Source organism: Modestobacter lacusdianchii, assembly GCF_054177765.1.
The window spans coordinates 168,393-223,341 of record NZ_JBJJTJ010000003.1 but is presented as its reverse complement, the minus strand read 5'-3'; the positions used below and the strand labels follow the sequence as shown (position 1 = coordinate 223,341).

The 54,949-nt window shown below is 74.0% G+C and carries 50 protein-coding genes and 1 rRNA gene (1 of these 51 running past the window's edge); 32 read left to right on the top strand and 19 right to left on the bottom strand.

Features of this window, described 5'->3' with window-relative positions:
- Positions 1–3 precede the first annotated feature (3 nt).
- A 5S ribosomal RNA gene (gene rrf, locus ACJTNH_RS03655) occupies positions 4–120 on the top strand.
- Positions 121–278: 158 nt separating this feature from the next.
- Here the strand turns inward: rrf and ACJTNH_RS03650 are convergent.
- Both ACJTNH_RS03650 and ACJTNH_RS03645 read right to left on the bottom strand, forming a co-directional pair.
- Positions 279–944 carry a DUF2461 domain-containing protein gene (locus ACJTNH_RS03650; RefSeq protein WP_458172916.1) on the bottom strand — a complete coding sequence of 222 codons (666 nt, stop codon included), beginning with the start codon at positions 942–944 and terminating at the stop codon, positions 279–281.
- Complete coding sequence (locus tag ACJTNH_RS03645; RefSeq protein WP_458172915.1) at positions 941–1,567, bottom strand: N-acetyltransferase family protein; 627 nt, start codon at positions 1,565–1,567, stop codon at positions 941–943. The genes ACJTNH_RS03650 and ACJTNH_RS03645 overlap by 4 nt, the downstream gene beginning before the upstream one ends.
- A 68-nt stretch (positions 1,568–1,635) precedes the next feature.
- Between ACJTNH_RS03645 and ACJTNH_RS03640 the strand changes: the two genes are divergently transcribed.
- From ACJTNH_RS03640 to ACJTNH_RS03610, 7 genes are all read left to right on the top strand, one after another.
- Positions 1,636–2,844: a winged helix-turn-helix domain-containing protein gene (locus tag ACJTNH_RS03640; protein WP_458172914.1), complete on the top strand. Its 1,209-nt coding sequence runs from the start codon at positions 1,636–1,638 to the stop codon at positions 2,842–2,844.
- Positions 2,845–2,935: 91 nt separating this feature from the next.
- Entirely contained in the window at positions 2,936–3,688 is a 753-nt protein-coding gene (thyX, locus tag ACJTNH_RS03635; RefSeq protein ID WP_458172913.1) for an FAD-dependent thymidylate synthase, read from the top strand.
- An 82-nt stretch (positions 3,689–3,770) separates the two neighbouring features.
- On the top strand, positions 3,771–4,592 hold the full coding sequence (locus ACJTNH_RS03630; protein ID WP_458172912.1) for a thymidylate synthase: 822 nt from the start codon (positions 3,771–3,773) through the stop codon (positions 4,590–4,592).
- A gap of 23 nt (positions 4,593–4,615) precedes the next feature.
- Positions 4,616–5,203, top strand: a complete 588-nt coding sequence (locus ACJTNH_RS03625) for a dihydrofolate reductase (protein WP_458172911.1) — start codon at positions 4,616–4,618, stop codon at positions 5,201–5,203.
- Positions 5,204–5,212: 9 nt separating this feature from the next.
- A complete protein-coding gene (gene dapA, locus ACJTNH_RS03620) occupies positions 5,213–6,109 on the top strand; it encodes a 4-hydroxy-tetrahydrodipicolinate synthase (protein WP_458172910.1) in 897 nt (298 codons plus the stop codon).
- Complete coding sequence (locus tag ACJTNH_RS03615; RefSeq protein WP_299959554.1) at positions 6,106–7,815, top strand: ribonuclease J; 1,710 nt, start codon at positions 6,106–6,108, stop codon at positions 7,813–7,815. The genes dapA and ACJTNH_RS03615 overlap by 4 nt, the downstream gene beginning before the upstream one ends.
- Positions 7,816–8,030: 215 nt before the next feature.
- Positions 8,031–9,356, top strand: a complete 1,326-nt coding sequence (locus ACJTNH_RS03610) for a right-handed parallel beta-helix repeat-containing protein (RefSeq protein ID WP_458172909.1) — start codon at positions 8,031–8,033, stop codon at positions 9,354–9,356.
- Positions 9,357–9,421: 65 nt separating this feature from the next.
- Here ACJTNH_RS03610 and ACJTNH_RS03605 read toward each other — a convergent pair whose 3' ends face one another.
- The 3 genes from ACJTNH_RS03605 to ACJTNH_RS03595 form a co-directional block, all read right to left on the bottom strand.
- On the bottom strand, positions 9,422–10,105 hold the full coding sequence (locus ACJTNH_RS03605) for an anti-sigma factor family protein (RefSeq protein WP_458172908.1): 684 nt from the start codon (positions 10,103–10,105) through the stop codon (positions 9,422–9,424).
- A complete protein-coding gene (locus ACJTNH_RS03600) occupies positions 10,102–10,638 on the bottom strand; it encodes a sigma-70 family RNA polymerase sigma factor (protein ID WP_458172907.1) in 537 nt (178 codons plus the stop codon). Before ACJTNH_RS03600 ends, ACJTNH_RS03605 begins: the two co-directional genes overlap by 4 nt.
- A gap of 99 nt (positions 10,639–10,737) precedes the next feature.
- Positions 10,738–12,693, bottom strand: coding sequence for a prolyl oligopeptidase family serine peptidase (locus tag ACJTNH_RS03595; protein WP_458172906.1), 1,956 nt, complete (start codon positions 12,691–12,693; stop codon positions 10,738–10,740).
- Positions 12,694–12,776: 83 nt separating this feature from the next.
- Here ACJTNH_RS03595 and ACJTNH_RS03590 point away from each other — a divergent pair, with 83 nt between their 5' ends.
- From ACJTNH_RS03590 to ACJTNH_RS03530, 13 genes are all read left to right on the top strand, one after another.
- Positions 12,777–15,299, top strand: a complete 2,523-nt coding sequence (locus tag ACJTNH_RS03590) for a DNA translocase FtsK (RefSeq protein WP_458172905.1) — start codon at positions 12,777–12,779, stop codon at positions 15,297–15,299.
- A gap of 146 nt (positions 15,300–15,445) precedes the next feature.
- The gene (gene rimO / locus ACJTNH_RS03585; protein WP_458172904.1) at positions 15,446–16,930 is read left to right on the top strand and encodes a 30S ribosomal protein S12 methylthiotransferase RimO; all 1,485 of its coding nucleotides are present in this window, start codon (positions 15,446–15,448) and stop codon (positions 16,928–16,930) included.
- Between the two features lie 4 nt (positions 16,931–16,934).
- On the top strand, positions 16,935–17,624 hold the full coding sequence (pgsA, locus tag ACJTNH_RS03580) for a CDP-diacylglycerol--glycerol-3-phosphate 3-phosphatidyltransferase (RefSeq protein WP_458172903.1): 690 nt from the start codon (positions 16,935–16,937) through the stop codon (positions 17,622–17,624).
- Complete coding sequence (locus tag ACJTNH_RS03575; protein WP_458172902.1) at positions 17,621–18,169, top strand: CinA family protein; 549 nt, start codon at positions 17,621–17,623, stop codon at positions 18,167–18,169. Before pgsA ends, ACJTNH_RS03575 begins: the two co-directional genes overlap by 4 nt.
- Before the next feature lie 154 nt (positions 18,170–18,323).
- On the top strand, positions 18,324–18,761 hold the full coding sequence (locus ACJTNH_RS03570) for a helix-turn-helix domain-containing protein (RefSeq protein ID WP_458172901.1): 438 nt from the start codon (positions 18,324–18,326) through the stop codon (positions 18,759–18,761).
- 247 nt (positions 18,762–19,008) lie between these two features.
- A complete protein-coding gene (locus ACJTNH_RS03565; RefSeq protein WP_458172900.1) occupies positions 19,009–19,806 on the top strand; it encodes a TetR/AcrR family transcriptional regulator in 798 nt (265 codons plus the stop codon).
- Positions 19,807–20,010: 204 nt separating this feature from the next.
- Positions 20,011–21,240, top strand: coding sequence for a DUF4032 domain-containing protein (locus tag ACJTNH_RS03560; RefSeq protein ID WP_458172899.1), 1,230 nt, complete (start codon positions 20,011–20,013; stop codon positions 21,238–21,240).
- Positions 21,241–21,432: 192 nt separating this feature from the next.
- On the top strand, positions 21,433–22,719 hold the full coding sequence (locus tag ACJTNH_RS03555; RefSeq protein ID WP_458172898.1) for an extracellular solute-binding protein: 1,287 nt from the start codon (positions 21,433–21,435) through the stop codon (positions 22,717–22,719).
- 43 nt (positions 22,720–22,762) lie between these two features.
- Positions 22,763–23,725, top strand: coding sequence for a carbohydrate ABC transporter permease (locus ACJTNH_RS03550; protein WP_458172897.1), 963 nt, complete (start codon positions 22,763–22,765; stop codon positions 23,723–23,725).
- Positions 23,725–24,564 (top strand): carbohydrate ABC transporter permease, encoded by an 840-nt coding sequence (locus ACJTNH_RS03545; RefSeq protein ID WP_458172896.1) that lies wholly within the window; start codon positions 23,725–23,727, stop codon positions 24,562–24,564. Before ACJTNH_RS03550 ends, ACJTNH_RS03545 begins: the two co-directional genes overlap by 1 nt.
- Before the next feature lie 42 nt (positions 24,565–24,606).
- Complete coding sequence (locus ACJTNH_RS03540; RefSeq protein WP_458172895.1) at positions 24,607–25,857, top strand: ABC transporter ATP-binding protein; 1,251 nt, start codon at positions 24,607–24,609, stop codon at positions 25,855–25,857.
- A 137-nt stretch (positions 25,858–25,994) separates the two neighbouring features.
- On the top strand, positions 25,995–27,638 hold the full coding sequence (gene pgi, locus ACJTNH_RS03535) for a glucose-6-phosphate isomerase (protein WP_458172894.1): 1,644 nt from the start codon (positions 25,995–25,997) through the stop codon (positions 27,636–27,638).
- Between the two features lie 245 nt (positions 27,639–27,883).
- Positions 27,884–28,720 carry a PspA/IM30 family protein gene (locus ACJTNH_RS03530; RefSeq protein ID WP_458172893.1) on the top strand — a complete coding sequence of 279 codons (837 nt, stop codon included), beginning with the start codon at positions 27,884–27,886 and terminating at the stop codon, positions 28,718–28,720.
- A 65-nt stretch (positions 28,721–28,785) separates the two neighbouring features.
- Here the strand turns inward: ACJTNH_RS03530 and ACJTNH_RS03525 are convergent, their stop codons facing one another.
- The 5 genes from ACJTNH_RS03525 to ACJTNH_RS03505 form a co-directional block, all read right to left on the bottom strand.
- Positions 28,786–29,637, bottom strand: a complete 852-nt coding sequence (locus tag ACJTNH_RS03525) for a DNA-formamidopyrimidine glycosylase family protein (RefSeq protein ID WP_458172892.1) — start codon at positions 29,635–29,637, stop codon at positions 28,786–28,788.
- Positions 29,638–29,678: 41 nt separating this feature from the next.
- Positions 29,679–30,530 (bottom strand): DNA-formamidopyrimidine glycosylase family protein, encoded by an 852-nt coding sequence (locus tag ACJTNH_RS03520; protein WP_458172891.1) that lies wholly within the window; start codon positions 30,528–30,530, stop codon positions 29,679–29,681.
- 119 nt (positions 30,531–30,649) lie between these two features.
- Positions 30,650–31,651, bottom strand: a complete 1,002-nt coding sequence (locus ACJTNH_RS03515) for a zinc-binding alcohol dehydrogenase family protein (RefSeq protein WP_458172890.1) — start codon at positions 31,649–31,651, stop codon at positions 30,650–30,652.
- Between the two features lie 57 nt (positions 31,652–31,708).
- Positions 31,709–32,416, bottom strand: coding sequence for an SDR family oxidoreductase (locus tag ACJTNH_RS03510; protein WP_458172889.1), 708 nt, complete (start codon positions 32,414–32,416; stop codon positions 31,709–31,711).
- Between the two features lie 82 nt (positions 32,417–32,498).
- The gene (locus tag ACJTNH_RS03505; RefSeq protein WP_458172888.1) at positions 32,499–33,377 is read right to left on the bottom strand and encodes a LysR family transcriptional regulator; all 879 of its coding nucleotides are present in this window, start codon (positions 33,375–33,377) and stop codon (positions 32,499–32,501) included.
- 140 nt (positions 33,378–33,517) lie between these two features.
- Between ACJTNH_RS03505 and ACJTNH_RS03500 the strand changes: the two genes are divergently transcribed.
- Positions 33,518–34,102, top strand: coding sequence for an antibiotic biosynthesis monooxygenase (locus ACJTNH_RS03500; protein ID WP_458172887.1), 585 nt, complete (start codon positions 33,518–33,520; stop codon positions 34,100–34,102).
- 6 nt (positions 34,103–34,108) lie between these two features.
- On the opposite strand, the gene ACJTNH_RS03495 is transcribed toward ACJTNH_RS03500, so the two are convergent.
- Both ACJTNH_RS03495 and ACJTNH_RS03490 read right to left on the bottom strand, forming a co-directional pair.
- Positions 34,109–38,710: an ATP-dependent helicase gene (locus ACJTNH_RS03495; protein WP_458172886.1), complete on the bottom strand. Its 4,602-nt coding sequence runs from the start codon at positions 38,708–38,710 to the stop codon at positions 34,109–34,111.
- A gap of 39 nt (positions 38,711–38,749) precedes the next feature.
- The gene (locus tag ACJTNH_RS03490; protein WP_458172885.1) at positions 38,750–39,568 is read right to left on the bottom strand and encodes a methyltransferase domain-containing protein; all 819 of its coding nucleotides are present in this window, start codon (positions 39,566–39,568) and stop codon (positions 38,750–38,752) included.
- Between the two features lie 49 nt (positions 39,569–39,617).
- Between ACJTNH_RS03490 and ACJTNH_RS03485 the strand changes: the two genes are divergently transcribed.
- From ACJTNH_RS03485 to ACJTNH_RS03470, 4 genes are all read left to right on the top strand, one after another.
- Complete coding sequence (locus ACJTNH_RS03485) at positions 39,618–39,839, top strand: KTSC domain-containing protein (protein ID WP_458172884.1); 222 nt, start codon at positions 39,618–39,620, stop codon at positions 39,837–39,839.
- A gap of 36 nt (positions 39,840–39,875) precedes the next feature.
- Entirely contained in the window at positions 39,876–41,021 is a 1,146-nt protein-coding gene (locus ACJTNH_RS03480; protein ID WP_458172883.1) for an acyl-CoA dehydrogenase family protein, read from the top strand.
- A 58-nt stretch (positions 41,022–41,079) separates the two neighbouring features.
- Positions 41,080–42,354 carry an MFS transporter gene (locus ACJTNH_RS03475; protein WP_458172882.1) on the top strand — a complete coding sequence of 425 codons (1,275 nt, stop codon included), beginning with the start codon at positions 41,080–41,082 and terminating at the stop codon, positions 42,352–42,354.
- A 157-nt stretch (positions 42,355–42,511) separates the two neighbouring features.
- Positions 42,512–42,706 carry a DUF3046 domain-containing protein gene (locus tag ACJTNH_RS03470; RefSeq protein WP_458172881.1) on the top strand — a complete coding sequence of 65 codons (195 nt, stop codon included), beginning with the start codon at positions 42,512–42,514 and terminating at the stop codon, positions 42,704–42,706.
- A gap of 26 nt (positions 42,707–42,732) precedes the next feature.
- Here ACJTNH_RS03470 and ACJTNH_RS03465 read toward each other — a convergent pair whose 3' ends face one another.
- The gene (locus ACJTNH_RS03465) at positions 42,733–43,590 is read right to left on the bottom strand and encodes an NAD(P)H-binding protein (protein WP_458172880.1); all 858 of its coding nucleotides are present in this window, start codon (positions 43,588–43,590) and stop codon (positions 42,733–42,735) included.
- Between the two features lie 103 nt (positions 43,591–43,693).
- Between ACJTNH_RS03465 and ACJTNH_RS03460 the strand changes: the two genes are divergently transcribed.
- The 3 genes from ACJTNH_RS03460 to ACJTNH_RS03450 all read left to right on the top strand — a co-directional run bounded on the left by ACJTNH_RS03460 (position 43,694) and on the right by ACJTNH_RS03450 (position 46,437).
- The gene (locus ACJTNH_RS03460; protein ID WP_458172879.1) at positions 43,694–44,080 is read left to right on the top strand and encodes a winged helix-turn-helix transcriptional regulator; all 387 of its coding nucleotides are present in this window, start codon (positions 43,694–43,696) and stop codon (positions 44,078–44,080) included.
- Between the two features lie 183 nt (positions 44,081–44,263).
- Complete coding sequence (gene recA, locus ACJTNH_RS03455; RefSeq protein ID WP_458172878.1) at positions 44,264–45,298, top strand: recombinase RecA; 1,035 nt, start codon at positions 44,264–44,266, stop codon at positions 45,296–45,298.
- Positions 45,299–45,549: 251 nt separating this feature from the next.
- The gene (locus ACJTNH_RS03450; protein ID WP_458172877.1) at positions 45,550–46,437 is read left to right on the top strand and encodes a regulatory protein RecX; all 888 of its coding nucleotides are present in this window, start codon (positions 45,550–45,552) and stop codon (positions 46,435–46,437) included.
- Between the two features lie 211 nt (positions 46,438–46,648).
- Here ACJTNH_RS03450 and ACJTNH_RS03445 read toward each other — a convergent pair whose 3' ends face one another.
- The 5 genes from ACJTNH_RS03445 to ACJTNH_RS03425 all read right to left on the bottom strand — a co-directional run bounded on the left by ACJTNH_RS03445 (position 46,649) and on the right by ACJTNH_RS03425 (position 50,953).
- Positions 46,649–47,059 (bottom strand): hypothetical protein, encoded by a 411-nt coding sequence (locus tag ACJTNH_RS03445; RefSeq protein ID WP_458172876.1) that lies wholly within the window; start codon positions 47,057–47,059, stop codon positions 46,649–46,651.
- 551 nt (positions 47,060–47,610) lie between these two features.
- Positions 47,611–48,546, bottom strand: a complete 936-nt coding sequence (locus ACJTNH_RS03440; RefSeq protein ID WP_458172875.1) for an amino acid ABC transporter permease — start codon at positions 48,544–48,546, stop codon at positions 47,611–47,613.
- The gene (locus ACJTNH_RS03435) at positions 48,543–49,193 is read right to left on the bottom strand and encodes an amino acid ABC transporter permease (RefSeq protein WP_458172874.1); all 651 of its coding nucleotides are present in this window, start codon (positions 49,191–49,193) and stop codon (positions 48,543–48,545) included. The genes ACJTNH_RS03440 and ACJTNH_RS03435 overlap by 4 nt, the downstream gene beginning before the upstream one ends.
- Positions 49,194–49,277: 84 nt before the next feature.
- A complete protein-coding gene (locus ACJTNH_RS03430) occupies positions 49,278–50,168 on the bottom strand; it encodes a glutamate ABC transporter substrate-binding protein (protein WP_458172873.1) in 891 nt (296 codons plus the stop codon).
- 29 nt (positions 50,169–50,197) lie between these two features.
- Positions 50,198–50,953 (bottom strand): amino acid ABC transporter ATP-binding protein, encoded by a 756-nt coding sequence (locus tag ACJTNH_RS03425; RefSeq protein WP_458172872.1) that lies wholly within the window; start codon positions 50,951–50,953, stop codon positions 50,198–50,200.
- A gap of 157 nt (positions 50,954–51,110) precedes the next feature.
- Here ACJTNH_RS03425 and ACJTNH_RS03420 point away from each other — a divergent pair, with 157 nt between their 5' ends.
- The gene (locus ACJTNH_RS03420; protein ID WP_458172871.1) at positions 51,111–51,569 is read left to right on the top strand and encodes a hypothetical protein; all 459 of its coding nucleotides are present in this window, start codon (positions 51,111–51,113) and stop codon (positions 51,567–51,569) included.
- Between the two features lie 41 nt (positions 51,570–51,610).
- A complete protein-coding gene (gene miaB, locus ACJTNH_RS03415; RefSeq protein WP_458172870.1) occupies positions 51,611–53,074 on the top strand; it encodes a tRNA (N6-isopentenyl adenosine(37)-C2)-methylthiotransferase MiaB in 1,464 nt (487 codons plus the stop codon).
- Positions 53,075–53,158: 84 nt separating this feature from the next.
- Here miaB and ACJTNH_RS03410 read toward each other — a convergent pair whose 3' ends face one another.
- A complete protein-coding gene (locus ACJTNH_RS03410; RefSeq protein ID WP_458172869.1) occupies positions 53,159–54,763 on the bottom strand; it encodes a DUF349 domain-containing protein in 1,605 nt (534 codons plus the stop codon).
- A gap of 40 nt (positions 54,764–54,803) precedes the next feature.
- Here ACJTNH_RS03410 and ACJTNH_RS03405 point away from each other — a divergent pair, with 40 nt between their 5' ends.
- Positions 54,804–54,949, top strand: the 5' portion of a protein-coding gene (locus ACJTNH_RS03405) for a hypothetical protein (protein WP_458172868.1). 547 nt of this gene lie beyond the right edge of the window; 146 of the gene's 693 nt are visible here — the first part of the coding sequence; the start codon lies at positions 54,804–54,806; its stop codon lies beyond the right edge, outside the window.

Below are 54,949 nucleotides of genomic sequence, written 5' to 3'. Positions count from 1 at the left end.
CGTTACGGCGGTCATGGCGAAAGGGAAACGCCCGGTCTCATTCCGAACCCGGAAGCTAAGCCTTTCAGCGCCGATGGTACTGCCCGGGGGACCGGGTGGGAGAGTAGGACGCCGCCGGACACAACTCCCAGGAACGGGGTCACAGCTACGGCTGTGACCCCGTTTTCTGCATCTCTGAGACCGTCTGGGTCCCCGGTGACCTGGCCGGGGACGCGTGTCGCAGCCGGACTCCGCCCGGCGTAGCGGAGCCCGGCTGCGACACGTCACGTGACGCTTTGTCAGCGCCTGCGGTCGGGTGGGGCGGTCGAGGCACCCACGTTGTCCGCGAGCCACTCGTTGAGCGGAGTGAACCGGCGCCAGCTGTCGCGCACCCGGTCGAGGGCAGTGCGGGCCTGCAGCCAGTCCTGCGGCGTCCACTGCTGCGAGGCGTGCAGCGACCTGTGTCGGAGCAGCTCGATCCGCGGGTGGTCGGCGGGGTAGCCGCGTGGCGTCCGCACGAGCCGGTCGCCCTCTATCTCGAACTCCTCGGTGCGCAGTGAACCCACGATCCGCTCGAGCCGGCGTCCCTGGACGTCGTCGTCCACGGCGCGGCGGTAGCGCTCGACCTGGTCCGGCTGCAGGCGCCAGCACCCACCGGAGACCCGCAGGCCGTCGGCGGAGATCTGCACGTACACCGAGCCGACACCGCGGCCGTCGGGGTGCAGCACCGCGCCCTGGTGCGTCTTGTAGGGGGTCTTGTCGTGGCTGAAGCGGACGTCCCGGTAGGGGCGGAACAGCTTCGCCGTGCCGAACTCCGGGGCCAGCTCGTCGGCCAGCGCCTGCATCGGAGCCCGGACGTGCTCCTCCCAGAGCTGGCGGTTCTGCGTCCAGTAGGTCCTGCTGTTGTCGGCCTCGAGGCCCTCGTAGAAGACGAGGCCCTCGTCGGGGAAGCCGGAGAAGGTCACTGCTCTCCTCGTTCGTAGTCCAGGATCGTGTGCCAGCGGACCTGACGGAGCGGCGCTGCCCCGGTGTCCAGCGTGCGGACCCAGCCGTCGGGGGCCCAGCCGGCGGCGGTCAGGAACCGGGCGGTGACGTCGTCGCTGTCGGGCAGCCACATCTGCAGCCGTGCGGTGCCCGTCGCGGCCGTCAGGTCGACGACCGCGGCCAGCAGCCGGCTGCCGTGCCCACGGCGGCCCCACCGCGGCTCGACCAGCAACGTCATGAGCTCGCTGCTCGGCCCCCCGGGGAACGCGTCCTCGTCGGCGGCTCGCTCCGCCGGGCCATGGGCGGCGAACCCGACGACCGTCGTCCCGTCCAGCGCCACCAGCACGCCGTGACCGGGCGTCGGCGGCGAGGCGACAGCTGCGCGCCAGGCGTCGGTGGCGGCCGCGGTGTCCCAGTCGTCGAGGACGGCCGGCGGCAGGACGGCGCCGTAGGCGGTCCGCCAGGTCACCAGCTGGACCCGGGCGATCTCCGGGGCGTCAGCGGCGGTGGCCGGGCGGACGGAGGCCTCCGCGCGCCCCGGTCGGCGCAGCGGTCCGGGCAGGTCCGGCGATCCGGGGACGTCGGGCCGTCCGGGGAGGTCCACCCGGGCAGCGTAGGCGGCCGGTGGTCCGGTGCAGCGACCGTCGTACCCCCACGGCAGGATCGGCGACCGTGACGACGTCCGGAGACCGGCTGCCCGCCGCCCTGGCCCGACGGATCGCCCTGGCCGCCCAGGGGTTCGCCGACCCGCGGTCCACCGGTGCCGTCGGCACCCGCCAGCTCCGCCGCACGGCCGAACGGCTGGCGGTGGTGCAGATCGACTCGGTGAACGTGTTGTCCCGGTCGCACTACCTCCCGTTCTTCAGCCGGCTGGGGGCCTACGACCGGGTGGCGCTGGACGGGCTCTCCGGCCGCCGGCACGAGCTGTTCGAGTACTGGGCGCACGAGGCGTCGTTCCTGCCCGTCCGCCTCCAGCCGTACCTGCGCTGGCGGATGGCGGCGGCCGAGCAGCACGCCTGGGGCAACATGGTCCGGATCCAGCAGGAGCGACCGGGCTACGTCGCCGAGGTGCTCGACCGGGTGCGCACCGGCGGCCCGCTCAAGGCCAGTGAGCTCATGGAGCCACGGCCGGACCGCCCCGGCTCGATGTGGAACTGGCACGCGGGCAAGGTCGCGCTGGAGTGGCTGTTCTTCACCGGCGTGCTCACCGCGCGGCAGCGGACCGCCGGCTTCGAGCGGGTCTACGACCTCACCGAGCGGGTGCTGCCGGCAGCGGTCGTGCAGGCGCCCACCCCCGACCGGGACGACGCCGTCCGGGAGCTGGTGCGCACCGCCGCCAAGGCGCTCGGCGTGGCCACCGAGACCGACCTGCGGGACTACTTCCGGCTGCCGCCGACCGACGCGCGGACGGCGATCGCCGAGCTGGCCGACGCCGGCGAGCTCCAGCCGGTCGAGGTCGCCGGCTGGGGCCGGCCCGCCTGGCTGGACCCCGAGGCGCGACGGCCTCGCTGGGTCCGGGCCCGGACGCTGCTCAGCCCCTTCGACTCGCTGGTCTGGGAGCGGCCGCGGGTCGAGCGCATCTTCGGCTTCCGGTACCGGCTGGAGATCTACACCCCGGCGGAGAAGCGGGTGCACGGCTACTACGTGCTGCCGTTCCTGCTGGGTGACCGTCTGGTGGCCCGGGTCGACCTCAAGGCCGACCGGAAGGCCGGTGTGCTGCGGGTGCAGGCGGCCCACGCCGAGGCCGGGGTCGACGCCGCGGAGGTGGCGTCCGCGCTGGCCGCCGAGCTCCGGGCGATGGCCGACTGGATGGCGCTGGAGACCGTCGCGGTGGCCGGTCCGGGCGACCTGGCGCCGGCCCTGGCCGTCGCGGTGGGCTGACCGGCCGATGCCTGCTGGGGCCGCTGGTGCTGGTGTCGCCCGGGGTGCCTCGCGAGCAGGGGCGGCCAGCGCGGCACCGTACCCTCGACCCGTGCCCGCCATCGCCCCGCTGAAGGTGCAGGTCGTCGCGCAGACGCAGTTCACCCCCCCGGCGGACGTGCCCTGGGAGACCGACGCCGACGGCGGACAGGCGCTCGCCGAGTTCGCCGGGCGGGCCTGCTACCAGTCCTGGGACAAGCCGAAGCCGGCGACGGCGACCAACCGCGGGTACCTGCGGCACATCCTGGAGGTCGGGCACCTCTCGGTGCTGGAGCACGGCTCGGTCTCCATGTACCTCACCGGGGTCTCGCGGTCGCTGACGCACGAGCTGATCCGGCACCGGCACTTCTCCTACAGCCAGCTGTCCCAGCGGTACGTGCCCGAGGACGACGCCGCCGTGGTCGAGCCCGCCGTCATCGCGGCGGACCCGGAGCTGCACGCGGCGTTCCTCGCGGCGACCGACGCCGCCGTGGCCGCCTACACCGAGCTGCTCGACGGGCTGGAGCAGCGCCTCGCCGACGTGCCCAACGCCGCGCTGCGCCGCAAGCAGGCCCGGCAGGCCGCCCGGTCGGTGCTGCCCAACGCCACCGAGACCCGGATCGTCGTCACCGGCAACTACCGTGCCTGGCGGCACTTCGTCGCCATGCGGGCCAGCGAGCACGCCGACGTCGAGATCCGCGAGCTCGCCGTCGCCTGCCTGCGCGAGCTGCAGCGGGTGGCGCCGCACGTCTTCGAGGACTTCCGGGTCAGCCAGTTGGCCGACGGGACGGCGGTCGCCGCCAGCCCGCTCGTCGCCGAGGGCTGACCGGACCGCCCAGCCGAGGGCTGACCACACCACCCACCCGGGTCCGGAGCTCCCGGCCCCCACACCGCGACGAGGAGTCGACATGGCCGAGGTGGCCGTCCAGCAGCAGGTCGACACGCAGTACGAGGACCTGCTCCGCCGGGTCCTGGAGACCGGGACGCCGAAGGACGACCGCACCGGCACCGGCACGCTCAGCCTGTTCGGTGAGCGGCTGCGCTACGACCTGTCCGCCTCCTTCCCGCTGGTGACGACGAAGTCGGTGCACTTCAAGTCGATCGCCTACGAGCTGCTGTGGTTCCTGCGCGGCGAGGGCAACGTCAGCTGGCTCAAGGAGCACGGCGTCTCCATCTGGGACGAGTGGGCCGCCGAGGACGGCAGCCTGGGGCCGGTCTACGGCGTCCAGTGGCGGTCCTGGCCCACGCCGGACGGCGGGTCGATCGACCAGCTCTCCGCCGTCCTGGAGACGCTGCGCACCGACCCGGACTCGCGGCGGATGGTGGTCTCGGCGTGGAACGTCGCCGCGCTGCCGGAGATGGCGCTGGCGCCGTGCCACGCGCTCTTCCAGTTCCACGTCGCCGGCGGCAGGCTGTCCTGCCAGCTGTACCAGCGCAGCGCCGACCTGTTCCTCGGTGTGCCGTTCAACATCGCCAGCTACGCGCTGCTGACCCGGATGGTCGCCCAGCAGGTCGGGCTGGAGCCCGGTGACCTGATCTGGGTGGGCGGGGACTGCCACATCTACCGCAACCACCTGCCGCAGGTGCGCGAGCAGCTCACCCGGGAGGTGCTGCCCTTCCCGCGGCTGGAGGTCGACCCGGCGCCCTCGCTGTTCGAGCACGGCTACGAGGACTTCCACGTCATCGACTACCGGCACCACCCGGCGATCCGCGGCGCGGTCGCGGTCTGACCGTCCGAGCGGGGTCGGCGGTCGTGGGCAGCACGGTGCGGATGGTCTGGGCGCAGGCGCGCGGCGGCGTCATCGGCGTGGACGGCGCGCTGCCCTGGCACCTGCCGGAGGACCTGCGGCTGTTCAAGGCGCTCACCCTCGGGTCGACGGTGGTGATGGGCCGGCGCACCTGGGAGTCGCTGCCCCCGCGGGTCCGGCCGTTGCCGGGCCGCCGGAACGTGGTGCTGAGCTCCACGCTGGACGGCGCCGGGACGGGGGCGGAGGTCGCCCGGTCGGTGCAGGACGTGCTGGCCCTGGGCGAGGACCTCTGGGTCATCGGTGGTGGCGGCGTGTACGCGGCGTTCCTGCCGCACGCCGACGAGGTCGTGGTCACCGAGGTCGACGCGCAGCTGCCGGGGGACACCTGGGCGCCGGCGCTCGGTCCGGAGTGGGTGCCGGGCGTGCGGCTGCCGGCGACCGGCTGGGCGGAGTCGGTCGGCGGGCTGCGCTTCCGGGTCTCCCAGTGGCGACGGCCGGCCGCCGGCGCGGACCCGGTGGCCGGGGTGCTGGCCGAGCAGGCGGGCGGGTGGACCGGCGGTGGGCGGTCCGGCGGCGTGGGTGGCGGCCGGTAGATTCCAGGCATGCCCACCGACCCCGCACGGCCCTTCGGGCGCGTGCTGACGGCCATGGTCACGCCCCTCGCCGAGGACGGCACGATCGACCTGGCCGGCGCGCAGCAGCTGGCCTCGCACCTGGTCGACCGGCAGGCCAACGACGGGCTCGTCGTCTTCGGGACGACGGGGGAGTCACCGACCATCAGCGACAGCGAGCAGCACGCCGTGCTCGAGGCGGTGCTGGACGCCGTCGGTGACCGGGCCACGGTGATCGCCGGGGTGGGCACCAACGACACCGCGCACTCCATCGAGAAGGCACAGTCCGCCGCTCGGCTCGGCGTGCACGGCCTGCTCGTGGTGACCCCGTACTACAACAAGCCCCCGCAGGCCGGCCTGCTGCGGCACTTCACCGCGGTCGCCGACTCCACCGACCTGCCGGTGATGCTCTACGACATCCCGCCGCGCTCGGTGGTGCCGATCGAGGTCGAGACGCTGGTCCGCGCGGCCGAGCACCCGAACATCGTCGCGGTGAAGGACGCCAAGGCCGACCTGGGTGCGGTCATGTGGACGCTGGCCCGCACCGACCTCGCCTACTACTCCGGCGAGGACATGCTGAACCTGCCGCTGCTGGCCGCCGGGGCGGTCGGGGTGGTCAGCGTGGTCAGCCACCTGGTGGGCACCCGGCTGGCCGAGCTGATCGCCGCGGTCGAGACCGGTGACCTGGTCACGGCCCGTGCGGTGAACGAGAGCCTGCTGCCGGTCTACACCGGGGTCTTCCGCACGCAGGGCACGATCATGGTCAAGGCGGCGCTGCGCGAGCTGGGGCTGCCCTCCGGCCCGGTCCGCCCGCCGCTGGTCGACGCCACCCCCGAGGAGCTGGCCCAGCTGCGCGCCGACCTCGCCGCGGGGGGAGTCCAGCTGTGACCGCGACCGCCGCTCCGGGGCTGCAGCCGCACCTCGACCTCAAGGCGCCCCCGCCGCTGCCCGCGGGCGGCCTGCGGGTGATGGCGCTGGGCGGGCTCGGCGAGATCGGCCGCAACATGGCCGTGCTCGAGTTCGACGGCAAGCTGCTGGTCATCGACTGCGGGGTGCTCTTCCCCGAGGCCGAGCAGCCCGGGGTCGACCTGATCCTCCCCGACTTCGGGGTCATCGAGCACCGGCTGGACGAGATCACCGCCGTCGTCCTCACCCACGGGCACGAGGACCACATCGGTGCCATCCCGTACCTGCTGCGGCTGCGCGCCGACATCCCGCTGGTCGGCTCCCGGTTCACCCTGGCGCTGGTCAAGGCCAAGCTGCGTGAGCACCGGATCGACCCGGTGCTGGTCGAGGTCGCGGCCGGCGACGACCACCTGGCCGGGCCCTTCCACTGCGAGTTCATCAGCGTCAACCACTCGATCCCCGACGCGCTCGCCGTGGCCGTGCACACGCCGGCCGGCACGCTGGTGCACACCGGCGACTTCAAGATGGACCAGCTCCCGCTGGACGGCGTCCTCACCGACCTGGGCGCCTTCGCCCGGCTCGGTGTCGCGGGGATCGACCTGCTGCTGGCCGACTCGACCAACGCCGAGGTGCCCGGCTTCGTCACCTCCGAGCGGAACATCGGGCCGGTGCTGGACTCGGTGTTCGAGCGGGCCACCCAGCGGCTGATCGTCTCCAGCTTCGCCAGCCACGTGCACCGCATCCAGCAGGTGCTCGACTGCGCGGTGAAGCACGGCCGCAAGGTCGCCCTGGTCGGCCGGTCGATGGTGCGCAACATGGGGGTCGCCCAGGACCTCGGCCTGCTGCGGGTCGCCCCCGGGCTGATGGTGAAGCTGGACGAGGCGACGTCGATGCCGCCGGAGCAGGTGGTGCTGATCAGCACCGGCTCGCAGGGCGAGCCGCTGTCGGCGCTGGGCCGGATGGCGCGCGGCGACCACCACCAGGTCACCATCGAGGCCGGCGACACGATCATCCTGGCCTCCTCGCTGGTGCCCGGGAACGAGACGGCGGTCTACAAGGTCATCAACGGCCTGGCCCGGCTGGGCGCCACCGTGGTGCACAAGGAGACGGCGATGGTGCACGTCTCCGGCCACGCCCCCGCCGGCGAGCTGCGCACCCTGATCAACGTCGCCAAGCCCCGGTACCTGATGCCGGTGCACGGCGAGTGGCGGCACCTGCGGGCGCACGCCGCGCTGGCCGAGCAGACCGGCATGACCCGCGACCGCATCCTGCTGGCCGAGGATGGCGTGGTCGTCGACCTGGTCGACGGCAAGGCCTCGATCGTGGGCAGCGTGCCGATCGGCAACGTCTACGTCGACGGGCTCAACGTCGGTGACGTCGGCGAGGAGTCGCTGCAGGCCCGCCGGATCCTCGGTGACGAGGGCTTCGTCGCGGTCACCGTGGTCGTGGAGCCCTCGACCCGGACGATCGTGCGGCCGGTGCACCTGTCGACCCGGGGCTTCTCCGACGACCCGACCGCCTTCAACGAGGTGCTCGCCCGGGTCGACGAGGAGCTGCGGCGGGCGCTGGAGGACGAGCAGGTCGACGCCCACCGGCTCTCCCAGGTGATCCGCCGGACGGTCGGCAAGTGGGTGTCGGACACCTACCGCCGCCGGCCGATGATCATCCCCACCGTCCTCGAGGTCTGAGGAAGGACCCCGCTGCCCCCCACGCCTCGCAAGCTCGGCGCGGGCCCCTGCAGCGGGGCCGAACGGACTGCGGACGGCGCGTAGCGGCGCGCCGGCCGTGCGGCTGCTCCGGCACGCATCCCTGCTCTCCGGTCGAACGCCGGTGGGTGGGGCGCCGTACCCCTCTGCGTCGGTGCTCGTCCGCCGGCACCCGCGATCCACGAGGGAGACGACAGATGCGCACCAGATCACTGGCCGGTGCCGCGGCGTCGGCGTTCGCGCTGAGCCTGCTGGTCACCACCCCGGCCTCGGCCCACGAGTCCCGACCCGCCGGCGAGAGCCTCCGGGCCCTCTCGGTGACCACCACCCAGGACAGCACCGACGCCCGGCCCGGTGACGGGACCTGCGCCGACGCGGCGGGGCGCTGCTCGCTGCGGGCCGCGGTCCAGGAGGCCAACGCCTCCGGAGGCGGCTCCGTCGTCCTGGGGCAGGGCACCTACCGGCTGACGCTGCGCGGTGCCGGTGAGGACGCCGCCGCCACCGGTGACCTCGACGTCACCTCCCGGGTCGTCCTCGACGGCCGGGGCGCCCGCATCGACGGGCAGCGGCTGGACCGCGTCCTCGACGTCCTGGCCGGCGGCTCACTGACCCTGCGGGACGTCACCGTCTCCGGTGGTGCCGCGCTCGGTACCGGTCTCCCGGCGTCCGGGGGCGGGGTGCGCAACGCCGGCACGCTCGTCGTCGACCGCAGCACCGTCACCGGCAACTCGGCGGTGCGGGCCGGTGGCGGGATCGAGGCGTCGCCGGGCTCCACCACGACCGTCGACCGCTCCACCCTGTCGGGCAACAGCACGGGCGCGGGGCCGGGCAACGGCGGCGGCCTGCACCTGACCGGCGCCGGCACCGTGCACGTCGAGCGCAGCACCGTCTCGGGCAACACCGCCGCCGCCGAGGGCGGCGGCCTGTGGAACTCCGGTGCGGGGACCATGACCGTGGACCGGACCACCGTCTCCGGCAACACCGCCAGCGGTGCCGAGGCCACGATGGGCGGTGGCGGCCTGTTCCAGGAGGCCGGCCCGACCGGCACGCTCACCGTCACCCGCTCCGAGGTCACCGGCAACATCGCCGACGGCGCGGCCGGTTCCGGCGGCGGCATCCTCAACGACCAGGCGACGCTCGTCGTCGAGCGCACCCGGGTCGAGCGCAACTCGGCAGCACGGGCCGGCGGCGGCATCGAGGCGAACGTGGGCCGGACGACGCTGGAGCGCACCGACCTCGTCGGCAACGTGACCGGGGCCGCGCCGGGCAACGGCGGTGGACTCCACCTGACCGGCGCCGGGACCGTCCGGATCGACCGCGGTGAGGTCACCGGCAACCGGGCGGCCAACGACGGCGGCGGTCTGTGGAACTCCCCGACCGGCACGATGACGGCGCAGCGGACGGCGATCCGCGGCAACACCGCCGCAGGCGAGGGGGACGACGTCTACCAGGAGGTCGGGCCGGACGGCACGGCCACCGGCACCTTCACCGTCGACGGTCGGCGCGTCCCCGCGGGCGGCTGACCGCTCGGTGCCCCCGCACCGGTACCCGAGCGGTCGCCGGCGGCGCGAGCCGGCCAGCGGCCGGATCAGAAGGTGGAGCTGAGCACGACCGCGCCGGAGGCGTCCAGCACCTCGAAGCCGGCGGCGTCCTCCCGGAGCACCGAGGAGTTGAGGTTGCAGTCGAGCTCCTGGGCCCCCACGCCGATGAACTGCCCGGCCGGGACGTCGCGGCCGGCCTCGTCGAGCACCGTGACCCGGTACACCTGCCCGGCGGTGAACCCGGCGCCGGACAGCTTCACCTCCACCCCCCAGGTGTGCGGCACGACGTCGGCGGTCGCGCGCACCCCTTCGGCGACCACGGCCACCGCCACCGGCTCCAGCGGCGGTGCCGGCGGCAGCGGGCGGCTCAGCCAGCCGGCACCGAAGGCGGCCGCGGCGACCACGGCGGCGGCAGCGGCCGCCGCCCACCGGGTGCGGCGGGCGCGCCGGGCGGCCAGGTCGACCGGGCGCGGGCCGGCCGCGGCGATCCGGACCAGCACGGCGTCGGCCAGCTCCGGCGGCGGGGCGGGCAGGTCGTCGAGCCGGTCGGGGTCGACGCCGGCCAGCCGCCCGGTGAGCGGGGTCAGCTCGGCGAGCTCGGCCCGGCAGGCAGCGCAGCCGTCGAGGTGTGCCCGGACCGCGGCGCGCTCCTCGGGGGTGCCGTGGCCCAGGGCGTACACGCCCAGCTGCTCGCGCAGCCGCCGGTGGGCGTCCCGCGGCTGACCGGTCACGGTTCCACTCCCATCTCCTCCATCGCCAGGCGCAGGGCCTTGAGCCCGTAGAACACCCGGCTGCGTAGTGTGCCCACCGGGATGCCGAGCTCGGCGGCGACCTCCGCGTGCGGCCGGCCGCGCAGGTGCGTCTGCACGATCGCCGTCCGGTGCTCGGGCCCGATCCGCCGCAGCGCCTCCTCCACCACCCAGGCGTCGACGAGCCGCTCGTCGGGGCCGGCCTCACCGGCCGGCGGCAGGTCCGTGCCGTCGGTGAGGTCCCGCTGCCACGGCCGGACGGCGAAGCGGCGGGCCTCGTCGACGACCACGTTGCGGGCGATGGCGAACAGCCAGGTGCGCAGACCGGCCAGCTGCGGGTCGTAGGAACCCGCGGCGCGCCAGGCCCGCAGGAACACCTCCTGGACGACGTCCTGGGCGGCCCCGCCGTCACCCAGCTGGCGCAGGGCGAAGCGGTAGAGCTCCGGGCCGTGCGCGGCGTAGGCCGCCTGCACGTCCAGGACCTCGGCCTGGGCCGTTCCTCGGTGGCGCGCCATCGCGCTCCCTCGCCGGGCCGTGGGAGGCCCCCGGTGGGCTCCGTCGGAGTTCATACGCACCCGGCCGCCGATCGGTTCACCCAGGCGGCCGGGTCCGGCTCACCGGACGACGGTGATCGGGGTGATGCCCTCCTCGGCGGGGAGCGGGAAGCCGAGCACCTGGGCGTAGAAGGACAGCTCGCCGTCCAGCGCGGTGCGGATGTTCTCCGCCCTGCGGAAGCCGTGCTGCTCACCGGCGAACAGCACGTAGGCGTGCGGCACGCCCTTGGCCCGCAGTGCGGCGACCATCATCTCCGCCTGCGCCGGCGGGACCACCTCGTCCTCGTCGCCCTGGAAGACCGCCAGCGGGGTGTCCAGGGCGTCGGTGGCGTGGATCGGGGAGCGCTCGGCGTAGACGTCGGCCCCGGCCGGCCAGGGTGCGATCAGGCCGTCGAGGTAGCGGGACTCGAACGAGTGGGTGTCCGCGGCCAGCGCGGCCAGGTCGGCCACGCCGTAGTGGCTGGCCCCGGCGGCGAAGACCCCCGGGCGGAAGGTCAGCGCGGCCAGCGTGGTGTACCCGCCGGCGGAGCCGCCGCGGATCGCCGTCCGCGCCGGGTCGACCCGCAGGCCGGCCGGGCCGTCCCCGGAGGAGAGGTACCGGGCGCAGGCGACCACGTCGTCCAGGTCGGCGACGCCCCACTGGCCCTTCAGCGCCTCGCGGTACCGGCGGCCGTAGCCGGTCGAGCCGCGGTAGTCGACGTCGGCGACGGCGAACCCGCGGGAGGTCCAGTACTGCACGCCCAGGTCCAGCACCGACCGGGCGGCCGCGGTCGGCCCGCCGTGCACCAGCACCAGCAGCGGCGGGAGCTCGCCGTCGGGGGCGGCGACGTCGGGGTTGGTCGGCGGGTAGACCAGCGCGTGCGCCTCGGCGACGCCACTGGGGCCCGGCTCGGTCGGGAAGGTGACGTGCGCCGGGCGGGAGAACCAGGCCGGGTCGACGCCCAGCTCCCGGGCCGGGCGCAGCACCTCGGCGCGGCCGCCGTCCAGGGCGACGCGCAGCACGACCGGCTCGGACGCCGGGCCCCCGGCCACGCACACGACCGCGTCCCCGGCCGCCCGCACCTGCCCGAACGACGTCTGCTCGGTCGGCAGCTCCCGCGGCGTGCCGTCGCCGTCCAGCACGGCGAGCCGGTCGGCGCCGTCCCGGCCGAGGGCGAGCACCACCCGGCCGTCGCCGGTGAGGTCGAACCGGCTCTGCCCGAACACCCACTGCGGGCCGGCGATGTCGCTGCCGGCGTCGAACACCAGCTCCACCTCACCGTGCGGGCGGCGCCGGTACAGCGCCCAGACGTCGGTGCGGTCGCACAGGAACCACAGCGTGCCGTCCGCGCCCCAGACCGGCTGGACGACGGACTCGCCGGGGCCGCCGGCCAGCACGGAGTCGGTGCCGTCGGCGCCGCGGACCACCAGCTGGGCGGCGTCCCAGGGCATGTCCGGGTGCTGCCACTGCAACCAGCACAGCGTCACCCCGTCCGGTGCGCGCCGCGGGTCGGACACGAAGTCGTTGCCCGAGACCAGCACCTCGACCGCTCCGCCGGCGTCGACCCGGACCACCTCGTGCACGACGTCGGCCGAGGCGCCGCTGGGGGAGTGGGTCTCCCGGACCGCCAGCACCCCGTCACCGTCGGCGGAGAGGTCGGCGAACCGGACCCCGGCCGGGACCGCCGGCTCGGGCGTGACGGCGACCGGCTCGGCACCGGGGTCGACCCGGTACAGCCGCTGGTCGGCGTAGGAGGTGAACCAGACGGTGCCGGCGGCCACCGTCCACGCGCCGCCGCCGTACTCGTGCACCCGGGTGCGGGCGTTCCAGGGGGCGGGGAGCAGGTCGGTCGTCGTCCCGTCGGGGGAGCGGCGGACGAGCACGGTGCGCCCGCCCTCGCTGGGCCGGCCCTCGGCCCACCAGACGTCGTCCCCGTCGACGACCACCTCACCGAGCCGGGCGGCCGCCCGCACCACCAGCTCGGAGGTGATCGGGGTCGGCCAGCTGCCGTGCGGGAGGATCCGGGGAGAGGTCACGGCGGTCACGCTAGCCAGTGCGGCGGGCGGACACGCGGCTCAGGATCGTCCAGCTGGACGCCCAGGGGCCGTACCGTCGACGCATGCCTGCTCGCGCGACGACGTCGAACCGGGCGCCGGCTCGTGGGAGCGGCTCCTCGCGGCCCCGCACCGCCGGCTCCACCGCCAAGAAGCGCCCCCCGGCCAAGCGGGGCGGCTCCACCGCCGCGCGCCGCCCGGCGCCGAAGAAGAAGCAGGGCACCCTCGCGGGGAGCCTGTGGCGCGGTGCGTCCGGCGCCTGGGGGCTGCTGGCCAAGGGGGCCGGTGGCCTGGCCCGGTCGGTGGCCCGCCCGGAGGAGGCCGAGCCGCTGGCCCCCGAGCACCGCCGCGACGGGGTCGGTCTCGCCGTCCTCGGCCTGGCGATCGTGCTGGGCGCGGCCACCTGGACCTCCGGCATCGGCCCGGTGGGGGAGGGGCTGGCCAACGGCGTCCGGTTCGCCATCGGCGCGCTGACCGCCGTCCTGCCCGTCGTCCTGCTGCTGGTGGCCCTGCGGCTGCTGCGCCACCCACCGCACCCCGAGGCCCGCGGCCGGCTCACGATCGGCTGGCTGTCGGTCGTCGCCGCGGTCGTGGGCATCGCCCACGTCACCGGGCCCGACGTCGACGACGCCGACCGCTCCGGCGCCGGTGGCCTGCTCGGCTGGGCGGTCGGCACGCCGCTGACCGCCGGCGTGGGCCCGGTGGTCAGCGTGCTGCTGCTGGTCCTGCTGGCCTTCTTCGGGCTGCTGGTCGTCACCGCCACCCCGGTGCACCAGGTGCCCGAGCGGCTGCGCGAGTGGGTCGACCGCCAGCTGGGCCGCGACGACGACGAGTACGACGACTACGACGAGTACCAGGACGAGGAGCCGGAGGAGGAGCCGGCCCCGCGGAGTCGCAAGGGCCGCAAGGCCGCCGCGGCCGCCTCCGTGCAGGACACCCTGGACACCGGGGTGATCGACGTCGGCGCGCTGGACGAGGCCCCGGAGGCCGTGGTCCACGAGCCGCCCCCGCCGCCGGAGCCGGTGCGCCGGCCGGCCGTGGTCGACCGCACCGCGCCGCCGGAGGACCTGCCCCCGATCGAGGAGCCCGAGCAGCTCCGGATCCAGCCGGTCGAGGGCACGTACACGCTGCCCTCGGTCAGCGTGCTGCGACCGGGCACCCCGCCGCGGGCGAAGTCCAAGGCCAACGACGTCGCCATCGAGGCGATCACCGGGGTGCTCGAGCAGTTCAACATCGACGCCGCGGTCACCAGCTTCACCCGCGGTCCGACGGTGACCCGCTACGAGATCGAGCTGGGCAACGCGGTCAAGGTCGAGAAGATCACCGCGCTGACCAAGAACCTCGCCTACGCGGTCGCCAACGACAACATCCGCATCCTGGCCCCGATCCCCGGCAAGTCCGCGGTCGGCGTCGAGGTGCCCAACACCGACCGCGAGACCGTCAGCCTCGGCGACGTCATGCGCTCGGCGGTGGCCAAGAACGACACGCACCCGATGCTGGTCGGCCTGGGCAAGGACATCGAGGGCGGCTTCGTCTGCGCCAACCTGGCGAAGATGCCGCACCTGCTGGTCGCCGGTGCCACCGGTGCCGGTAAGTCCAGCTGCATCAACTCGCTGCTGACCTCGCTGCTGCTGCGGGCCACCCCCGACCAGCTGCGGATGATCCTGGTCGACCCGAAGATGGTCGAGCTCACGCCCTACGACGGCATCCCGCACCTGATCACGCCGATCATCACCGACCCCAAGAAGGCCGCCACCGCGCTGGCCTGGCTGGTCGAGGAGATGGAGCAGCGCTACCAGGACATGCGGGCCACCGGCGTCCGGCACATCGACGACTTCAACAAGAAGGTCGAGCGCGGCGAGATCACCGCCCCGCCCGGCAGCGAGCGGGTGTACCAGCCCTACCCCTACATCCTCACCATCGTCGACGAGCTCGCCGACCTGATGATGGTCGCGCCGCGGGACGTCGAGGAGTCGATCGTCCGGATCACCCAGAAGGCCCGCGCCGCCGGCATCCACCTGGTGCTGGCCACCCAGCGGCCGTCGGTCGACGTCGTCACCGGCCTGATCAAGGCCAACGTGCCCTCGCGGCTGGCGTTCTCCACCTCCAGCCTCACCGACAGCCGGGTCATCCTCGACCAGCCGGGCGCGGAGAAGCTGATCGGCATGGGCGACGCGCTCTTCCTGCCCATCGGTGCGGGCAAGCCGATGCGCGTGCAGGGCGCCTACGTCTCCGACACCGAGATCGAGGCGGTCGTCGAGTTCACCAAGCGGCAGGCCGAGCCGGAGTACCGCGAGGAGGTCTTCACCGCCGCGGCGGGGGAGAAGAAGGAGATCGACGAGGACGTCGGCGGCGACATGGAGCTGCTGGTCCAGGCGATCGAGCTGGTGGTCACCAGCCAGTTCGGCTCCACCTCGATGCTGCAGCGCAAGCTGCGGGTCGGCTTCGCCAAGGCCGGCCGGCTGATGGACCTGATGGAGAGCCGGGGCATCGTCGGGCCGTCCGAGGGCTCCAAGGCCCGCGACGTCCTGGTCAAGCCCGACGAGCTGGAGTCGACCCTGTTCGTCCTGCGCGGCGGCGGCGAGTAGTTGGCGGGCCTGCCGGCTCCCCACCTCGCTGCGCTCGGCGCGGGCCCCTGCAGGCAGGCCGGCCCGCGAGGCCGGGGCTGCCTGCGGCCGCCGGTCGCACCCCGGACGGCGCGTAGGATGGGCAAGTGCCAGCTCTGCCCCGCCCCATGACCTCACCTGAAGGGCAGCAGCTCGCCGCTGGCTCCTCCGGATCGCCGCGGCGGGTCGCCGTCGTCACCCTGGGCTGTGCCCGCAACGAGGTGGACTCCGAGGAGCTGGCCGGGCGGCTGGCCGGCGACGGCTACGAACTGGTGGCCGACGCCGAGGACGCCGACGCGGTGCTGGTGAACACCTGCGGCTTCATCGAGAGCGCCAAGAAGGACTCGGTCGACGCGATCCTCGCCGCCACCGACTCCGGTGCCGAGGTCATCGCCGTGGGCTGCATGGCCGAGCGGTACGGCTCGGAGCTGGCCGGCGCGCTGCCGGAGGCCACGGTCCTCGGCTTCGACGACTACGGCACGATCGGCGACCGGCTCGACGACGTGCTCGCCGGCCGGCCGCTCGTGCCGCACACCCCGACCGACCGGCGCACGCTGCTGCCGATCAGCCCGGCCCAGCGCACGGTGGCCGCGCAGGCGCCCGACGCGCCGGGGATCCCCGGCCACGACTGGCTGCGCCGCAAGCGGCTGGCCAGCGGGCCCTCCGCCGCGCTGAAGATCGCCTCGGGCTGCGACCGGCGGTGCGCCTTCTGCGCCATCCCGGCCTTCCGCGGCTCGTTCGTCTCCCGCCCGGCGGCCGAGGTGCTGGGCGAGGCGCAGTGGCTGGCCTCCCAGGGCGTCACCGAGATCGTGTTGGTGAGCGAGAACTCCACGTCCTACGGCAAGGACGTCGGCGACCTGCGCTCGCTGGAGAAGCTGCTGCCCCAGCTGGCGGCCGTCGAGGGCATCGTGCGGGTGCGGGTGGCGTACCTGCAGCCGGCCGAGCTGCGGCCCGGCCTGCTCGAGGTCATCGCCGCCACCCCCGGCGTCGCCCCGTACTTCGACCTGTCCTTCCAGCACTCCTCGCCGACGCTGCTGCGCCGCATGCGGCGCTTCGGTGGCACCGACGACTTCCTCGGCATCATCGAGCGGGCCCGGTCCCTGGCGCCCGGCGCCGGCTTCCGCACCAACGTGATCCTCGGGTTCCCCGGCGAGACCGAGGCCGACGTGGCCGAGCTGGAGCGCTTCCTCAGCGAGGGCCGGCTCGACGCGGTCGGCGTCTTCGGCTACTCCGACGAGGACGGCACCGAGGCCCTCGGCCTGCCCGGCAAGCTGGACCAGGAGGAGATCGACGCCCGCGTCCGGCGGATCACCGACCTGGTCGAGGAGCTCACCGCGCAGCGGGCGGAGGAGCGCATCGGCACCACGGTCGAGGTGCTGCTCACCGACGACCTGTCCGCCGTCACCGAACCGGGCACCTGGGGTGGCCACGCCGCCCACCAGGACCCGGACGCCGACGGCACCACCACGGTCAGCGGCGTCCCGGCCGGCGCCGTCGCCGGCCAGGTGGTCACGGCCGAGGTGGTCGACACCGAGGGCGTCGACCTGGTCGCCCGCGCGCTGCCCGCGCCGTCCGGGCTCCCCACCCCGATCGCCGTAGCGGCCGGGGTCTGAGTCGATGAGTGCGGTGGTACCGGAGGGGGCGGCCGACCCGGCGGCCACGCCACCGCAGACCGCGCGCCTGGTGAACCTGCCCAACGCACTCACCCTGCTGCGGCTGGCCGTCGTCCCGCTGTTCGCGCTGCTGCTGTTCACCGACGGCGGGATGGACGACGCCCGCCGCGGGTGGGCGACGCTGTTCTTCGCGCTGGCGATCATCACCGACCGCTACGACGGCATGATCGCCCGCCGGCGCAACCAGGTCACCGAGTTCGGCAAGCTCGCCGACCCGATCGCCGACAAGGCGCTCACCGGCACCGCGCTGATCGGGCTCTCGGTGCTGGCGCTGCTGCCCTGGTGGGTGACGCTGACGATCCTGGTCCGCGAGGTCGGGGTGACCCTGCTGCGGTTCTGGGTCATCCGGCACGGGGTGATCGCCGCCAGCCGCGGCGGCAAGGCCAAGACGGTGCTGCAGGCGCTGGCCATCGGCATGTACATCCTGCCGATGAGCGGGGTGTTCGCCTCGGCCCGCTGGTGGGTCATGGCCGCGGCGCTCGTGCTCACCATCGTCACCGGGCTGGACTACGTCTACCGGGCGCTCACGCTCCGCCGCACCAGCGCCCGGGCGATGCAGGCCGCGGCCGCCCGGCGGGCGACGGCCGGCGACGAGGCGGCCGCCGGGCAGGAGCGCCGGGACGACGCCGCGTGAGCGCCGCGGGGGAGCAGGGTGCCGCCGCGGCCCCGTCGGCTGCCCAGCGGCTGCACGAGGCGCTGCTCGCCCGCGGTGAGACGGTGGCCGCCGCCGAGTCGCTGACCGCTGGCCTGTTCTGCGCCACCCTGGCCGAGGTGCCCGGCGCCAGCGCCACGCTGCGCGGCGGCGCCGTCGTCTACGCCACCGACCTGAAGACGACGCTGGCCGGGGTGGCGCCGGAGCTGCTGGCCGCGCACGGGCCGGTGAGCGAGCCGACCGCCGCCGCGCTGGCCGAGGGCGTCCGCAGCCGCTGCTCGGCCACGTGGGGCGTGGGGCTGACCGGGGTGGCCGGGCCCGAGCCGGTCGACGGGCACGGGCCCGGCCGGGTGTACCTGGGTCTGAGCGACGGTGTGCTCACCGTGGTGCACGAGCTCGACCTCCCCGGCGACCGTGCCGCCGTACGGGCCGGAGCCGTGCGGGAGGCGCTGCAGCGGCTGCTGTCCCGGCTGGCCGAGCACCCCGTCCCACCGGCGTCCGGGCCGGTGGAGGGCGGGAAGCGGTGAGCCGGCGGGGGTGTTACGCCATCAGCGGACGTGTCCCCACCGGAACGGTGACCGGGGTCATGGCCGCGTACGGTGAGCACACGGTGTCCCCGGCCGGTCCGGTGGCCACCGCTGCCTCGTTCGACCTGCTCGGAAGAGTGGACAGGAGACGGCCATGACGCTGCTGCGCACCCAGCTCGGCACCACGCTGCGGGGGCACCGGCTGCGGCAGCGGCGCACCCTGCGCGACGTCTCGGGCGCGGCCCGGGTCAGCCTGGGCTACCTCTCCGAGGTCGAGCGCGGGCAGAAGGAGGCATCCTCCGAGCTGCTGGCGTCCATCTGCGACGCCCTGGACGTCGAGCTGGCCGACCTGCTGGCCGAGGTGAGCCTGGAGATGCGGCTGGCCGAGCCGAGTCGTCCGGTGCGCCAGGTCGCGCTGGCCCGCCCGGCCGGCCGCGACGACGACGAGACCGACGCGCCGCAGGTCGAGGAGGCCGCGGCGCACGGCGGGGTCGAGACGCCGGTCGCCGAGCCGGCTCTGGCGCTGGTGGGCGGCGGGCAGCCGGCCCGGGCCACGGCGCGCAGCCGCGGCGCCGTCTCGCTGGCCGCCTGAGGAAGGTCGAAGGACCCCGTCCTCCTCACCCTTCGCAAGCTCAGGGCGAGCCTCTGGACGGGGCCGCCCCCATCACTCGCGCGCTCGTGGCGGGCCCCTGCGAGGGGGCCGGTCGGTCGGCGAGCTGAGGTGACCGGGCCGGTCACGGGGCCGGTCATCCGTCCACGGCGTGCCGCGGGCCGCGACACGATCTTCGCTCGGTGTCCACCTCCTTGACCCAGTGCGACCGGGAGGGCACAAAGTGTCCATGTCTTCCCCGGGATCCCGCTCGCAGTTGCCGCCGCACCCCTCCCTGCCGGTGCCGACCGCCGGTCGCGGTGGGGTCACCGTGCTGGCGGCCGACGCCGCCGAGGCGGCCGCCGCCGAGGCCGCCGCGGTCCAGGGCCAGCACCTCACCACCCCGGTGCCCTCGGGTGCGGCCCTGATGCAGCCCCCGGCCCCCGGCCACCAGTTCACCGCGCCCGTGCCGTCGCTGGCCGTCGCCGTGCCCGCGCCGCGCACCACCCCGGCCCCGCCCCGCACCGAGGCTCGCCGGTCGGCCCCCCGCACCGGTGTCGCGATGAGCCGCACCCGCCGCGGCCTGCTGTCGGGCGCCCGCACCGCCTTCGCCGAGCGGGGGCTCAAGAAGACCACGATGCAGCACGTCGCGGCCGCCGCCGGGGTCGCCAAGGCGACGCTGTACAACCACTTCCGCACCAAGGACGACGTGGCGCACGCCCTCATCGCCTTCGAGCTCGACCGCCTCGCCGCCCTCGCCGCGGAGCTGCCGCTGACCGTCGCGGTGCCGGCGCTGGCCGAGGAGGTCGGCGGGCACCCGGTGCTGCGCCGGCTGGCGGAGACCGAGCCGGAGACGCTGGTGCAGATGATGGCGCTGGACGCCGTCCGGTGGGGTGACGTGGTGAGCACGTTGGGTGCCTCGCTGCGGATCTCCCGCCCGGAGGCCGAGCTGGTCTGCCGCTGGCTGCTCGGGCTGGTCCTCCAGCCGGGCACGGTGCAGGAGCGGGCCGCCCAGGCCGCCGTCGTCACCGGGCAGCTCGTCGGCTGACACCGGCCGCGCCCCGCGCGGGGGCCGCGGGGCGCGGTGGGCACCGGGGGACGTCGGCGGCCCCGGACGGTCGCCGCGGGCGACGGGGGCGGACCGCGCCCCGGCCACCGTGGCAGGGTGACGGCGGAACGCCAGCGTGGGCGTCGACGGCCGTGCCAGGACCGGGGAGGGACATCCCCGGGCGATCGACATCCGGAGCGCGTGATGCGGTACCTCTTCCGACCCCCGGCCGCCGAGGCGGCGGGGCTGCTGGCCCTGCCCTGGCACCAGCCGCTGGAGGAGTGGGACGAGGACCTCCTGCTGGAGGTGCCCCAGCGGGGCATCTCCCGGCACGTCGTGCGGTTCACCGTCAGCGAGGGCCGGGTCTACGCGCTGAAGGAGATCGCCGAGCCGCTGGCCCGGCACGAGTACGCGCTGCTGACGGAGTTCGAGGGCGAGGGGCTGCCCTCGGTGTCGGTGCTGGGCATCTGCTTCGACCGGCCCGACGACCAGCAGGCCATCCTGGTCACCCGTTACCTCGAGTACTCGATGTCCTACCGCTACCTGTTCTCCGGGCCGCGGGCCGGGCAGGCGCCCGGCCAGCTGCTGGACACCCTGGTCCAGCTGCTCGTGCGGCTGCACCTGGCCGGCGTCTACTGGGGCGACTGCTCGCTGTCGAACACCCTGTTCCGACCGGATGCCGGCACCTACACCGCCTACCTGGTCGACGCCGAGACCGCCGAGCGGTACGAGTCGCTGTCGCCCCGCAAGCGGGCCTACGACGTCGAGCTCGCCCGCGAGCGGGTGGGCGCGGAGCTGATGGACCTGGCCGCCGGTGAGCTGCTGCCGGAGGAGATCGACCCGATCGAGGTGGCCAACGCCCTCCCGGGCCGGTACGAGGCGCTGTGGGACGAGGTCACCCGCGAGGAGGTCTTCCGCGCCGACGAGCAGGCCTACCGGGTGGCCGAGCGGGTGCGGCGGATCAACGAGCTGGGCTTCGACGTGGGGGAGATCGAGCTGGTCACCTCCGCCGAGGGCGCCCGGCTGCGGGTGGAGACCCGGGTGGCCGAGCCGGGGCAGCACCGGCGCGAGCTGGCGCGGCTGACCGGGTTGCAGGTGCAGGAGAACCAGGCGCTGCGCCTGCTCAACGACCTGCGCTCCTTCCGCGCCTACCTCGAGCAGCGCCGTGGGGAGCCGGTGCCCGAGACGGCCGCGGCGCACCGCTGGCTCACCGAGGTCTACCTGCCCGTGGTGACCGCCGTGCCGCCCGAGCTGGCCGGGCGGCTGGAGCCTGCGGAGTTCTTCCACGAGGTGCTGGAGCACCGCTGGTTCCTGTCCGAGCGGGCCGGTTTCGACGTCGGCACCTGGGCCGCGGTGCGCTCCTACGTGCAGTACGTGCTGCCCCGCACCCCGCGGGACGTGACCACGCCGTCGGTGATCGCCGCGCGTTCCTGAGCCCGTCGACCGCTGGTCACCGCCGTGTCTCGCTCCGGTTGACAGTGCCTGGGGGCTGGGCCAGTCTCCGAGATCCACGGCGACGACGAGGTCGCAGCGGGTGAACGGAGGCGGTGGCCGGTGCCGGACGTCAGCTGGGTCGGAGACGACGGAGGACGGGCAGGGCGGGCCGGGCCGCTGCGGTCACGCCGGGTGCGCCGGGCGCTCGCCGGTGCGGCGGCGGCCGGGGTGCTGGCCTCGACGCTGGCCGGGTGCGGCAGCGACGACGGCGGGGTCCCGACGCTGACCTGGTACACCAACCCCGACTCGGGCGGGCAGGCCGAGATCGCCTCGCGGTGCACGGATGCGGCCGAGGGGCGGTACCGCATCGAGACGGCGGTGCTGCCGCGCGAGGCGTCCGAGCAGCGGGAGCAGCTCATCCGGCGGCTGGCCGCCAACGACGCCTCGATCGACATCATGAGCCTGGACCCGCCGTTCATCCCGGAGTTCGCCGAGGCGGGCTTCCTGGCGCCGGTGCCCGAGGACCTCGCCGAGCGGGTGACCGAGGACGTGGTGGAGAGCGCCGTCGAGGGCTCCACCTGGGACGACGAACTGGTCGCCGTCCCGTTCTGGGCCAACACGCAGATCCTCTGGTACCGCACGTCGGTCGCCGAGGCCGCCGGGCTGGACATGACCCAGCCGGTCACCTGGGACCAGGTCGTCGAGGCCGCCCAGCAACAGCAGAAGCTCGTCGGGGTCCAGGGCATCCGCGCCGAGGCGCTCACCGTCTGGTTCAACGCCCTGATCGAGTCCGCGGGCGGCTCGATCATCGCGGAGAACTCCACCGACCCCGAGCAGATCGAGCTCGGCCTGACCTCCGAGGCCGGCGTCCGCGCGGCCGAGGTCATGGAGATGATCGCCAGCAGCGGCACGGTGGGTCCGGCGCTGTCGACGGCGAACGAGGACTCCACCGCCACCGGCTTCGAGAGCGAGGACGGCGGCTTCAACGTCAACTACCCGTTCGTCTACCCCCGGGCGCTGGCCGCGGTCAAGGCCGGGACGATGGAGCCCTCGGTGCCCGAGGACTACGGCTGGGCGCTCTACCCCCAGGTCGACGCGGACACCCCGAGCGCGCCGCCCTACGGCGGGATCAACCTGGGGGTCGGGGCCTTCAGCCAGCACGTCGACCTCGCGTACGAGGCCACCGAGTGCATCACCTCGACGGAGAACCAGGCCTACTACTTCGTGAGCAACGGCAACCCGGCCTCCGACACCGCGGTGTACGACGACCCCGCCGTGCTCGAGGAGTTCCCGATGGCCCCGGTCATCCGGGACTCGCTGGAGCAGGCCGCGCCGCGCCCGCAGACGCCGTACTACAGCGAGGTCTCCGGCGGCATCCAGCGCGAGTACCACCCGCCGTCGTCGGTCGACCCGCAGTCGACCCCGCAGGAGGCCACCGAGCTCATCGAAGCCGTGCTGCGGAAGGAGCAACTGCTGTGAGGCGGACACCAGGTGGAGGCAGCGGAGACGCGGGGGTGACCCGGTGAGCACGACCACGCTGCCACCGGCGGAGAAGACGGCTCCGGTCTCCGCCCCGGCGGGCAAGGCGAGCGACCGGGCCCGCAGCGAGCGGAAGCTGGGCTGGCTGCTGGCCGGGCCGGCGCTGCTGGTGATGCTGCTGGTGACCGCGTACCCGATCCTGCAGGCGGTCTACGAGTCGCTGTTCGACTACCGGCTCACCGACCCGGACAACCGGTCGTTCACCGGCCTGTCGAACTACGGCGTGATCCTGTCCGACCCGCTGTGGTGGCGGGCGATCGCGGTCACCGCCGGCATCACCGTCGTCACCGTGGCGGTCGAGCTGGTCCTCGGGTTCGCGCTGGCCTTCGTGATGGCCAAGGCGCTGGCGGCCATCCGCCCCGTGCTGCGCGCGGCGATCCTCATCCCCTACGCGGTCATCACCGTCGTCTCCGCCTTCGCGTGGCAGTTCGCCTTCGACATCAACACCGGGTTCGTGAACAGCTGGTTCGCCTGGCTGCCCGGCATCTCGTCGACGACCGACTGGTTCGGCGGCACGTGGAGCTCGCTGGCCGTGGTCTGCCTGGCCGAGATCTGGAAGACCACCCCGTTCATCTCCCTGCTGCTCCTGGCCGGTCTGGCCCAGGTGCCCGAGGTGCTGCAGGAGGCGGCCAAGGTCGACGGCGCCACCTGGTGGCAGCGGCTGCGCAAGGTGACCCTGCCGAACATGAAGGCCGCGATCATGGTGGCGCTGCTGTTCCGCACCCTGGACGCCTTCCGGGTCTTCGACAGCATCTTCATCATGACCGCCGGGGCCAACGGCACCGAGTCGGTCTCCTTCCTGGCCTACCGGCAGACCATCTCCCGGCTGGAGATCGGGCTGGGGTCGGCGGTCTCGGTGCTGCTGTTCATCGCGGTGGTGCTGATCGCCTTCTCCTTCATCAAGGGCTTCAAGGTCGACCTGGCACAGGCGAGAGGTGAGCGCTGATGTCCACCAAGGAGCGGGTCGGCTGGATCGCCGCCGGCCTCCTGATCGTCGTCTACTGCCTGGCGCCGATCGCCTGGATCGTCTCGCTGTCGTTCAAGGCACCCAGTGACCTGGCCAACGGCCAGTTCCTGCCCACCCGGGGCGAGGCCACCACGCGGAACTACGCCGACATCCTCACCGGCAGCGGCAGCGACCTGTTCCTGCCGGCGCTGCGCAACTCGTTCGGCATCTGCCTGATCGCCACGGCGATCTCCTGCGTGCTGGCCATGTTCGCCGCCTACGCGATCGCCCGGCTGGACTTCCCCGGGAAGAAGTTCATCCTCGGGACGGCCCTGGCGGTGGCCATCTTCCCGGTGATCTCCATCGTCACGCCGCTGTTCAACCTGTGGCGCACGATCGGCCTCTACGACACCTGGCCGGGGCTGATCATCCCGTACCTGTCGCTGACCCTGCCGATCTCCATCTGGACCATGTCCGCCTTCTTCCGGGAGATCCCGTGGGAGATGGAGCAGGCCGCGCAGGTCGACGGCGCCACCACCTGGCAGGCGTTCCGCCGGGTGATCGTGCCGCTGGCCGCCCCCGGGGTGTTCACCACGGCGATCATCGCCTTCTTCATCGCCTGGAACGACTTCGTCTACGGCATCTCGCTGACCTCGACCGACGCCTCGCGTCCGGTACCGGCGGCGCTGGGGCTCTTCTCCGGTGCCTCGCAGTTCGAGGACCCGACCGGGGCGATCGCGGCCGCGGCGCTGATCGTCACGATCCCGGTCGTCGTCCTGGTCCTGCTCTTCCAGCGGCGCATCGTCGCCGGCCTCACCAACGGCGCCGTCAAGGGCTGACGCCCGCTCGCCGACCCAGCTGACCACGAGAGGGACGAACCGATGGCCTCGATCGAGATGAAGCACATCGTCAAGAAGTACGGCGACGGGTTCCCGGCGGTGAACGACGTCAGCCTGGACATCGACGACGGGGAGTTCATGATCCTCGTCGGCCCCTCCGGCTGCGGGAAGTCCACGCTGCTGCGGATGATCGTCGGGCTGGAGGACATCACCAGCGGCGACATGGTCATCGGCGGCAAGCGGGTCAACGACAAGGCGCCCCGCGAGCGCAACCTGTCGATGGTCTTCCAGAACTACGCGCTGTACCCGCACCTGACCGTGTTCGAGAACATCGCCTTCCCGCTGCGGCTGGCCAAGGTCGACGACGCGGAGGTGCAGCGCCGGGTCAACGAGGCCGCCGACGTGCTCGAGCTGCACGAGCACCTGGAGCGCAAGCCGGCCAACCTCTCCGGTGGCCAGCGCCAGCGGGTGGCGATGGGGCGGGCGATCGTCCGGCAGGCCGAGGCGTTCCTCTTCGACGAGCCGCTGTCGAACCTGGACGCCAAGCTGCGCGGGCAGATGCGCACGGAGATCGCCCGGCTGCAGCGCCGGCTGGGCATCACCACCGTCTACGTCACCCACGACCAGACCGAGGCCATGACCCTCGGCGACCGGGTCTGCGTGCTGCGCAAGGGCAAGATCCAGCAGGTCGCCTCGCCGCGCGAGCTGTACGAGCAGCCGGTGAACCTCTTCGTGGCCGGCTTCATCGGCTCCCCGCCGATGAACTTCCTCCCCGCCCGGCTGGAGGGCGCCCGGCTGACCACCCCGTTCGGCCCCATCGAGCTCGACGAGCGCCGGGCCGCCGCGGTCGCCGGCCGCGACCTGCTGCTCGTCGGCATCCGGCCGGAGTACTTCGAGGACGCCTCCCTCGTCGACGAGGCCAAGCGGCCGCTGGGATCAGTGTTCACCGCCCGGGTCGACGTCACCGAGTGGCTGGGCGACTCGCAGTTCGCCTACATCCCCTACGAGGCCCCCGACGAGATCCGCACCCAGCTGCGGGAGCTGTCCAAGGAGCTGGACGCCGAGGAGCTGCGCACCCAGGCGATCGTGTCGATCGACGCGACCAGCCGCATCCGGGAGGGCCGGGACGCGGAGTTCTGGCTGGACAGCCGCAAGGTGCACGTCTTCGACCCCACGACCGGGGAGAACCTCACCCGGGACGCCGAGGCCGGTGCGGAGCTGACCCGGATGGCCGCCGAGGACCGGGTCGAGCAGGTCCAGTCCGAGCAGGGGCAGGGGATCAGCGCCGCCTGACCGGCGGTCGGCCCGGCGCGGGAGGGTCCGCGTCGGGCCGGTCGAGCCGCCCGGCATGATCGGGTCCGGGGTTTGTGCCGCAGCCGTGCTGCGCACCTGTCCCGTGGAGACCCTGGTCGGACCCTGGAGGCAGCTGGATGGACATCACCGCGACCGACGAGTGGGCGGCGCTGACCGACCACCACCGAGAGGTCGGCACCCGCACGCTGCGCGAGCTGTTCGCCGAGGACGCCGGCCGCGGCACCCGGCTGACCGGCACGGCCGGTGACCTCCACGTCGACTGGTCCAAGCACCGGGTCACCGACGAGACCGTGCAGCTGCTGGTGGCGCTGGCCGAGCGGGCCGGGCTGCCGGAGCGGATCGAGGCGATGTTCCGCGGCGAGCACATCAACGCCACCGAGGACCGCGCCGTCCTGCACGTGGCGCTGCGGGCTCCCGCGTCCCAGCCGCTGACCGTCGACGGGCAGGACGTCACCGCCGACGTGCACGAGGTGCTGGCGAAGATGCGCGGTTTCGCCGACCGGGTGCGGTCGGGGGAGTGGACCGGCCACACCGGTGAGCGGATCCGCGCGGTGGTCAACATCGGCATCGGCGGCTCCGACCTCGGCCCGGCGATGGCCTACACCGCTCTCGCCGACTACAGCGACCGCGACCTCACCGCCCGGTTCGTCTCCAACATCGACCCCACCGACTTCGCCGAGAAGACGCGGGACCTGGACCCGGCCACCACGCTGTTCGTGGTCTGCTCCAAGACGTTCACCACGCTGGAGACGCTGACCAACGCCACCGTCGCCCGCGACTGGCTGCTCGCCTCCGGCGCCGACGAGTCGGCGGTGGCCAAGCACTTCGTCGCCGTCTCCACCAACGCCGACGCCGTCGCCGAGTTCGGCATCGACACCGACAACATGTTCGGCTTCTGGGACTGGGTCGGTGGCCGCTACTCCTTCACCTCCGCCGTCGGCCTGTCGCTGATGGTCGCCATCGGGCCGGACGGCTACGACGAGATGCTCGCCGGCTTCCACGCCGTCGACGAGCACTTCCGCACCACGCCGCTGGCGCAGAACCTGCCGGTGCTGCAGGGCCTGCTCAACGTCTGGTACACGAACTTCTTCGGCGCCCAGACCCACGCCGTCCTGCCCTACAGCCAGTACCTGTCCCGGCTGCCGGCCTACCTGCAGCAGCTGACCATGGAGAGCAACGGCAAGTCGGTGCGGTGGGACGGGCAGCCGGTCACCACCGGCACCGGCGAGGTCTACTGGGGCGAGCCGGGCACCAACGGGCAGCACGCCTTCCACCAGCTGCTGCACCAGGGCACCTCGCTGATCCCGGCCGACTTCATCGGCTTCGGCGAGCCCAACCACGACATCGGCGACATGCACGACCTGCTGATGGCGAACATGTTCGCCCAGAGCGCGGCCCTGGCCTTCGGCAAGACCGCGGAGGAGGTCGCCGCCGACGGCACCGCCGCCGACGTCGTCCCGCACAAGGTGATGCCGGGCAACCGGCCGTCGACCACGATCCTCGCGCCGAAGCTCACCCCCGGCACGCTCGGCCAGCTGGTCGCCTTCTACGAGCACACCGTCTTCGTCGAGGGCGTCATCTGGCAGATCGACTCCTTCGACCAGTGGGGCGTGGAGCTGGGCAAGGTCATGGCCCGCCAGCTCGCGCCGGCCCTGGTCAGCGAGACCGCGCCGCAGATGGACAGCCCGGAGATCGACGCGGACCCCTCCACGGTCGCCCTGGTCGAGCACTACCGCCGGCTCCGCGGCCGCCCCGTCTGACCCCAGCGTCGTCCGCAGCAGTGATCAGGTGACCTGATCCAACACTGTCCCCCCGCACCAGCGTTGGTGCGAGGGGACAGTCGTTGGTGCAGGGGGACGTGCGCCGGGACGTCGTCCGTCGGCCTCGCAGAGTGTGCGGTGGCTGGCCGGGCGAGCGGCCTGGGACGATGATCGGGACAGCGTCGCCCGTGTGCGCGCCGGACCGCCGCCGGCGGAGCGGAGCACCGGATCAGGAGGAAGCCGCCATGCCCAACCCGTTCGTGAAGCTGTGGAAGTACCTGACGGCCTCGGCCAACGACCAGATCGACCAGCGGGCCGACCCGAAGATCCAGATCCAGCAGGCGATCGAGGCGGAGCAGCAGCGGCACCAGTCGCTGAGCAACCAGGCAGCCGCCGTGCTGGGCAACCAGCGTCAGCTGGAGATGCGGCTCAACCGCAAGCTCGGGGACGTCGAGAAGCTGCAGGCCTCCGCGCGGCAGGCGCTGAACCTGGCCGACCAGACCCGGGCGTCGGGTGACGCGGCCAAGGCCGCCGAGTACGAGCAGGCCGCGCAGGCATTCGCCACCCAGCTGGTGAGCGAGGAGCAGGCGGTGGAGGACCTCAAGCGCAGCCACGACGAGGCGCTGCAGGCCGCCGAGCAGGCCAAGGGCGCGGTCGAGCAGAGCCGGATGCGGTTGCAGTCGACGCTGGCCGAGCGCACCAAGCTGATGTCCCAGCTGGAGCAGGCGAAGATGCAGGAGCAGGTCTCCGCGTCGCTGCGCTCGGTGAACGAGCTGTCGGCGCCGGGCAACACGCCCAGCCTCGGTGAAGTGCGCGACAAGATCGAGGCCCGCTACGCCAACGCCCTCGGCCAGGCGGAGCTGGCGCAGAACTCGGTCGAGGGGCGGATGCTCGAGGTGGAGAAGGCGACCATCGACGTCGCGGGTGCCTCCCGGCTCGCCGAGATCCGTGCGTCGATGGGCGGCGGCACCCAGGCGATCAGCGGCAACCAGGCCGCCGGCGCGATCGAGTCCGGCGCCCCCTCGGTCGACGGCACCGCGCTGGGTGCTGAGCAGCCGGCCGAGCGGCCGGAGCGCGCCTGACCCCTCTCGCACCACCGGCGACGGCCGTCCCGCGCACCGCGTGGGGCGGCCGTCGCCGTGTCCGGTCAGGTGGCGGCGATGGACGACGGGTGGCCGGGCTCCCCGGTACGGGCCGACGGGTCGATCGGGCTGCGTGCCGCCTGGCAGGCCGGACACCAGTAGGTGACCCGCTCCTGCGTGTCCGGGCCCTGGTCGCCCAGCAGGATCGTCGTCCGGCACCGGCGGCACGGGCGGCCCCGGCGGCCGAACACCCAGTGGTCCTCGCCGCGCCGGGTCGAGCCGGTCGTGCTCTGCTCCGGGCGGTCGCGGTTGGCCTGCATCAGGGTGCGGGCGCGGGTGACCAGGCCGGGCAGGTCGGCGACGTCGGCGACCCGGGCCCACGGGTGGGTGCGGGTCAGGAACAGCGTCTCGACCTTGTAGAGGTTGCCGATGCCGGCCAGGTTCCGCTGGTCCAGGATCGCCACGCCGATCTGCTCGTCCGGGTGCGACCGGAGGCGGCGCAGCGCCTCATCGAGGTCCCAGTCCGGGCCGAGCACGTCGGGGCCCAGGTGGCCGACCAGCTCGCTCTCCGCGCTGGTCGGCACGATCCGCAGGTCGTGCAGCCGGTACCCGACGCAGTCCCACTCGTCGGTGGAGAGCACGGCGCGGATGCTGTGCGCCGGCCCGCCCTTCCACGGGGTGCCCTTGCGGTAGATGTGCCAGCTGCCGTCCATCCGGTAGTGCGAGCGCAGCGTCCGGCCGTCGGCGAAGCGGGTGAGCATGTGCTTCCCGCGCGGGACGACCTCGGTGACCGTGGCGCCGGCGAGGTCGACCGTGGCCAGCTGGGGCACGCGCAGCTCGCCCGTGGTGAGCGTGGCACCGGCCAGGGCGGTGTTCATCCGCTGCGCCGCCAGCCAGACGGTGTCTCCTTCGGGCATGCCCTGATGATCCCCGGCCGTGCCCACCGGCGCCGCGTGCGTCAGTACGAGGCGCGACGGGCCTCGGTCCCGGGCAGCCCGGTGCGTGCCCGCGGGTCGGCCGGCAGCGGGGTGGCCTGGCAGCTCGGGCACCACCAGGTCACCCGTTCCTGCAGGTCCGGGCCCTGGTCGCCGAGGAGGACGGCCGTGCCGCAGCGGCGGCAGGGGCGCCCCTTCCGGCCGGCGACCCAGTGGTCCTGCCCGCGCCGGGTGATCCCGGTGGTGCTCTGCGCGGGGCGGTCCCGGTTGGCCAGCATGAGGGTGCGGGCCCGCTCCACGAGTGCGCGCAGGTCGGGGACGTCGGCGACCCGGGCCCACGGGTTCACGCCGGTCAGGAACAGCGACTCGACCTTGTAGAGGTTGCCGATGCCGGCCAGGTTGCGCTGATCCAGGACAGCCACGCCGATCTGCTCGTCGGGGTGCGCGCGCAGCCGGCGCAGCGCCTCCTCGATGTCCCAGTCCGGGCCGAGCACATCGGGCCCCAGGTGCCCGACCAGCTCGTGCTCCCGTGCGGTGGGCACCAGGGCCATGTCGTGCAGCCGGTAGCCGACGCACTCCCACTCGCCGGTGGCCAGCACGGCCCGGACGGCGAACGCCGGGCCGCCCCGCCAGCGGGTCCCCGGCCGGTAGACGTGCCAGCTGCCGTCCATCCGGTAGTGCGTGCGCAGCGTCCGGCCGTCGGCCAGGCGGGTGAGCATGTGCTTGCCGCGGGGGACGACCTCGGTGACGGTGGCGCCGGCGAGGTCGACCGCGGCCAGCTGGGGAATCCGCAGCTCCCCGCGGCGCAGGGTGGCGCCGGCCAGCGCGGTGTTCATCCGCTGGGCGGCCAGCCAGACGGTGTCTCCCTCGGGCACGCCGTCCATCGTGCCCGGTGCCGCGCCGCCGTCGCGTCCGGACGGTCGGCGACGGCGCGTGCACGACGGCGGCGGGGACACCGAACCCGGGTCCGCCTCGGCAGCGGACCCTGGCGGGGTCACCGGTGGACGACGACCTTGCCGACCGTGCGGCCGGTCTCGACCAACCGGTGGGCCTCCCGCAGCCCTGCGGCGCTGAAGTCGTCGATCGCCGTGGTGAGCGTGGTGCGCACCCGACCTGCGTCGACCAGGGCCGCGGTCTCCTGCAGGATCCGGGCCTGCTCTGCCAGGTCCGGGGTGCCGAACAGGGACCGGGTGAACATCAGCTCCCAGTGCCAGGTGATGCTCTTGGCCTTCAACGGCAGCAGGTCCAGCCCCACCGGGTCGTCGATCGCGACGACGTCGCCGAACGGCTTGAGGACGGCGGCGAAGGCCTCGACGTTGCCGGTGGAGTGCGGCGTGAACAGGTGGTCGACGCCGGTCGGCGCCACCGCCTGCACCGAGGCGACCAGGTCGGTGTGGTCGACCACCTGGTCCGCGCCCAGGCCGGTCACCCACGTGCGGGACTCGGGCTTGCCGGCGCCGGCGAGCACCCGTACGGACGTCAGCTGCTTGGCCAGCTGGACCATCACCGAGCCGACGCCGCCGGCGGCGCCCAGCACCAGCAGGTCACCGGTGGCCGAGGCGTCGAGACGGAACCGCTCGAACAGCGACTCCCAGGCGGTCAGGGTGGTCAGCGGGAGCGCTGCTGCCTCGGCGAAGCCGAGGGAGACCGGCTTCCGGGAGACGATCCGCTCGTCGACGGCCTGCAGCTCCGCGTTCGACCCGGCCCGGGTGATGTCGCCGGCGTACCAGACCTCGTCGCCGACGGAGAGGGTCTCGACCGCGCTGCCGACGGCCTCGACGACCCCGGCGGCGTCATAGCCGAGCACCTTCGGGTCCTGCTGGGGCTCCAGGCTGGCCCGGACCTTGACGTCCACCGGGTTGACCGAGACGGCGTGCACCCGGACGAGCACGTCCCGGGGCCGGAGGTCGGGGACGGGCACCTCGACGTCCACCAGGGAGTCGGGGTCGGAGACGGGGAGGCCGCGGAGGGCGCCGACGGCGCGCATGGTGGTCATGGCTGGTCCTTCGTGTCGTGTCGTGTCGTGTCGTGTCGTGAGGTGAGGGGTGGGTGATCAGGCGAGCCGGCCGCCGCCGTCGACGTGCAGCGTCGTGCCGGTCAGGAAGGGGTTGGTCATCGCGAACAGGGCCGCCTCGGCCAGGTCGTCGGGCGAGCCGGTGCGGCGGGCCGGGTTCCCGGCGGCCGTCGCGGCGAGGAAGTCGGCCTTGCCGTCGCCGAGGCCGTCCCACGACCCGCTGTCGACGACGCCGGGCGAGATCGCGTTGACCCGCACGGGGGCGAGCTCGACGGCGAGGGCCTGGGCGAGGAACCCCACGGCCCCGTTGGCGGTGGCCATCGCGACCCGTTCCGCGGCCGGCCGCCAGGCGATGAAGCCGGAGAAGAGGGTGAGCGAGCCGGCGATGTCCAGCCGCCCGGCCAGCAGTGCCGGGCCGAACACCTTGGCGTCGAAGGCGCGGACCAGCGACGCGTGGTCGAGCGAGGCCAGCGGGCCGTTGGCGGGCGCGGCGGCGAGGTTGACGACGTGGTCGACGCGACCCAGCCCGTCGGCCAGCGCGGCCACGGACGTCTCGTCCGACAGGTCGACGGTCGCAGCGCGGGCGCCGGCGACCCGGGCGGCGGCAGTGGCCTTCGCGGGGTCCCGGCCGGCCAGCACGACGTCGGCGCCGGCCTGACCGGCCAGCCGGGCGGTGGCGACAGCGATGCCGCCGGTGCCGATGACGAGGACGGAAGCACCGTTCAGACGTTCGGTCGAAGAGGTCATGTCGCCTGCAACGGCACCGCTCGCCGGGCCATGCCCGTCGGCGCATCGATCTTCCGGTCGCCTCCCATAGATGCTCTTGATGTCAAGCGGTGGGGATCCCCTGGTCGACCAGCACGCCGGCGAGGTCCTGTGGCAGCGGATCGTCCCCGCCGAGCAGCACCACGACCTCCCGGTCGAGCGGTGGCTGCAGGGGAGCCGTCACGCCGACCGACCCCGGCCCCACCGCGCTCGCGGGCACGAGGGCGACCCCGAGCCCGGCACCACCCAGCTGGGCGGCGGTGACCGCGTTCCGGGTCCGGACGACGGGCTCGAGCCGCACCCCGGCGGCCGCCGCCAGCCCCTCCAGCCAGGCGCCCAGGCCGTTGCCCGCGGTGAAGCCCACCACCGGGTGCTCGGCGATCCCGGCCCAGGTGCGGGCAGCGGAAGGGGCGGCGAGCGGGTGCCCGGCTGCCAGCACGAGCAGCACCTCCTCCCGGCCCACGACGACCTCCGGGCCGGACCACCTGCTCGGCCGCGGCCCGAGCCCGAGGTCCGCCCGCCCGCCGGCCACGTGGTCGGCGAGGGCGTCGGCGCTGGCGAACTCGGTCAGCTCCACCTCCACCCGTGGATGCCGTCGGCGCCACCGGGCCAGGGCCGGGGCCAGCAGCGGCGCGGTCATGCTCTCGACGCAGGCGACCCGCAGCCGGCCGGTCGCGCCGGCCGCCACCGACCGTCCGAGCCGGGTCACGGCCGCGGCCGCGGCCAGCGCCGCGCGGGCCTCGGCCTCGATGGCCCGCCCGGCCACGGTGGGTCGGACGCCGCGTGGCAGGCGCTCCAGCAACGGCGTGCCCAGCTCGCGCTCCAGGGAACCGAGCTGGTGAGACAGCGCCGGCTGGGAGAGGTGCAGCCGGGCCGCCGCCTCGGTGACCGAACCGTGGTCGAGGACGGCGACGAAGCACTCGAGGGCGCGCAGGGTGGGCACGGGGTGACCGTAGAGCGGATCGGCCCCGGGCGACTGGCCTGCGGGTGGCCGACGAACCGGCGGCCCACCCCGAGGGATGACCTGCTGTGAGAGGGCGGACAGCCGGGAACACCCACCGATCCGTCGGCGCTGAGCCACCCGTGGACGTGACGACCCGACTGCGCAGCCTGACCGGCAGCCCCGTCGATCGAGGGCCCGAGCCGGTGACGGTGACGGTGGCCCGCGTCGTCCGGCCGGAGCAGCACCAGGCCTTCGAGCAGTGGGCTGCCGAGGTGCAGGAGCTGGTCGCCGGCTACCCGGGCGCGCTGGGGTCGTCGCTGCTGCGCCCCGGGGCCGCCAGCGACGAGTACCACCTGGTCTACCGGTTCGCCGACGAGAAGTCGCTGGCCGTGTGGGAGCGCTCGCCGGAGCGGCGGGACGCACTGGAGCGGGTCCGGCGGCTCGTCGAGCAGGAGCGGGTGGCCCGCGCGGTGGGGCTGGAGACGTTCTTCGCCGTGCCGCCCAAGCCGGGACCGGCCTGGCGCAGCTGGTTGCTGACCGTCGCCGTCGTGCTGGCGATGACCTCGACCTTCCAGCTGGCCGCCGGGCCGTTCGTCGGCGGCTGGCCCTGGCCGTTGCGGTTGCTGCTGTCGGCGGTGTTCGTGGTCAGTGCGCTGCGGGTGCTGATGCCCAGGCTCAGCCGGCGGTTCGCGCGGTGGCTGCAGGGCTCCCGCACCCGCAGCTGACCGCGCTCAGCTCCGCAGGCGCAGGCCGCGGGGGGTGGCGGCGAAGCCGGCCGCCTGCAGTGCGGCGGTGAGCGGGCCGGACTCGTGCACCGAGGCCCCGTCGGCCTTCTGCACCGTCATCCGCCCCAGCGCCCCGGACGCGACCGCGCTGGACAGCGCCGTCGCCGCCTCCTTGAGCACGGTCTCCTCCTCGGTCCAGGACAGCAGGGTCTTCCCGCCGCGCTCGACGTAGAGCACCAGCTCGCCGTCGACCAGCACGACCAGCGCCCCGGCCTTGCGGCCGGCGCGGTGGCCGCTCTTCCTGGTGCCGGCCCCGGTGCCCTCTCCCAGGTCGACGGCGTCGTCGGCTCCGGCGGCGACCGCCCGCTCCGGCCAGGGCAGTGCCGCGCCGTAGACGTTGGCCGGGTCGGTGGCGGCCAGCACCACCGGGCCGGCCGGCACCCGGTCGGGGCTGGCGAAGCTGCGCACCCGGTCGATCGACCCGGGCGTGCCGAACTGGGCGGCACCCAGGGTCTCGACGAAGTAGCCGCGCCGCGCCCGGCCGTTCTCCTCGAACGCCCGCAGCACCGGGTAGACGGCGGAGAACCCGCCGGCGACCTGCTCGGCCTGCACCGCACCGCGGGTCAGCACCCCGTGCCGCTCCAGCAGCGCCTCGGCGCGGGCGGTGGTGCGCTTGGTGGGGTTGCCCTCCAGCTCGGGCAGCCGGGACCAGCGGCCGGCCATCGACGGCGGCCCGGTGCGGCTGGGCATCGCCGGGCGACCCAGCCGGGTGCGGCCGTGGCGGGTGCGGTCGAGCCGGGCGCGCGGTGCGGCCGGCTGCCGCTTGTGGGTGCCGCCGCCGGCGAGCCGGGTGCGGAGCGGGGCGAGGGTGTCGTTGGTGAGCGCGCCGGCCCACACGAGGTCCCAGATCTCCTCGGCCAGCGCCGGGTCGTCGGTCGCGCCCACCCGGTCGGAGAGCGAGCGGAAGAACAGGGCCTGGCCACCGGCGAGCTCGTCGAGCAGTGCCGCGCCGTATCCGCCCTCCACCGAGGCGGCGCCGGGTGGCTCGGGCAGCAGCAGGGGCGCGAGGTCGGCGGGCACCAGGGTGACCCAGCCGTCACCGCCGGACAGCCCGCCGGCGCCGGCCCACAGCACCTCGCCGGCGCTGGTCAGCTCGTCGAGCAGAGCGGGGGAGTAGTCGCGCACCCGGGACGGCAGCACCAGGGTCTCCAGCGCCGACGCGGGCACCAGGGCACCGGCCAGCTGCTCGACCACGGCCAGCACGCCGTCCACGCCACGCAGCCGCCCACCGACCGACTGCCAGGACGGGGTGAAGCGGGCGAGGGCGCCGATCGGCACCGGCTCGACCTCCTGGCGCAGCTTGGCCAGCGACCGGCGCCGGACCGAGCGCAGCACGTCGGCGTCGCACCACTCCTGGCCGACCCCGCCGGGGCGGAACTCGCCGGTGACCAGCCGGCCGGTGCCGACCAGCCGCTGCGCCGTGGCGGTGACGACGGCGACGCCCAGCCCCAGCCGGCCGGCCGCGTCGGCCGGCACGAACGGGCCGTGGGTGCGGGCGTAGCGGCCGATCAGGTCGCCGAGCGGGTCGGCCACCGGCTCGGTGAACACCTCGGGCACCCCGACCGGCAGGGCCGTGCCCAGTGCGTCCCGGAGCCGGCCGGCGTCCTCGATCGCGACGTACCGTTCCTCGCCGGCGATCCGCACCACCAGGGCACGGCGGGCGGTGACCAGCTCGGTCAGCCACTCGGCCGGCACCCCCCGCGCGGCAGCCTCGGTGATGGTGAGGTCGCCGACGACCCGCAGCAGGTCGGCTGCGCCGTCGACGTCGCGGGGGTGCCGCTCGGTGGGCAGCCGCTGCAGCTCGGCCTCGATCTCGGCCATCGCGTCGGCGTCGAGCAGCTCACGCAGCTCGGAACGGCCGAGCAGCTCGGCCAGCAGGCCGGTGTCGAGGGCCAGCGCCTGGGCGCGACGCTCGGCCATCGGGGCGTCGCCCTCGTAGATGAACTGGCCGACGTAGCCGAACAGCAGCGACTGGGCGAACGGCGAGGCGGTCTGCGTCTGCACGTCGACCACCCGCACCCGGCGCGACCGGACGTCGCTCATCAGCTCGACCAGCCCGGGCACGTCGTAGACGTCCTGCAGCACCTCCCGGACGGCCTCCAGGGTGATCGGGAAGCCGGAGAACTCAGCCGCCACCGAGAGCAGCTGGGCCGCCCGCTGGCGCTGCTGCCACAACGGGGTGCGCTTGCGCGGGTCGCGCTTGGGCAGCAGCAGCGCGCGGGCCGCGCACTCGCGGAACCGGCTGGCGAACAGGGCGGAGTTGCCGACCTCGGCGGTGACCTCGCGCTCCACGTCGTCCGGGTCGAGGATCGCCAGGTCGGCCTCGGGGGCCTCGCCGGTGGTGTCGGGCAGCCGCAGCACGATGCCGTCGTCGGAGTGCATCGAGGCGACGTCGACGCCGTACCGCTCGCGCAGCCGGGCCGCGAGCACCAGCGCCCAGGGCGCGTTGACCTGCGCGCCGAACGGGGAGTGGACGACCAGCCGCCAGTCGCCGAGCTCGTCGCGGAACCGCTCGACCAGCATCGTGCGGTCGTCGGGCAGGTGACCGGTGGCCTGCTTCTGCTCGGCCAGGTAGGCGAGCAGGTTGGCCGCACCCCACTCGTCCAGGCCCGCGGCGCGGGCGCGCTCGGCTCCGGCCTCCGGGGTCGCGGAGCCGACCTCGCGGAGGAAGGCGCCCAGCGCCCGGCCCAGCTCGAGCGGCCGGCCGAGGGTGTCGCCGTGCCAGAACGGCATCTTCCCGGGCAGGCCGGGCGCCGGGCTGACCAGCACCCGGTCGTGGGTGATCTCCTCGATCCGCCAGGACGAGGACCCGAGCAGGAAGACGTCGCCCACCCGGGACTCGTAGACCATCTCCTCGTCGAGCTCGCCGACGCGGCGGCCGCCGTTCTCGCCGGCCCCGGAGACCAGGAAGACGCCGAAGAGCCCGCGGTCGGGGATGGTGCCGCCGCTGGTGACCGCCAGCCGCTGGGCCCCGGTGCGTGCGGTGAGGGTGTCGGTGACCCGGTCCCAGGTGAGCCGGGGGCGCAGCTCGGCGAAGGCGTCGGAGGGGTAGCGGCCGGCCAGCATGTCGAGCACCGCGTGCAGGGCCGACTCGGGCAGCGAGGCGAAGGCGGCCGAGCGGCGGAGCACGGCGGCGACCTCGTCGACGGTGCGTGGGCGCTCGGAGACCATCGCCACGATCTGCTGGGCCAGCACATCGAGGGGGTTGCGCAGGTACCGGGTCGACTCGATCGCCCCGGCCCGCATCCGCTCGGCGACGACGGCGCTCTGCACCAGGTCGCCGCGGAACTTCGGGAAGATCACGCCCTCGCTGACCGCGCCGACCTGGTGCCCGGCCCGCCCGACCCGCTGCAGCCCGGCGGCGACGTTGGGCGGGGACTCGACCTGGACGACCAGGTCGACCGCGCCCATGTCGATGCCCAGCTCCAGCGAGGAGGTGGCGACGACCGCGGGCAGCTGCCCGGACTTGAGCGCCTCCTCGACCACGGCGCGCTGCTCGCGGGAGACCGAGCCGTGGTGCGCCGAGGCGACCGGCTTGACCTCGGGTGGCAACCCGCCGCCGGAGCCGGCCTGCGCCATCAGCTCGGCCGGGTTCGCGCCGTGCGGCAGCGGTTCACCGGTGGCCCGCTCGTAGGCCAGCTCGTTCAGCCGGCTGGTCAGCCGCTCGGCCAGCCGGCGGGAGTTGGCGAACACGATCGTGCTGCGGTGCGACTCGATCAGGTCGAGCACCCGCTCCTCGACCGCCGGCCAGATCGACGTCCGCGGCTGGTTGCCGGCCGCCGACCCATCGAGCTCCCCGGTCGGCTGACCCAGCTGGCTCATGTCCTCGACCGGGACGACGACCGAGAGGTCCCACTGCTTCTGCGAGGGCGGGGCGACCACCTGCACCGGGCGGCCGCCGGCGAGGAAGGTCGACACCTCCTCGATGGGGCGCACCGTGGCCGACAGCCCGATCCGCTGGGCCGGCCGCTCCAGCAGCTCGTCGAGCCGGTCGAGGGACACCGCCAGGTGGGCGCCGCGCTTGCTGCCGCAGACGGCGTGCACCTCGTCGAGGATCACCGTCTCGACACCGCGCAGCGCCTCCCGTGCCTGGCTGGTGAGCAGCAGGAACAGCGACTCCGGGGTGGTGATCAGGATGTCCGGCGGGCGGCGGGCGAAGGTGCGCCGTTCGTCGGCCGGGGTGTCCCCGGACCGGATGCCGACGGTGATCTCCGGGCGGTCCTGGCCGAGCCGGGCCGCGGCCTGGCCGATGCCGGCCAGCGGTGCCCGGAGGTTGCGCTCCACGTCGACGGCCAGCGCCTTGAGCGGGGAGACGTAGAGGACCCGGCAGCGGGCCAGCGGATCTTCGGGCGGCGGCGCGGCGGCCAGCCGGTCGAGCGACCAGAGGAACGCCGCCAGCGTCTTGCCCGAGCCCGTGGGGGCGACGACCAGGGCGTGCTCGCCGCTGCTGATCGCCGTCCAGGCGCCCTCCTGGGCAGCGGTCGGCTGCTCGAAGGCGCCGGTGAACCACGCCCGGGTGGGTGCGGAGAACCGATCGAGGGCCGACACGCCGTCCAGTGTCCACGCGGGTACGACAGTTCGCCGTGGTCAGCCCGGGCGGCGGGCCTCCAGCAGGTACCGCTGCGACCACGAGACGAGGGCGCCGTCCCGTTCGATCCGCCGGTGCAGCTCGGTCAGCTGCGGCCGGTACCGCTCCACCGAGAAGTCCGGCACGGTCCACACGACCTTGCGCAGGAAGTGCACCACCGCCCCGACGTCACCGAACTCCACCCGGCAGGCCTGCGACCGCAGGTCGACGACGTCCAGGCCGGCGCTGCGGGCGGCGTCGGCGGCCAGTTGCGCGGTGGGCAGGTCCGGCTCGGGTCGTGCGCCGGTCAGTGCCTCGGCCAGCACCCGATGCGTGCCCGAGCCGACGCCCTGGCACAGGTAGGTGCCGCCGGGGGAGAGGACGCGGGCGATCTCCGGCCAGGGCTGCGCGGTCGGGTGCCGGCTGCTCACCAGGTCGAACGCGGCGTCGGGGAACGGGAGCGGTCCGGCGTCCGGGGCCTCGGTCACCTCGCCGCCCCACCGCGCCAGCCGGGCACGGGCCAGGGCCAGGTTGGGCGGCCACGACTCGGTGGCCGCCACCCGCACGCGCCGGCGAGCAGCCCGGGTGAGCGCCCCGGCGCAGACCTCGCCTCCACCGGTCTGCACGTCCAGCGACGCGGTCGCTGCGCCCAGCCGGTCGGCCAGCAGCCCGGCGTAGCCCCAGGCGGGCCGCTCCTCGGTGGCCCGACCGGCGAACCAGGAGAAGTCCCAGCCCGCCGTCGGCGCGGCCGCGCCCTCGGCCACCAGTTCCTCGAACGTCGGCACCGCAGCAGCCTGCGGGGTGGTCGACAGGTCGACAAGTGAATTCGTCGAGGCCACGATGGGATGACACGGGTGTAGTTACACCGTTGTCATCCGGGTGGGTGCCATGCAGCGAGCCGGGGTCGAGTCCTCGAGCGTGCGATGGGTCGGCTACGACCTCGAGGACCACGTGCTGGAGATCGGGTTCGTCGGCGGCGGGGTCTACCACTACCTCGACGTCCCGCCCGAGGCCGCGCTCGCCCTGCTGGAGGCCGACAGCATCGGCCGGCACCTCAACGCCGAGATCAAGCCCGCCTACGAGTGCCGCCCGGTCCACCGCGCGAGCTGACGCGGACTGTCGTACTCCTGCGCCAGACTCTGCGGCATGCGCCACACCCGGTACGAGCCCGAGCACGAGGACTTCCGGCAGAGCGTGCGGGCGTTCCTGGAGAAGGAGGTCGCGCCCTTCCACGACGACTGGGAGCGCGCCGGCATCGTGCCCCGGGAGCTCTGGACGGCGGCCGGCGCGCAGGGCCTGCTCGGCATCGAGATGCCCCAGGAGCACGGAGGTGGCGGGCTGCGCGACTTCCGCTGGTCGTGCGTGCTCAGCGAAGAGCTCACCCGCATCGGCGCCAGCGGGGTCGGCTTCGGGCTGCACAACGACGTGGTCGGCCCGTACCTGCGCGACCTGGCCACCGACGAGCAGCAGCAGCGCTGGTTGCCCGGGTTCTGCGCCGGGGAGCTGATCACCGCGATCGCGATGACCGAGCCCGGTGCCGGCAGCGACCTGCAGGGCATCGCGACCACCGCCCGCCGGGACGGCGACGACTGGGTGCTGTCGGGGTCCAAGACGTTCATCACCAACGGCGTCAACGCCGACCTGGTCGTCGTCGTGGCCCGCACGGACGCCGACGTCCCGGCCTCCCGGGGGCTGAGCCTGCTGGTGGTCGAGCGCGGCATGCCGGGCTTCACCCGCGGCCGCAACCTGGACAAGGTCGGCCTCAAGGCCCAGGACACCGCCGAGCTGTTCTTCGACGACGTCCGGGTGCCCGCGGCCAACCTGCTCGGCACCGAGGGCCGCGGTTTCGCTCACCTGATGGAGAACCTGCCCCAGGAGCGGCTGCACATCGCCGTCTCGGCGGTCGCCTCGGCCGAGACCGTGCTGGCGCTCACCGTCGAGTACGTGACCAGCCGGACGGCGTTCGGCCGGCCGATCGGCTCCTTCCAGCACTCCCGGTTCCTCCTCGCCGAGCTGCAGACCGAGGTGACGATCGCCCGCACGTTCGTCGACGAGTGCGTGCGCCAGCTGGGCACCGGCGACCTCACCGCCACCGACGCGGCGATGGCCAAGTGGTGGACGACGGAGCTGCAGCACAAGGTGGCCGACCGCTGCCTGCAGCTGCACGGCGGCTACGGCTACATGAGCGAGTACCGCGTCTCCAAGGCCTGGCGTGACTCGCGGGTGCAGTCCATCTACGGCGGCACGAACGAGATCATGAAGGAGATCATCGGCCGGTCCATGGGGCTCTGAGCCGGAGGCCAGGAGCGGTGTCCGGTCCACGCCGCCGGGGGTCGGGCAGACTCGCGCCGTGACCGGGACGCCGCTGCTGACCGCCGACCGCGCCGCGGTGCAGCGGCGCACGGTGGCCGTCCTCTCCGCCGGGGTGGCCCTCGGCGGTCTGGGCGTGACCATCGGCATCACCGTCGGCGGCCTGCTGGCCCGCGAGGTGGCCGGCGGGGACGCGGCCGCCGGGCTGGGGCAGACCGCCAGCGTGCTGGGTGCCGCGCTGGTCGCGGTGCCGCTGGCCCGGGTCAGTGACCGGCACGGCCGCCGCGCCGGGCTGGCGCTGGGCTACGGCGTGGCCGTGCTCGGTGCGCTGCTGGTCGTCGCCGCGGCCGCGCTCTCGTCGCTGACGCTGCTGCTCGTCGGTCTCTTCCTGTTCGGTGCCGCCACCAGCAGCGGGCTGCAGGCGCGCTACGCCGCGGCCGACCTGGCCGAGCCCGAGCACCGCGGCCGGGCCCTGTCGCTGGTGGTGTGGGCGACCACGATCGGCTCGGTCCTCGGACCCAACCTGGCCGGGCCGGGGGACGACCTGGGGCGCGCGCTCGGGCTGCCGGCGCTGGGCGGGGCGTTCGTGCTCTCGATCGCGGTGTTCGCCGTCGTCGTCCTCGGCGCGCTGCTGTTGCTGCGGCCCGACCCGCTGCTGCTGGCCCGCCGCCTGGCGGCCGGCACCAGCCCGGCCGGCCCGCCGCCGCGCGCCGGCTCCGGTGCGGCGCTGCGGGCGGTCTGGGCGACCCCCGGCGGGCGCCTCGGCCTGACCGCCGTCGTCGTCTCGCACGGGGTGATGGTCGGGCTGATGGTCATGACCCCGGTGCACATGGGGGCGGGTCACGCCGCTGCCGACGGGACGACGCTGCGGGTGATCGGCCTGGTCATCAGCGTGCACGTCGCCGGCATGTACCTGTTCTCCCCGGTGGTGGGCTGGCTCGCCGACCGGGCCGGCCGCGCGGCGACCGTGGGGCTGGGTGGACTGCTCCTGCTGCTGGCCGCCCTCGTCGCCGGCACCGCGCCCGCCGGGGCCGCTGTCCAGCTGGGCATCGGCCTGTTCCTGCTCGGGCTGGGCTGGTCGTGCGGGCTGGTGGCCGGGTCGACGATGGTCACCGAGTCGGTGGACGCCGACGTGCGGCCGACCGCGCAGGGCGCCACCGACCTGCTGATGGGACTCGGGGCGGCGGTCGCCGGTGCGCTCGGGGGGCCGCTCCTGGCGCTGGGCGGGTTCGGGCTGGTCGCCGTCGTCTCGGCGGCGCTCGTCGTCCCGCTGACGTTCGTGTGGGTGCGCGGGCGTCAGCGCCGGTTGCGGTAGTGGCGGACCATCAGCACCAGCGAGGTCGCGAGCATCAGCGCGATGGCGATCTGCCCGATGGTGTCCCAGGTGGCCGAGCCGGTGCTGGGGATCATCGCCCCAGCCTAGGGCCGCCGGGCGTGCCGCGGGGTGGACGGCGGTGGGTACGGTCGTCGGCGTGCGCCTGCAGGAGTTCTGGTCCCGGATGGAGGGGCAGTTCGGGTCGATCCGGTCGCAGAGCGTGGCCCGCGACCACGTCTTCGGTCAGCTGGGCGGTCTGACCGCCATCGAGGCGATCGACGCCGGCGTGCCGGTGCGCACGGTCTGGCTGGAGATCTGCAAGGAGTACGACGTCCCGCCGAAGGACCGCTGAGCGCCTCCGGCGGGACGGCACGGTGCTCAGCTGCCGAGCACGGTGCGCACGTACTGCGCCGGAGTCGTGGTCGGCCGGCCGATGAGCGTGGACAGCGCGGTGCTGCCGGTGTCCAGTGCCCCCTGGGCGATCGACTGGTCGAGCCCGACGACGAACTCGGCGGTCTGCTGCGGCAGTCCGAGCCCGAGCAGGAACTCGACGTGCTCGGCGGCGCCGAGGTCGCGGTAGGTGACCTCCCGGCCGGACTCGGCGGCCACCGTCGCGGCCAGCTCGGCCAGCGTGAAGGCCTCGTCGCCACCGACCTCCAGGACGCCGGGCTCGGGGGTCTCGGCGGTGAGCACGGCGACCGCGCCGGCTGCGTAGTCGGCCCGGGTGGCCGCGGCGATGCGGCCGCTGCCCGAGCTGCCGACCACCTCGCCGGTCCGCGCCGCCGTCCGGATCTGGTCGTCGTAGTTCTCCAGGTACCAGTTGTTGCGCAGCACCACGGCCGGCAGGCCGGAGTCGGCGAGCAGCCGCTCGGTGGCCACGTGCTCGGGCGCCAGCGGCAGTGAGGTGTCGTCGGCCTTGGGCGCGCTGGTGTAGACGACCAGCCCGACGCCGGCGGCAGACGCGGCCTGCAGCACGTTGCCGTGCTGGGCGACCCGCTGGCCGACCTCGCTGCCGGAGACCAGCAGCAGCCGGTCGGTGCCCTGCAGCGCGGTCTGCAACGAGGCCGGGTCGCTGTAGTCGGCCCGGCGGACCTGGACGCCGCGGTCGGCGAGGTCGGCTGCCTTCTCCGGGGTGCGGACGACGGCGACGACCTCGGCTGCCGGGACGCCGGCGTCCAGCAGTCCGGTGACGACCAGGCGGCCGAGGTGGCCCGTGGCTCCGGTGACGGTGATCAAGGGGACTCCTCCGAGTGCTTGCTGACAGTAGGGCGCTAACGAATCGTTAGTGCCGTCGTGCTGGACGGTACGCTGGCCGTGGTCCTGGAGAGAGGCGGGTGTGGTGGAACAGACGGTCGAGGAGCTGGTGGCTGACGTCTTCAGCCGTGCTTGCACCTCCCGGGAGACGCTGGAGCACGTGACCGGGAAGTGGTCACTGCTGGCGCTGTCGGCTCTCGCGGAGTCGCCGCACCGGTTCGGTGAGCTGCGCCGCCGGATCGAGGGGGTCAGCGAGAAGATGCTGGCCCAGAGCCTGCAGCGGCTGGAGCGGGACGGCTGGGTCCACCGCGAGGTCCGGTCGGCGATCCCGCCGCACGTGGAGTACCGGCTCACCGGTGCCGGCGCCGAGCTCGTCCCGCACCTGCTGGCCCTGATCGAGTTCGTCGAGGCGCGGATGCCGGCCGTGCACGCCGCCCGCGCCGCCGCGGACGCGTCCCGCGGCCCGCGCTGAGCCCGCCTCTCGGCCCGGACGCGCCGATCTCGGCGTGTCACTGGAATCGAACACCTGTTCGGCATACCGTGGCGTCCACAGGTCCGGTCCCCGTCCACAGACGTGCCCGGCCCGCGGAAACTGTCAGACCCCCGCCCTAGCGTCGGCGACGACCCGCTACAGCGACATCCGAAGGTGGCCACCATGGCAACGCTCGACCGCGACAAGGCCCTCGACATGGCCCTCGCCCAGATCGACAAGCAGTTCGGCAAGGGCTCGGTCATGCGACTGGGCGACTCGCCGGAGGTGGCCATCAAGGTCATCCCGACCGGGTCGGTCGCCCTCGACATCGCCCTCGGCATCGGGGGTCTGCCCCGCGGCCGGGTCATCGAGGTGTACGGCCCCGAGGCCTCCGGCAAGACGACGGTCGCCCTGCACGCGGTGGCCAACGCCCAGGCCGCCGGCGGCATCGCCGCCTTCATCGACGCCGAGCACGCGCTCGACCCCGAGTACGCCCGGGCGATCGGCGTCGACACCGACGCGCTGCTGGTCAGCCAGCCCGACACCGGTGAGCAGGCGCTGGAGATCGCCGACATGCTGATCCGCTCCGGCGCGCTCGACATCATCGTCATCGACTCGGTCGCCGCCCTGGTGCCCCGCGCCGAGATCGAGGGCGAGATGGGTGACAGCCACGTGGGTCTGCAGGCCCGGCTGATGAGCCAGGCGCTGCGCAAGATCACCGGTGCGCTGAACAACTCCGGCACGACCGCGATCTTCATCAACCAGCTGCGCGAGAAGGTCGGCGTCGTCTACGGCTCGCCCGAGGTCACCACCGGTGGCCGCGCGCTGAAGTTCTACTCCTCGGTGCGCCTCGACGTGCGCCGGATCGAGACCCTCAAGCAGGGCACCGACGCCGTCGGCAGCCGCGTCCGGGTCAAGGTCGTGAAGAACAAGGTCGCGGCCCCGTTCAAGCAGGCCGAGCTCGACCTCATCTGGGGTCAGGGCTTCAGTCGTGAGGGCGGCCTGATCGACATGGGTGTCGAGCAGGGCTTCGTGCGCAAGTCCGGCGCTTGGTACACCTACGAGGGCGACCAGCTGGGCCAGGGCAAGGAGAACGCCCGCGGCTTCCTGCGCGACAACCCCGACCTGGCCGACGAGATCGAGAAGAAGATCAAGGAGAAGCTCGGCATCGGGGTCGCCGCGCCCGCCGAGGCCGCGGCTGCTCCCGCCGACTTCTGATCGTCCCGGTGTCCGACACGCTGTTCGGCGAGAGCCAGGGCGGCGGGGGCTTCGGGGACGACGCCGGCCGTACCGGCGGCGCGAGTCGCCGGTCCGGCCGGCGTCGTGCCGGTCGCCCGGATGCGACAGCCCGATCGGGCGGGCCGGACGACGGGTCGGCGGGCGGCCCCCGGGGCCGTGGCAAGCGCAGCTCCGGGCCGCAGTGGAGCCGCAGCTCCGCGGCCGGTGACGGCGCCGAGGGTCCCGCCGAGATGGAGGACCCGGAGGCCGTCGCCCGCGGCATCTGCCTGCGGGCGTTGACCGGTGCCGCGAAGACGCGCAAACAGCTGGCCGACCTGCTGGCCAAGAAGGACGTGCCGGCCGATGCCGCAGCCGCGGTGCTCGACCGGTTCACCGAGGTCGGGCTGATCGACGACGCGGCGTTCGCCGCCGCGTGGGTCACCTCCCGGCAGTCCGGTCGCGGGCTGGCCCGTCGGGCGTTGACCGCAGAGCTGCGCGCCAAGGGCGTCGACGACGAGGTGGCGGCCGCCGCCGTGGCCGAGGTCGACCCGCAGGACGAGTGGGACAGCGCACGCGCCCTCGTCGAGCGCAAGATGCCCTCGATGCGCCGCCTCGACCGGGTCGTCGCCGAACGCCGGCTGATCGGGATGCTGGCCCGCAAGGGCTACGGCGGCGGCCTGGCCGGATACGTCGTCCGGGAGGCGCTCGACGCCCTGGCCGACGAGCTCAGGGCCGAGGACGCCGCAGGTGGTGCACCGGCCGCCGCCGAGCACGAAGCCGCCGAGCACGAAGCCGCCGAGCGATCGACCGACGAGGGTCCTGCCACCCGCCGGTCCTCGTTCGGCAACTCGCGCAGCGCTGGGCGCGGCAGCTCCTGGCGGCGGGGCGCCGCGGGGGCGTCCACGGTCGACGAGGAGGTCGACGAACCGCTCCTCGACGACGACCCGAGCGCCCCAGCCCCGGTGCCCTGGTCCCGCGAGCGATCGGCGGCCCGAGCGGCTTCCCCCGCCCGCACCGGCAGCTCGAACGACAGCAGCGACGAGCCGGAGGTCGGCCACGAGGTGGGAGAGGGGTTCGCCCGGCCGATCGGCCGGCTGCGCCCGCTCCCGGGGGAACGGCCGGCTGACGACCTGCCCTGACAGGGGCACCGGCCGACTCCAGCAACGAGATCAGCCGATGCGACGACGTCGCATCGGCTGATCTGCGTTCGGTGCCTCGGTCACCCGGGTGCGGCGGAGGCCGCACCCGGGCGCGTGATCAGGGGAGTGGGCTCGCCGCCCTGATCCCGCCGTCCGCCGTACCGGTGGCGACTCGCGGCGAGGGTCAGGGGTCAGTTGCCCGGACGACGGCTCAGCGGTTGAGCCAGGCGGTGATGTCGATGGCCACGCCGTCCGCGGCCTCCTCGTCGGGGGAGAGCCAGCGGCGGCTGCGCTCCTGGCCGGCGCGCAGCCACAGCTCGATGGCGGTGTCGAACTGCGACATGGTGATCTCCTTGCCGGCGATGGCGCTGGCCGGGCCCAGGAAGGTCACGTCGGACTCGCGGCCGCCGGTGTAGAGCAGCACGACACGGCAGCGCGCGCGGCGGTGGCGGGCCGGCGGCACGGCCTCCCGCACGATGGCCGACTCGGCACCGGCGGCGGAGGCGAAACGCCGGGCGCTGGCCCGGAGCTTGCCGACGAAGATCTGGGTGGTCGTCTCCAGGTCGTTGTCGTCGTCGAGGTCGCGGTGCATGTGGCGCGGCGCGGCGGCAGTCGAGGTCACACCTCCACTCTCGGCAGGGCCGGACCTGATCGTCACCGGCTGAAAGTGCCAACTCGGGCCCAGGACTCGGGCAGTCGGCCAGCCGACCGGGGGCGGTGGGCCAGGTGGGGCGACGGAGAGGGTTGGGACCTCATCCGTCACGCCGGAGGCCCCGGACCCAGCGTGGTCCAGCGCGCGCGGGCACGCGGTCCCTCGCCGGGTCCAGCTGCGTCCCGGGCCCGGCAGTGGCGGCCATGCGTCAGCGGCCGTCGACGCGTCCAGAGGCGTTCACGGGGTCAGAGGCGTCCACGGGGTCATAGGCGTCCACGGGTCAGCGGCGTCCACGGGTCAGCGGCGTCCACGGGTCAGCGGCGTCCATGGGGCAGGGGCGTCCAGGGGTCAGCGGCGTCCACGGGGCAGGGGCGTCCACGGGCAGGGAGCGTCCACGGGGTCTGCGGCGTCCACGGGGTCTGGGACGGCAGCCCTCGTGCAGGCGGGAGCGGGTCCACGGAACGCGACAGGGCAGCCACCAGACGGTGGCTGCCCTGTCGATGTTGCGGGTGCGGTGCCGGTCAGCTCTCCTCGCCGGGTCGCCCCGGGCCGAGGGCCGCCACACCGGCCGCCCCCGCGCCCGCGCCCGCGCCGGTCGGCAGGTCCGTGCCCGTGGCGGCGGCGGCGGCCTTGGGGGCGCGCCGAGTGCGCGACTCGACGTACTTGGCCAGCTGCGACAGCAGCACGTTGACGATGATGTAGATCAACCCGGCCGCGACGTAGAGCTGGAACGTGTACCGCGGACCGAAGCTGAAGTTCAGCGTCTCGACCAGGCTGCGCGAGGTCCGGAGCAGCTCCAGGTAGCCCACGATGAAGCCCAGGGAGCTGTCCTTCAGCAGCACGACGAGCTGGGCGATCAGCACCGGGAGCATCCGGCGGACCGCCTGCGGCACCAGGATGAACGTCATCACCTGCCACTTGCGCAGGCCCAGGCCGTACGCCGCCTCGCTCTGCCCGCGGTCGATCGACAGGATGCCGGCCCGGAAGATCTCCGCGAGCACCGCCATGTTGTAGAGCGTCAGCCCGAGGGCGAGGGCGCCGAAGGCGCTCAGCGACAGCCCCACCTGCGGCAGGAAGAGGAAGCAGAAGAGGATCAGCACCAGCAGCGGCACGGCGCGGAAGAACTCGATCACCGTGACCACGGGGACGCGGAGCCAGGCGTGCTCGGAGAGCCGGCCCACCGCCAGCAGTGCCCCCAGCACGGTCGCCGCCACCATGCCGACGGCGGCCACCTCGAGGGTGTTGCCGAGGGCCTCCAGCAGACGCTGCGGGACGTTCGTCGCCGGGTCGAACAGGATCGCCCAGCGCTCGGGCTCCAGCTGCCCGTTGCTGCCCAGCCGCCACAGCGCGAGGCCGACGAGCGCGAGCACGAGGAGGGCGCCCAGCAGGCTGCCCAGCCGCTGCCGCTTGCGGGCCCGCGGCCCGGGGAGGTCGAAGAGGACGCGCGAGTCGCTCATCGGACGATCGCCAGCCGGCGCTCGAGGATGCCGATCAGCCACGCGGAGGTCAGCGTGATCAGCAGGTAGCCCGCCACCACGGCGATGAAGACCATGGCCAGCTGGTCGGCGTTGGCGTTGGCCAGTCGCTGGAGCACGGCGGTGAGGTCGGTGACGGCGAAGCCCGCGGCGATCGAGGTGTTCTTGGCCAGGGCGATCCAGACGCTGCCCAGCGGGGGGACGACGGTGCGGAAGGCCTGGGGGAGCACGACCGTGGTCAGGCTCTGCCGGAAGTCCAGCCCGATCGCCCGGGCGGCCTCGGCCTGGCCCGGCGGCACCGCGTTGATGCCGGAGCGGACGGCCTCGCAGACGAACGCGGCCGTGTACAGCGACAGGGCGGCGACCGCGGTGATGAACCGGCTCGGGAACTGCAGGTCGATGTAGACGATCCCGAACGCCAGGAAGAAGAAGACCACCGTCAGCGGGGTGTTGCGGAAGGCCTCGACGTAGAAGGTCGCCAGCCCGCGCAGCGCGGCGATCGGGCTCACCCGCATGGCTGCGAGGACGGTGCCCAGCACCAGCGCGACCAGGCCGCTCAGGACGGCGAGGCTGAGCGTGGTCAGGAAGGCGTCCCGGAGCAGCGGGAAGTTGTCGGCCAGGAAGGACATCGAGCCTCCTCTCGTATCAGGTGGTGTCAGAGCGCACCGCTGGCGCCCCGGCGGACCGGGGCGCCAGCGGTGTCGAGCGGTCGATCAGTAGCGGTCGACGGTGGGCGCGTCAGGCGCCTCGGTGTCGGTGATGGCGCCCGCGGTGCGGTCCCAGGCCTCGGCCCAGGTGCCGTCCTCGAACGACTCCTCGAGCACGTCGTTGATGAAGTCGCGGAAGTCGTCGGCGTCTTTCTGCACACCGATGCCGTAGGGCTCCTCGGTGAAGGGGTTGCCGACGAGCTCGAAGCTCTCCGGGTCACCGGCGACGAAGCTGGTGAGGATGACGTTGTCGGTGGTCACGGCCGCGACGTTGCCGTTGCGCAGGTCGTCGGCGCACTTGGAGTAGACGTCGTAGAGGACCAGCTCGGCCTCGGGGTACTCCGACCGGATCGTCTCCGCCGGCGTCGAGCCCTCGACCGAGCAGACGGTCTTGCCGGCCAGGTCCTCCGGGCCCTCGATGCCCTCGGGGTTGCCCGCGGCCACCATGATGTCCTGCCCGGCCACGTAGTACGGCCCGGCGAAGTCGATGACCTGCTTGCGGGCGTCGTTGATGGTGTACGTCGCCGCGACCATGTCGACCTGGTCGTTCTGCAGGAAGGGCTCGCGGTTGGCCGACACCGTCTCGGTGAAGGTGATCTGGTCCTCGGTCAGGCCCATCTTCGCGGCGATGAGCTTGGCCATCTCCACGTCGAAGCCCTCGGGGTCGCCGGCGGTGTTGGCCAGGCCGAACCCGGGCTGGTCGATCTTGGTGCCGACGCGCAGCTCGCCGGCCTCGACGATCTCGGCCATGGTGCTGCCCGGCTCGAACTCGACGTCGGTGGCGACAGCGGCGGTGTTGTCCGCGGCGTCCTCGACGGTCTCGCCGGCATCGCTGGAGCAGCCGGCGAGCACGACGCCGGTGGCCGCCAGGGCGGCGGCGTAGCGGGTGATGCGCATGGTGGGTCCTCTCGTGGGTGTACGGACGATCAGTGGTTCAAGATCTTGGAGAGGAAGTCCTTGGCCCGGTCCGAGGTCGGGTTGGTGAAGAACTCCTCGGGGGTCGCGGACTCGACGATCCGGCCGCCGTCCATGAACACCACCCGGTTGGCCGCCCGGCGGGCGAACCCCATCTCGTGGGTGACGACGATCATGGTCATCCCGTCGCGGGCCAGCGAGGTCATCACGTCGAGGACCTCGTTGATCATCTCGGGGTCCAGGGCGGAGGTGGGCTCGTCGAAGAGCATCACCTTCGGGTCCATGGCCAGCGCCCGGGCGATCGCCACGCGCTGCTGCTGGCCGCCGGACAGCTGGGCCGGCACCTTGTCGGCCTGGTGCCCGACGCCGACCCGGTCCAGCAGCTCGCGGGCCCGCTTCTCGGCGTCGGCCTTGGACTGCTTGCGCACCTTGATCGGGCCGAGGGTGACGTTCTCCAGCACCGTCTTGTGCGCGAAGAGGTTGAAGCTCTGGAACACCATGCCGACGTCGGCGCGCAGCCGGGCCAGCTCCTTGCCCTCCTCCGGCAGGCGCTGGCCGTCGATGGTGATCTCGCCGTCCTCGATCGACTCCAGGCGGTTGATCGTCCGGCAGAGCGTCGACTTCCCCGAGCCCGAGGGCCCGATGACGACGACCACCTCGCCGCGGTCGATGGTCAGGTCGATGTCCTGCAGGACGTGCAGTTGGCCGAACCACTTGTTGACGCCGGTCAGGCGGACGAGAGGCTCTCCGGTCGGACGTTCGGTCACAGCGGGTGACCCTAAGCGGCGCTCCCCAGCCGGGACGTCGCCAGGCCATCACGAAGCTGTAACGAAGCGTTGGTCTGGCCGTGAGTTCCCCGCATCGGTGTCGGGCAGGTCACGATCTGCGGGCGTCGGCGGCGCTCCCGCGGGTACCGGACGGCGCATGCGCACCCCCAGCGTCCTGGCCACCCTCACCCGAGGCGCGGGCGCCGGCCTCGCCGGCACCGCCGTGATGACCGCCTTCCAGCGGCTGGTGGAGCAGCCGCTCACCCGGCGCCCGGACAGCCACGCGCCGGCGGAGATCGCCGAGGCCCTGCTGCCGGTGCACCCCGCGACCCCGGCGGGCCGGACCCGGCTGAACTGGGTCGCGCACTTCGGGTTCGGCACGGTCTGGGGCGCCGGCCACGCCCTCGCCTCCCGGGCCGGTCTCCGCGGGCAGCGCGCGGTGCACGTGGTGTTCGCCCTCGGCTACCCGGCCGACGTCCTGCTCGCCATGGCGCTGGGCGTCTACCACCCGAGCCGCTGGAGCAGGCGGGACTGGGTGGTCGACGTGCTCGACAAGTACGTCGCCCTGCAGGCCACCGGCTTCGTGCACGACCGGTTCCTGGCTCCCCGCCGCTGACGCACGGCCGGCCGCCGGCGCGGGCTCCGTACGATGCGGTGGTGAACGGCAAGACCTACCTCGTGCGCACGTACGGCTGCCAGATGAACGTGCACGACTCCGAGCGGCTCTCCGGGCTGCTCGAGTCGGCCGGCTACACGGCAGCTCCCGAGGGCACCGACGCCGACGTCGTCGTGCTCAACACCTGCGCCGTCCGGGAGAACGCAGACAACCGGCTCTACGGCAACCTCGGCCACCTGCGCCCGGTCAAGGACGCCCACCCGGGGATGCAGATCGCCGTCGGCGGTTGCCTGGCGCAGAAGGACCGCGGCGAGATCGTCCGGCGCGCACCCTGGGTCGACGTCGTCTTCGGCACCCACAACGTCGGCTCGCTGCCGACGCTGCTCGAGCGTGCCCGGCACAACGCCGAGGCCCAGGTGGAGATCGTCGAGTCGCTGGAGGTCTTCCCCTCGACGCTGCCGGCCAAGCGGGACTCGGCGTACTCCGGCTGGGTGTCGATCAGCGTGGGCTGCAACAACACCTGCACGTTCTGCATCGTCCCGGCGCTGCGCGGCAAGGAGAAGGACCGCCGGCCGGGCGAGATCCTGGCCGAGGTGCAGGCGCTGGTCGACCAGGGCGTGCTCGAGGTGACCCTGCTCGGGCAGAACGTGAACGCCTACGGCGTGGAGTTCCGCGAGCGGGGCGCCTTCGCCGACCTGCTGCGGTCGGCCGGGCGGATCGAGGGCCTGGAGCGGATCCGGTTCACCAGCCCGCACCCGCGCGAGTTCACCGACGACGTGATCACGGCGATGGCCGAGACGCCGGCGGTCTGCCACCAGCTGCACATGCCGCTGCAGAGCGGGTCCGACGACGTGCTGCGCCGGATGCGCCGCGGCTACCGGCAGGACCGCTACCTCGGCATCATCGACCGGGTGCGGGCCGCGATGCCCGACGCGGCGATCACCACCGACATCATCGTCGGCTTCCCCGGCGAGACCGAGGCCGACTTCGAGCAGACCCTGGACGTCGTCCGGCAGGCCCGGTTCTCCAGCGCCTTCACCTTCCAGTACTCCAAGCGCCCCGGGACGCCGGCCGCGGAGATGGACGGGCAGCTGCCCAAGGAGGTCGTCCAGGAGCGGTACCTGCGGCTCACCGCGCTGCAGGACGAGATCAGCTGGGCGGAGAACCGCGCGCTGGTCGGCCGCCGGGTCGAGCTGCTGGTCGCCGCCGGCGAGGGCAGCAAGGACGCCGACCGCGGCCGGCTCTCCGGGCGGGCCCGCGACGGCCGGCTGGTGCACTTCACCGCCGCGGACGGCGTCCGGCCCGGCGACGTCGTCGAGACCGTGGTCACCGAGGGCAAGCCGCACTTCCTGGTCGCCGACGGCGAGCTGCTGTCGCACCGCCGCACCCGGGCCGGGGACGCCAGCGAGGCCGGCACCCGCCCGACCACCCAGGGGGTCTCCCTCGGCATGCCGGCGATCGGTGTGCCCGCACCACTGCCGGCCGCGGTCTCCGCCTGCGGCTGACGGGACACCCCGCGCCCCACGCCCGGGGCCGGGACGACGACGGGCCCCCGACCAGCTGGTCGGGGGCCCGTCGTCGTCAGCGCGTCAGCGGCGGCCGGCGGACTTCTCCGCCTCGGCCAGCCACTCCCGGCGGGTGGCCAGGTTGGCCTCGGCCTCGCTGATCCGCTTGGCGTTGCCGGCCGCCTGTGCCTTGGCCAGCTGGTCCTCGGCCTTGGTGACGGCGGCCCGCATCGAGGTCAGCAGCGGGTTCTCCGGCTGCACCCGCGGCCGGGAGGACTCGGCGGCGCCGCGGAACTTCTCCTCCACGGTGCGCATCCGGTCCTCCAGCTCGCGCATGGCGCCGCGGGGCACGTGCCCGATGGCGTCGTAGCGCTCCTGGATCTTGCGCAGCGCGTTCTGGTTGCCCTTGTTGGCCGGGTCGAGCTTCTCGGCCTCGGCGAGCAGCTCCTCCTTGGCCTTCTGGTTGGCCAGCTCGTCGCTGCTGCGCGCCTGGTCGTTGGCGGTGCGGGCGGCGAAGAAGACGTCCTGGGCGGCGCGGAACTTCTTCCAGAGGTCGTCGTCGGTGTCCCGGCCGACCCGCGGCACGGCCTTCCAGCGGTCCATCAGCGAGCGCATCGCGGCGCTGGTCGGGCCCCACTCGGTGGAGGTGGACAGTCGCTCGGCCTCGGCGATCAGCTCCTGCTTGGCGGCCCGGGACTCCCCGCGCTGCTTGTCCAGCTCGGCGAAGTGGGCACCGCGCCGCCGGCCGAAGGCGTCCCGCGCCGAGGCGAAGCGCTGCCACAGCGCCTCGTCGGTCTTGCGGTCGATGCCCTTGATCGTCTTCCACTCCTCGACGATCGCCTTGAGCCGGTCACCGGCCGCCTTCCACTGCGTGGACCCGGCGGCGATCTGCTCGGCCTCGGCGGCGAGGGCCTCCTTGCGCTGGATCTGCACGGCACGCTGGGCGGCCTTCTCGGCGCGGTTCGCCGCCACCGCGGTGTCGGCCATGCTCACCATCGCGCGGGCGCGGGCGGACAGGCTGTCCAGGTCGCCCACGGCCTGGGCCAGCGGGATGGCGTCGGCCAGCTCCTGGGCCTTGGTGCGGATCTCGCCGGGGTTGCCGGTGTGCGCGGCCAGCCGGGCCTCGAGCAGGGAGACCTCGGTGGCCAGGTCGTCGAACCGGCGGCCGTAGTGCGCCAGGCCCTCGGCGGGGGAGCCGGCCTGCCAGGAGCCCACCGAGCGCTCGCCGGTGGCGGTGCGCACGTAGACGGTGCCGTCCTCGTCGACCCGGCCCCAGGCGGTGGGGTCGGAGGCCGGCGTGGTCGGGACGACGCTGGGGACGTCGGCGGGCCCGGCGCTCGGGCCGGCGGGAGCCGTCGTGGCGGGCGCCGCGTCGGTGGTCGGGTCGGCGAGCTGGGCCTCGGCCGGGGCCTCGGCTGCCGGCGTCCCGGCCTCGGGGGTCACGGCCTGCGACGGCGTCCCCCCGGCGCCCTCGTCGGCCGCCGGGACGGCGGGCTGGACAGCGCCGTCCGGCTCGCCGGCGGCGGGCTGTTCGGGAACGGCGGGCTGCTCGGCCTCGGCCGCCGGGACGGCGCCGTCCGGCGTCGCCGCCAGCGGTCCCTCGCCCACCGGGGTGGTCTCGAGGACCGCCTCCTCGGGGGCGGTGGCGGGCTGCTGCGTCCGGTCTCCGGTGTTCTCCGTGCTCGACACGGCAGCAGTCTCCCACGATGCATCCGCGACACTCCCTGGCGTGAGACCTCTTCGTCCGGTGACGGTCGCCTTCTGCCCGCAGACGCCGTTGCTGCTGCCCGCGGTGGCCGGTGCCCCCGGGTACGCGCTGTCGGTGCTGCGGGCCGCCGTCCTCGGTGCGGTGCAGACGTTGCTGGCCGACGAGCC

Excerpts from the sequence above, each read along its gene's own strand:
- ACJTNH_RS03430 (WP_458172873.1), bottom strand. The coding sequence starts at position 50,168 with ATGCGCATCACCCGCTACGCCGCCGCCCTGGCGGCCACCGGCGTCGTG.
- ACJTNH_RS03610 (WP_458172909.1), top strand. The coding sequence starts at position 8,031 with ATGCGCACCAGATCACTGGCCGGTGCCGCGGCGTCGGCGTTCGCGCTG.
- ACJTNH_RS03480 (WP_458172883.1), top strand. The coding sequence starts at position 39,876 with ATGCGCCACACCCGGTACGAGCCCGAGCACGAGGACTTCCGGCAGAGC.
- ACJTNH_RS03545 (WP_458172896.1), top strand. The coding sequence starts at position 23,725 with ATGTCCACCAAGGAGCGGGTCGGCTGGATCGCCGCCGGCCTCCTGATC.
- dapA (WP_458172910.1), top strand. The coding sequence starts at position 5,213 with ATGCCCACCGACCCCGCACGGCCCTTCGGGCGCGTGCTGACGGCCATG.
- ACJTNH_RS03570 (WP_458172901.1), top strand. The coding sequence starts at position 18,324 with ATGACGCTGCTGCGCACCCAGCTCGGCACCACGCTGCGGGGGCACCGG.
- ACJTNH_RS03565 (WP_458172900.1), top strand. The coding sequence starts at position 19,009 with ATGTCTTCCCCGGGATCCCGCTCGCAGTTGCCGCCGCACCCCTCCCTG.
- ACJTNH_RS03530 (WP_458172893.1), top strand. The coding sequence starts at position 27,884 with ATGCCCAACCCGTTCGTGAAGCTGTGGAAGTACCTGACGGCCTCGGCC.
- ACJTNH_RS03630 (WP_458172912.1), top strand. The coding sequence starts at position 3,771 with ATGGCCGAGGTGGCCGTCCAGCAGCAGGTCGACACGCAGTACGAGGAC.
- ACJTNH_RS03420 (WP_458172871.1), top strand. The coding sequence starts at position 51,111 with ATGCGCACCCCCAGCGTCCTGGCCACCCTCACCCGAGGCGCGGGCGCC.
- ACJTNH_RS03450 (WP_458172877.1), top strand. The coding sequence starts at position 45,550 with ATGGAGGACCCGGAGGCCGTCGCCCGCGGCATCTGCCTGCGGGCGTTG.
- rimO (WP_458172904.1), top strand. The coding sequence starts at position 15,446 with ATGACCTCACCTGAAGGGCAGCAGCTCGCCGCTGGCTCCTCCGGATCG.
- ACJTNH_RS03540 (WP_458172895.1), top strand. The coding sequence starts at position 24,607 with ATGGCCTCGATCGAGATGAAGCACATCGTCAAGAAGTACGGCGACGGG.
- ACJTNH_RS03435 (WP_458172874.1), bottom strand. The coding sequence starts at position 49,193 with ATGTCCTTCCTGGCCGACAACTTCCCGCTGCTCCGGGACGCCTTCCTG.
- ACJTNH_RS03560 (WP_458172899.1), top strand. The coding sequence starts at position 20,011 with ATGCGGTACCTCTTCCGACCCCCGGCCGCCGAGGCGGCGGGGCTGCTG.
- ACJTNH_RS03525 (WP_458172892.1), bottom strand. The coding sequence starts at position 29,637 with ATGCCCGAAGGAGACACCGTCTGGCTGGCGGCGCAGCGGATGAACACC.
- ACJTNH_RS03600 (WP_458172907.1), bottom strand. The coding sequence starts at position 10,638 with ATGGCGCGCCACCGAGGAACGGCCCAGGCCGAGGTCCTGGACGTGCAG.
- ACJTNH_RS03510 (WP_458172889.1), bottom strand. The coding sequence starts at position 32,416 with ATGACCTCTTCGACCGAACGTCTGAACGGTGCTTCCGTCCTCGTCATC.
- ACJTNH_RS03515 (WP_458172890.1), bottom strand. The coding sequence starts at position 31,651 with ATGACCACCATGCGCGCCGTCGGCGCCCTCCGCGGCCTCCCCGTCTCC.
- ACJTNH_RS03440 (WP_458172875.1), bottom strand. The coding sequence starts at position 48,546 with ATGAGCGACTCGCGCGTCCTCTTCGACCTCCCCGGGCCGCGGGCCCGC.
- pgsA (WP_458172903.1), top strand. The coding sequence starts at position 16,935 with ATGAGTGCGGTGGTACCGGAGGGGGCGGCCGACCCGGCGGCCACGCCA.
- recA (WP_458172878.1), top strand. The coding sequence starts at position 44,264 with ATGGCAACGCTCGACCGCGACAAGGCCCTCGACATGGCCCTCGCCCAG.
- pgi (WP_458172894.1), top strand. The coding sequence starts at position 25,995 with ATGGACATCACCGCGACCGACGAGTGGGCGGCGCTGACCGACCACCAC.
- ACJTNH_RS03485 (WP_458172884.1), top strand. The coding sequence starts at position 39,618 with ATGCAGCGAGCCGGGGTCGAGTCCTCGAGCGTGCGATGGGTCGGCTAC.
- ACJTNH_RS03590 (WP_458172905.1), top strand. The coding sequence starts at position 12,777 with ATGCCTGCTCGCGCGACGACGTCGAACCGGGCGCCGGCTCGTGGGAGC.